General features: G+C 65.3%; 31 protein-coding genes. 15 read left to right on the top strand and 16 right to left on the bottom strand.

From position 1 onward, the window contains the following. Positions 1-129 precede the first annotated feature (129 nt). Positions 130-3,036, bottom strand: coding sequence for an excinuclease ABC subunit UvrA (gene uvrA, locus V6M50_RS11830; protein WP_332818769.1), 2,907 nt, complete (start codon positions 3,034-3,036; stop codon positions 130-132). A gap of 202 nt (positions 3,037-3,238) precedes the next feature. On the opposite strand from uvrA, the gene V6M50_RS11825 reads away from it, so the two are divergent. From V6M50_RS11825 to V6M50_RS11815, 3 genes are all read left to right on the top strand, one after another. Beyond that, on the top strand, positions 3,239-3,781 hold the full coding sequence (locus tag V6M50_RS11825; RefSeq protein WP_332818768.1) for a hypothetical protein: 543 nt from the start codon (positions 3,239-3,241) through the stop codon (positions 3,779-3,781). Between the two features lie 29 nt (positions 3,782-3,810). Continuing rightward, complete coding sequence (locus V6M50_RS11820) at positions 3,811-4,386, top strand: OmpA family protein (RefSeq protein WP_332818767.1); 576 nt, start codon at positions 3,811-3,813, stop codon at positions 4,384-4,386. Positions 4,387-4,579: 193 nt separating this feature from the next. Next, a complete protein-coding gene (locus V6M50_RS11815; protein ID WP_332818766.1) occupies positions 4,580-6,655 on the top strand; it encodes a M13 family metallopeptidase in 2,076 nt (691 codons plus the stop codon). Between the two features lie 17 nt (positions 6,656-6,672). On the opposite strand, the gene V6M50_RS11810 is transcribed toward V6M50_RS11815, so the two are convergent. Further along, entirely contained in the window at positions 6,673-8,169 is a 1,497-nt protein-coding gene (locus V6M50_RS11810) for a BCCT family transporter (protein WP_332818765.1), read from the bottom strand. Between the two features lie 169 nt (positions 8,170-8,338). Between V6M50_RS11810 and V6M50_RS11805 the strand changes: the two genes are divergently transcribed. Next, positions 8,339-8,755, top strand: coding sequence for a hypothetical protein (locus V6M50_RS11805; RefSeq protein WP_332818764.1), 417 nt, complete (start codon positions 8,339-8,341; stop codon positions 8,753-8,755). A gap of 4 nt (positions 8,756-8,759) precedes the next feature. Here the strand turns inward: V6M50_RS11805 and V6M50_RS11800 are convergent, their stop codons facing one another. Beyond that, positions 8,760-9,200, bottom strand: coding sequence for a hypothetical protein (locus V6M50_RS11800; RefSeq protein ID WP_332818763.1), 441 nt, complete (start codon positions 9,198-9,200; stop codon positions 8,760-8,762). Between the two features lie 292 nt (positions 9,201-9,492). Between V6M50_RS11800 and V6M50_RS11795 the strand changes: the two genes are divergently transcribed. Beyond that, positions 9,493-9,846, top strand: a complete 354-nt coding sequence (locus V6M50_RS11795; RefSeq protein ID WP_332818762.1) for a UrcA family protein — start codon at positions 9,493-9,495, stop codon at positions 9,844-9,846. Positions 9,847-9,877: 31 nt separating this feature from the next. Here V6M50_RS11795 and V6M50_RS11790 read toward each other — a convergent pair whose 3' ends face one another. From V6M50_RS11790 to V6M50_RS11770, 5 genes are all read right to left on the bottom strand, one after another. Continuing rightward, positions 9,878-10,612 carry a LytR/AlgR family response regulator transcription factor gene (locus V6M50_RS11790; protein WP_332818761.1) on the bottom strand — a complete coding sequence of 245 codons (735 nt, stop codon included), beginning with the start codon at positions 10,610-10,612 and terminating at the stop codon, positions 9,878-9,880. Further along, a complete protein-coding gene (locus V6M50_RS11785; protein ID WP_332818760.1) occupies positions 10,612-11,784 on the bottom strand; it encodes a sensor histidine kinase in 1,173 nt (390 codons plus the stop codon). Before V6M50_RS11785 ends, V6M50_RS11790 begins: the two co-directional genes overlap by 1 nt. Positions 11,785-11,879: 95 nt before the next feature. Next, positions 11,880-13,238: an MATE family efflux transporter gene (locus tag V6M50_RS11780; protein WP_443030506.1), complete on the bottom strand. Its 1,359-nt coding sequence runs from the start codon at positions 13,236-13,238 to the stop codon at positions 11,880-11,882. Positions 13,239-13,336: 98 nt separating this feature from the next. Further along, positions 13,337-16,018 carry a valine--tRNA ligase gene (locus tag V6M50_RS11775; protein WP_332818758.1) on the bottom strand — a complete coding sequence of 894 codons (2,682 nt, stop codon included), beginning with the start codon at positions 16,016-16,018 and terminating at the stop codon, positions 13,337-13,339. A 162-nt stretch (positions 16,019-16,180) separates the two neighbouring features. Beyond that, positions 16,181-18,247: a S9 family peptidase gene (locus V6M50_RS11770; protein WP_332818757.1), complete on the bottom strand. Its 2,067-nt coding sequence runs from the start codon at positions 18,245-18,247 to the stop codon at positions 16,181-16,183. 162 nt (positions 18,248-18,409) lie between these two features. On the opposite strand from V6M50_RS11770, the gene V6M50_RS11765 reads away from it, so the two are divergent. Continuing rightward, positions 18,410-19,171, top strand: coding sequence for an HPP family protein (locus V6M50_RS11765; RefSeq protein ID WP_332818756.1), 762 nt, complete (start codon positions 18,410-18,412; stop codon positions 19,169-19,171). Here the strand turns inward: V6M50_RS11765 and V6M50_RS11760 are convergent. Continuing rightward, complete coding sequence (locus V6M50_RS11760) at positions 19,168-20,451, bottom strand: metal-dependent hydrolase family protein (RefSeq protein ID WP_332818755.1); 1,284 nt, start codon at positions 20,449-20,451, stop codon at positions 19,168-19,170. The two genes, V6M50_RS11765 and V6M50_RS11760, sit on opposite strands and share 4 nt — an antisense overlap. Next, positions 20,424-21,335, bottom strand: a complete 912-nt coding sequence (gene ypfJ, locus V6M50_RS11755) for a KPN_02809 family neutral zinc metallopeptidase (RefSeq protein ID WP_332818754.1) — start codon at positions 21,333-21,335, stop codon at positions 20,424-20,426. The genes V6M50_RS11760 and ypfJ overlap by 28 nt, the downstream gene beginning before the upstream one ends. 153 nt (positions 21,336-21,488) lie before the next feature. Here ypfJ and V6M50_RS11750 point away from each other — a divergent pair, with 153 nt between their 5' ends. The 5 genes from V6M50_RS11750 (at position 21,489) to V6M50_RS11730 (ending at position 26,558) form a co-directional block, all read left to right on the top strand. Then, a complete protein-coding gene (locus V6M50_RS11750; RefSeq protein ID WP_332818753.1) occupies positions 21,489-22,646 on the top strand; it encodes a patatin-like phospholipase family protein in 1,158 nt (385 codons plus the stop codon). A 26-nt stretch (positions 22,647-22,672) separates the two neighbouring features. Further along, entirely contained in the window at positions 22,673-23,458 is a 786-nt protein-coding gene (locus V6M50_RS11745) for a 3-hydroxybutyrate dehydrogenase (RefSeq protein ID WP_332818752.1), read from the top strand. Between the two features lie 73 nt (positions 23,459-23,531). Next, entirely contained in the window at positions 23,532-24,176 is a 645-nt protein-coding gene (locus tag V6M50_RS11740; protein ID WP_332818751.1) for a DUF4893 domain-containing protein, read from the top strand. 22 nt (positions 24,177-24,198) lie between these two features. Next, on the top strand, positions 24,199-25,512 hold the full coding sequence (locus V6M50_RS11735; protein WP_332818750.1) for an amidohydrolase: 1,314 nt from the start codon (positions 24,199-24,201) through the stop codon (positions 25,510-25,512). A gap of 221 nt (positions 25,513-25,733) precedes the next feature. Then, the gene (locus V6M50_RS11730) at positions 25,734-26,558 is read left to right on the top strand and encodes a helix-turn-helix domain-containing protein (protein WP_332818749.1); all 825 of its coding nucleotides are present in this window, start codon (positions 25,734-25,736) and stop codon (positions 26,556-26,558) included. 263 nt (positions 26,559-26,821) lie between these two features. On the opposite strand, the gene V6M50_RS11725 is transcribed toward V6M50_RS11730, so the two are convergent. Further along, positions 26,822-27,589 (bottom strand): crotonase/enoyl-CoA hydratase family protein, encoded by a 768-nt coding sequence (locus tag V6M50_RS11725; RefSeq protein ID WP_332818748.1) that lies wholly within the window; start codon positions 27,587-27,589, stop codon positions 26,822-26,824. A 250-nt stretch (positions 27,590-27,839) separates the two neighbouring features. Here V6M50_RS11725 and V6M50_RS11720 point away from each other — a divergent pair, with 250 nt between their 5' ends. Next, entirely contained in the window at positions 27,840-28,037 is a 198-nt protein-coding gene (locus tag V6M50_RS11720) for a DUF465 domain-containing protein (protein WP_332818747.1), read from the top strand. Positions 28,038-28,106: 69 nt separating this feature from the next. Next, positions 28,107-29,093: a TerC family protein gene (locus V6M50_RS11715; RefSeq protein ID WP_332818746.1), complete on the top strand. Its 987-nt coding sequence runs from the start codon at positions 28,107-28,109 to the stop codon at positions 29,091-29,093. Between the two features lie 143 nt (positions 29,094-29,236). Here the strand turns inward: V6M50_RS11715 and V6M50_RS11710 are convergent, their stop codons facing one another. Continuing rightward, a complete protein-coding gene (locus tag V6M50_RS11710) occupies positions 29,237-30,829 on the bottom strand; it encodes an isocitrate lyase (protein ID WP_332818745.1) in 1,593 nt (530 codons plus the stop codon). A gap of 139 nt (positions 30,830-30,968) precedes the next feature. On the opposite strand from V6M50_RS11710, the gene V6M50_RS11705 reads away from it, so the two are divergent. Then, positions 30,969-32,357 carry a helix-turn-helix domain-containing protein gene (locus tag V6M50_RS11705; protein WP_332818744.1) on the top strand — a complete coding sequence of 463 codons (1,389 nt, stop codon included), beginning with the start codon at positions 30,969-30,971 and terminating at the stop codon, positions 32,355-32,357. Between the two features lie 85 nt (positions 32,358-32,442). Here the strand turns inward: V6M50_RS11705 and V6M50_RS11700 are convergent, their stop codons facing one another. The 3 genes from V6M50_RS11700 to V6M50_RS11690 all read right to left on the bottom strand — a co-directional run bounded on the left by V6M50_RS11700 (position 32,443) and on the right by V6M50_RS11690 (position 38,115). Further along, entirely contained in the window at positions 32,443-34,212 is a 1,770-nt protein-coding gene (locus V6M50_RS11700) for a tetratricopeptide repeat protein (protein ID WP_332818743.1), read from the bottom strand. Between the two features lie 287 nt (positions 34,213-34,499). Beyond that, on the bottom strand, positions 34,500-36,083 hold the full coding sequence (locus V6M50_RS11695; RefSeq protein ID WP_332818742.1) for an MFS transporter: 1,584 nt from the start codon (positions 36,081-36,083) through the stop codon (positions 34,500-34,502). A 64-nt stretch (positions 36,084-36,147) separates the two neighbouring features. After that, complete coding sequence (locus V6M50_RS11690) at positions 36,148-38,115, bottom strand: TonB-dependent receptor domain-containing protein (protein WP_332818741.1); 1,968 nt, start codon at positions 38,113-38,115, stop codon at positions 36,148-36,150. 25 nt (positions 38,116-38,140) lie between these two features. Here V6M50_RS11690 and V6M50_RS11685 point away from each other — a divergent pair, with 25 nt between their 5' ends. After that, positions 38,141-39,019, top strand: coding sequence for a LysR substrate-binding domain-containing protein (locus V6M50_RS11685; protein ID WP_332818740.1), 879 nt, complete (start codon positions 38,141-38,143; stop codon positions 39,017-39,019). Here the strand turns inward: V6M50_RS11685 and V6M50_RS11680 are convergent. Then, complete coding sequence (locus V6M50_RS11680) at positions 39,016-40,842, bottom strand: DUF885 domain-containing protein (RefSeq protein WP_332818739.1); 1,827 nt, start codon at positions 40,840-40,842, stop codon at positions 39,016-39,018. The genes V6M50_RS11685 and V6M50_RS11680 overlap by 4 nt on opposite strands. Positions 40,843-41,114: the final 272 nt, after the last annotated feature.

Raw genomic sequence — 41,114 nt, 5'->3', positions numbered from 1 at the left:
GAAAATAGGGCTGAAGACGCGCCATCTGCTCGTCCGTCAGCCAGAATAAATCGCTCAAATTCAGGCTCCTTCGTGGTCGCCTGAATCACAGCCATCTCCGCAAATCAATGGGTCCTGACCCTAGGCGTGTTACTTAAGGTCGGCGCCCTGTTTCAGTAACGGCGCCAGATACTGGCCCGTAAAGCTGCGTTTTTCCTTCACCACCTGCTCGGGCGTGCCCGCGGCGACGATTTCGCCGCCCTTGACCCCGCCTTCGGGGCCGAGGTCGACGATCCAGTCGGCGGTCTTGATGACGTCGAGATTATGCTCGATCACCACGACGCTGTTGCCCTGTTCGACGAGCGCCTGCAGCACTTCGAGCAGCTTGCGCACATCCTCGAAATGGAGGCCGGTCGTCGGCTCATCGAGGATATAGAGCGTCTGCCCGGTCGAACGGCGCGAGAGTTCCTTGGCGAGCTTCACCCGCTGCGCCTCGCCGCCCGACAGCGTCGTCGCCTGTTGGCCGACCTTGATATAGCCGAGCCCGACGCGGACGAGCATCGCCATCTTCTCGCGGATCGACGGCACCGCCTTGAAGAACTCCGCTGCATCCTCGACCGTCATGTCGAGCACGTCGGCGATGCTGTGCCCCTTGAACTTCACCTCGAGCGTTTCGCGGTTGTAGCGTTTGCCGTGGCACGTCTCGCACGTCACATAGACGTCGGGCAGGAAGTGCATCTCGATCTTGATCAGCCCGTCGCCGGTGCAGGTTTCGCAGCGCCCGCCCTTGACGTTGAAGCTGAAGCGCCCCGGCTTGTAACCGCGCGCCTGGCTTTCGGGGAGGCCTGCGAACCAGTCGCGGATGATCGTGAAGGCGCCGGTATAAGTGGCGGGGTTGCTGCGCGGGGTGCGGCCGATTGGCGACTGGTCGATGTCGATGACCTTGTCGCAATGCTCGAGCCCCTTGAGGCTGTCGTGCGGCCCCGCGACCATCCGCGCGCCGTTGAGCATGCGCGCCGCGCTGGCATAGAGCGTGTCTATGATCAGGCTCGACTTGCCGCTGCCCGACAGGCCGGTGATGCAGGTGAAGGTGCCGAGCGGGATCTTCGCGGTGACATTGCGCAGGTTGTTCGCGCGCGCGCCCTTGAGAACGAGATCGAAGCCGTTGCCGGGGCGGCGGTGCTTCGGCACTTCGATCCTTTTCGCGCCGGTCAGGTAGGCGGCGGTGAGGCTGTTCTTGTTAGCGAGGACTTCCTCGAGCGTGCCCTCGGCGACGATCTCGCCGCCGTGGAGGCCCGCGCCGGGACCCATGTCGACGACATAATCGGCGTGGCGGATCGCGTCCTCGTCATGCTCGACGACGATCACGGTGTTGCCGAGATCGCGGAGGCGCTTCAGCGTCGCGAGCAGCCGGTCGTTGTCGCGCTGGTGGAGGCCGATGCTCGGCTCGTCGAGGACGTAGAGCACGCCCGACAGGCCCGATCCGATCTGCGAGGCGAGGCGGATGCGCTGGCTTTCGCCGCCGCTGAGCGTGCCGCTGGTGCGGTTGAGGTTGAGGTAATCGAGCCCGACATTGTTGAGGAAGCCGAGCCGCTCGTTGATTTCCTTCAAAATCGCCTTGGCGATCTGGCGCTGCGTGTCGTTGAGCTTCTCGTCGAGCGTGCTGAACCAGCCAAGCGCGTCCGCCACCGAGCGCTGCGCCGACATGCTGATGTCCTCGCCCGCGATCTTCACCGCGAGCGGTTCGGGACGCAGGCGCGCGCCGTGGCACGTCTCGCACGGCTGCGCGGTCTGATATTTGCTCAGCTCCTCGCGCATCCACGTGCTTTCGGTCTGGAGCAGGCGGCGGTTAAGGTTGCCGATCACGCCCTCGAACGCCTTGTGCGTCGTGTAGCTGCGTTTGCCATCCTTGAAGGTCAGCTCGACGGGTTTGCCGCCGCTGCCATAGAGGATGATGAGCTGCACCTCGCCGGGCAGATCCTGCCACGGCGTCGTCAGGTCGAAGCCATAGGCTTTGCCGAGGCTTTCGAGCACCTGCATATAATAGGGCGAGGGCGGGTTCGATTTCGCCCACGGCACCACCGCGCCTTTTTTCAAGGACAGCGCATGGTTGGGGACGACGAGGTCGGGGTCGAACTCCTGTCGCTCGCCGAGGCCGTCGCACGCGGGGCAGGCGCCCTGCGGCGCGTTGAAGCTGAACAGCCGCGGCTCGATCTCGGCGATCGTGAAGCCCGACACGGGGCAAGCGAATTTCTCCGAGAAGATCAGGCGGTTCGCGGGGATTCCCGCGCCCTTCATCGCGCCGCCGGTATCTTCCTCTTCGCGCCCCGGCACCGGGCCGTCGGCGAGGTCGACATAGGCGAGCCCTTCGGCGAGCTTGAGCGCGGTCTCGAAGCTGTCGGCGAGGCGTGTGCCGAGGCCTTCCCGCACCGCGATGCGGTCGACAACAACTTCGATGTCATGCTTGTACTTCTTGTCGAGCGTTGGCGCTTCACCGATCTCGTAAAATTCGCCGTCGATGCGGACGCGGGTGAAGCCGTCCTTCTGCCACTGCGCGAGTTCCTTTTTATACTCGCCCTTGCGGCCGCGCACGACCGGGGCGAGCAGATAGGCGCGCGTCCCTTCGGGCAACGCCATTACGCGGTCGACCATGTCGGTGACGGTCTGCGCCGAGATCGGCTCGCCCGTCGCGGGCGAATAGGGAATGCCGACTCGCGCCCAGAGCAGGCGCATATAGTCATAAATCTCGGTCACCGTCGCGACGGTCGAGCGCGGGTTCCGCGACGTCGTCTTCTGCTCGATGCTGATCGCCGGCGACAGCCCGTCGATATGCTCGACATCGGGCTTTTGCATCATCTCGAGGAACTGGCGTGCGTAGGCCGACAGACTCTCGACATAGCGCCGCTGCCCCTCGGCATAGATGGTGTCGAACGCGAGCGAAGATTTGCCCGAGCCTGAGAGGCCGGTGATGACGATCAGCGCGTCGCGCGGCAGGTCGACGTTGACGCCCTTGAGATTATGCTCGCGCGCACCGCGCACTTTGATGTGGGTCAGCATAGGGAAGACCCATGCTGGCGGGAGGTGTGGGTGAGACTCATGGGAGGCTATGTTCCAGATTTGTTCTTGGTACGCAAGAGGGCGCGACGCGGCGAAGATAGGGATGCGCGATCGGTGTCGCAATGGACGGATTCCGGCAGCGGGCGGGAACTGTTGGGAGGTCGGTACGTATAGCATGCTGATCTAGAGGGAGGATCGCGATATGACAATTTCCCGTGCCATGCTTGCCGGACTGACCGCCACCGCACTTGGGCTGACAGCCTGCCAACAGGCTGCTTCACCACCGGCCAATGAAAAGGCTGCGACCGAAACCGCGGCACCGGGTGCGAGCGGCAGCGGTGTGGTCCGCGATGAGGTTGTTCCCGAGGCGCCGCCTGCGCCCACCGCTATCCAGACCCAGCCGGGGCCGGATGGCATCCAGTTCGCGTTGCTCAAGGCGGCGGTCACCGGCGACATCCTGACCGTGACGGTCAATTGCACGTCCGAAAAGAACCAATGGGCCTATCTGAAGTTCGATGAGATCAGCATCATCGACGACACCACATCCCAGCGCATCGGTGTGCTCAAGGACAACGCCGGCGCCTGGATGGGTTCGCCGCTCAACGGCAAGGATCGGATCGGGTTGAACTGTTCGCCCAATGGCGTGATCTGGGCCAAATTCCCGGCGCCGCCGGCGACCAGCCCCACCGTGTCGATCAATCTTCCCGGCGTCGCCCCGTTTGACGGAGTGACGGTCGCGCGATGAGGACGGCCATTGTCCTCATCGGCGGGCTGATGCTGACGGCGGGTTGTTCCAAAGGCGAGGAGGCGGCCGGCACCGGCGGTCAAAGCCTGGACGCCGCGACGGCACCGATGTCGACGGCGGGCGTCGAGACGGGCAACCCGTCCGCACCCAGCGGTTCGATGCGGGCCGACGTCAGCGCGCTTGCTGGTGACACCAGTGGCCTCAACGTCCGGGTCACCGACATGGGGACGATCATCGACCTCGCCGCCGACGCGCTTTTCGACTTCGACAAATCGACTCTCACGTCCGTCGCGGAGGCCGAACTTGCGAAGGCGGCAGAACTGATCCGCCGGGCGCCGCCGGGCGCGATCCAGGTGATCGGGCATACCGACAGCAAGGGTGACGACGCCTACAACCAGAAACTCTCCGAAGCGCGGGCGAAGACGGTTGCCGAATGGTTCGGGCGGCAGGTTGGCGTGCGGCAGCGCGAATTCCAGGTCTCGGGCAAGGGGGAAACCGCCCCGATCGTCCCAAATGAAACGGCGGGTGGTACGGATAATCCTGTTGGCCGGGCGAAGAATCGCCGGGTGGAGGTTGTGCTCCCGACGACAGCGCCTCCCGGATAGCCTGTCTCGCTCCGACCCTGGCGGCGCGATCCCTCCGCCCGATGGGGTGTTGAATCTGACATTGTTGGCAAAAATCTACCAACGCGGCTTTTGGATCGACCAATGTCGGCTCGCTCACTTGACTGGTGCGCGCGGTCCCCGAGAGTGACGAGCATATTCGCCGGGCAGGGGGCGCCGGCGCGGGAGATCGGAAATGAAGTCTTTTTTTGTTGGGGCGGCAACGGCGGCTTTGGCGGTATCGCTGATGGCAGGGCCAGCGATTGCCCGTGACAGGCCTGCGGCGGCGGCCAATATTGCCGATGGCGACGAGGCGGGCGGTGCCGACGGCGCATCGCTCAGGGCGTTGACCTTCGGCAAATGGGGTGTCGACCTCGGCGCGCGCGATACGTCGGTGAAGCCCGGCGACGATTTCGACAGATATGCCAATGGCGGCTGGTTCGCGCGCACCGAGATTCCGTCCGACCAGGCGTCGGCGGGTGTCGACTACGACGTTTATAATTTGACCCAGCGCCAGCTGCGCGCGGTCGTCGCGGGCGCGCCGGCGACGAGCCAGGTCGGCGGGCTCTACCAGAGCTTCATGGACGAGGTGCGTGTCGAAACGCTGGCCGCCAAGCCGCTGATGGCCGACGTCGCCGCGGTCGCCGCGATCAAGGACAAGAGCGCGATGGCGCGTTTCATGGGCGGTACGCAAGGCACTTTCGGGTCGACGATCGTCAGCGGCGGGCCCTATGCCGACACCGCCGATCCAACGGTCAATGTGCTGTGGCTGGGTCAGGCAGGGCTCGGCCTGCCCGAGCGCGACTATTATCTCAACGACAGCTTCAAGCCGCAGCGCGACGCCTATCGCGCCTATATCGCGCGGACGATGAAGATGGCGGGCAATGCCGATCCCGAGAAGGCGGCCGACGCGGTCATGGCGTTCGAAACCGAGATCGCCAAGGTCAGCTGGGCGATCGCCGACCGCCGCGACATCGGCAAGATCAACAATCCGATGTCGTCCGAAGAGCTGTCAGCCTATGCCCCCGGACTTGATTGGACCGCGTGGTTCGCGGGCGCCGGCATCGCGTCGCAGAAACGGATCATCGTCAACGAAAAGACCGCGGTGCGCGACATCGCAGCGCTCTATGCCAAGACCCCGCTCGACACGATCAAGCTTTGGCAGCAGTTCCACGTCGCCGACAATGCGGCGCCCTATCTGTCGAAGGCATTCGTCGACAGCCGTTTTGAATATACCAAGGCACTGAGCGGCGTGGGCGAACTGCGCCCGCGCTGGAAACGCGGCCTGACGCTGGTCGACGGCAGCTTGGGTGAGCTCGTCGGCGAAACCTATTCGAAGCAATATTTCCCGGCGAGCGCGAAGGCGAAGATGGAGGTGCTGGTCACCAACCTGAAACTGGCGATGGGCGACCGCATCCGCGGCAACAGCTGGATGGCGCCCGCGACGAAGGAAGCGGCGCTGGCCAAGCTCGCGAAGATGGACGTGATGGTCGGTTACCCCGACAAATGGCGCGACTATTCGGGGCTGAAGATCGATCCCGCCGACCTCTATGGCAATGTGAAGCGTAGCGCGGCGTTCGAATATGCCTATGCGCTGTCGGACCTCAACAAGCCCGTCGACCGCAAGAAATGGTCGATGAACCCGCAGGAAGTGAACGCGTACAACGGTGGGTTGGAGAACAAGATCGTCTTCCCGGCCGGCATATTGCAGGCGCCCTATTTCAGCGAGAGCGTCGACGATGCGGTCAATTATGGCGCGATCGGCGCGGTGATCGGCCATGAAATCACGCACGGTTTCGACGATCAGGGCCGCAAGATCGATGCCGAAGGCGCAGTGCGCGACTGGTGGACCGCCGAGGACGCGGCGCGCTTCGATGCGCAGGCCAAGGCATTCGGCGCGCAATATGCGACCTATGAGGCGGCGCCGGGTTCCTTCATCAACCCCGACCTGACGATGGGCGAGAATATCGCCGATCTCGCGGGGCTGGAGGTTGCCTATGACGCCTATCGCCGTTCGCTGGGCGGCAAGCCCGCACCGGTGATCGACGGGCTGAGCGGCGACCAGCGCTTCTTCCTCGCCTTTGCACAGGCATGGCGGACCAAGCAGCGCGAAGATGCGATCAAGCAGCAGGTGGCGAGCGATCCACACAGCCCAGCGCGCTGGCGCATCATTGGGCCTGTGCGCAATGTCGATGCGTGGTACAAGGCGTTCAGCGTCGAGGCGGGCGCCAAATATTATCTGAAGCCCGAGGCACGCACGAAAATCTGGTAAGTCCTGAGACCCCTTTCTCAGGATCGGGCGGGGGCGGCTTGGTGCCGTCCCCGTACCGCCATCACCGCTAGCGACAGCGCCGCGCCGACGATGACGAACAGCGCGGGAAAGCCGCCGAGGACGGACATCATGCGGATGCCGTCGATACCGCCACCCGCGACGAGTAGCAGCGCCACCAATCCCACCGTGATGCCCCACACGGCCTGGACGCCGAGCGGCGCCTCGGGCGCGTCGGGCGAGATACCGTGCGTCGACAGCGCGCTCATCGCCGAGACATTGGCATCGGCGCCGGCGACATAGGACAGGAAGATCGCGAACAGCACGATCGCGGTCACGGCGGGTCCGCCACCGAGCGCGCTGAACAGGCGAAACAGCACCGGGTCGGGGCCCTGCGCGGCCAGGATGGCGTAAAGGCTGGCGCCGCTTTGCTGGTCGAGCGCGATCGTCGCGCCGGCGATCGCCGTCATCCACACCGCACCGAACAGCGACGGCAGGATCAGATTGTACATTATGAACGCGCGAACGCTGTATCCGACCGCGAGGCGGCCGAGGAACAGCGCGGTCACCGGCGCCCAGGCGAACCAGTTGGCCCAGTTGAAGATCGTCCATTGGCGATGCCAGTCGCCATCGACATCGAGGCCGAGGTTGCGCGGGATGAAGGTCTGGAAGTAGTCGAAAGTGCCGCGTAGCGTGAGGTCGAACATGGCGGCGGTCGGGCCGGCGAGCAGGACGAAGGCGATAATTGCGAAGAAAATCCAGGTATTTAGTACCGAAAGGCCGGCGATACCTTTCTGAAGTCCGGTCGCGGCGGAAATCAGGAAGCTGCCGACGATCGCGGCGGCGATCGCCCAGCGCAGCGGCGGACCGCCTTCGAAGCCGCCGATTCCCTCGATTCCGCCAGCGAGCGCTAGCAGCCCGGCGCCGAGCGATGCCGCCATTCCCGCGACCAGCGCGTAAAGGCAGATGATGTCGATCCCGGTTCCGACCGGGCCGTGCGCGCGCTGGCCGATCAGCGGCACGAACAGCGACGACAGGCTGAACGGTTCGCCGCGATTGTAATAGACGAGCGCAAAGGCGAGCCCGGCGACGGTGTAAATGGCGTAGGGCGTCAGCGTCCAGTGCAGGAACATCGTCGACATCGCGAAGGTCGCGGCGGCATCGCTGCCTGGCTGCAATCCCAGCATCGCGGGCGGATCGTTGAGGTGAAACAAGGGTTCGGCCGCCCCCCAGAACAATATGCCGGTGGCGATGGTCGTGCAGAGGGTGACGGCGAACCAGCGCCAGCGCGTCAAGATCGGTTTCGCCCCTGGCCCGCCGATGATCCGCCCGCCTAGCGGCGAGAGCGCGATACCGGCGAGCAGCGCCAGAAAACCGATCCCGGCCCATGCGAAAAGCGGCGAAAAATTCCCCAATATCCAGTCGTTGATCGCTGTTTCTACCGCGACGACCGCGGCCCCCTGCCACAGGCTGAGAACGACGGCGGCGAGAAGCACCGCTAGAGGCGTGAAAAACACCGGGCGATTGATGGGATGCTTCGGTCGGGCTGGCAAATGAAGATCCGATCGGACATGGTGAGGACGCCCAGCATGGCGGCTGCCCCGGGCGAGGTCAAATCGGCGCCGGGAACGTGCCCGCGGGCAAAGCGTTGGATCGGCAGAACAGTTGACTGAAGGAGAAGCTTCGATGACCAGAACGATATTGGCAGCCGCCGCGGCGTTTGCGCTGCTGGGTTCGGGCCAGGCTGCGGCCTTCCAGACCCCGGCCCCGACCGACGCCACCACCACCACGGCTCCCGCCGGAAAGAAGCTGCCCGACGGCACCACGTCCGAAGAGCGTTCGAACACCGCCCGGCTGAACGCCGAACAGGCGGCCCGCGCCAAGGCGGACAACACGACCTATGAGCAGGAAGTGTCCGCCGCACAGCAGCAGGTCGCGCATGACCAGACCGAGTTTGCCGAGGAAACCGCGGCCTATGAGGCCGAAAAGGCGCGCGTCGCCGCGATGTCGGCCGAAGAGCGGATGAAATGGGAGGCCGATGTCGCCGCCTGCAAGGCGGGCGACAGGACCCGCTGCGCTCCGCCGGCAACACCGCCGCGCTGACGCGTCAATATTCCGCGGGCATTGGCGCTATTTCGTCGGCGGGTGGGGCATCGCCCGCCGGCGCGATGGCATGCGGGTCATTGCCCGGCACGGCTGCGCGGGGCTCGGGGTCGGGAAACCGGCCGCCGTAGCGATAATCGTCGCCGGCATCGGCTGGTAACGGCGGATCGAGATCGACCGCGCCAAGCTCGCGGAACTCGTCGCTCATCCTGTCGTCGCGATGGGCACGCAGCCGCATCGCGACGCCGTAGCTGTCAGCACAATCGGGGCAGGGCGCCGCGCCTTCGCCTTGCGGCACCAGCGCATCGGGATTGGCGCTGAGGTGCGAATAGGACGCGGGTTCGTCAACGCCCGCCCCCAGTCGAGTTCCGGCTACCATTTCGCCGAGCATCATTCCGCCGCCGACTCCGGCGAGCGCCAGCATCGACCAGCGAAACAGCCGCACGCCGGTATGTCGACTCGGGGCGAAAGATAATTTCCTCGTCACGCGCGGATTTCGCCATGACCGTGCGCTCAATGCAAGCCTGACGCCATGATATTGCCCGGCGGCCGGCCATTGGTCGATGGATCAATGCCCTTCATCCTCTCAGTCGATCACGCGTCGGGCCCGGTCGAACCGCGCGTGATCCGCCGCGATGGCGGGTGCATTCAGAGGCTGCGGGATGCGGGGGTTACCGGTCTCCCCGGTCCGGATCCTTCGTATCCCGCATCCGATCCCCCAAAGAGAGGACTCCCCCATGGCGAAACTTTCCTTCATCCTGCTGGCGACACCGATGGCGTTCGTCGGCCTGACCGTTCCGGCTGCGGCCGAGGACGATGGCGAACGGCATAGCGTCATCGTGCGATACAGCGACCTGAACCTTGCGAGCGTGGAGGGCCGCGAGCGGCTTGCCACGCGGGTCAAGTCGGCGGTGCAACGGGTATGCAACAGCGAGGCGCACAACCGGCAAACCTTGCGCGAGCGCGCGAGCGCGCTGACCTGCAAGACCGCAACGATGGCCGATGCCGATGTCAAGCTGGCCGGCCTGTTCAACGGCGACAGCGCACGGCTGGCCGATCGCGGCCGGATTGTCGTCGTCGCCGCTCCCTGACGGCGCGCCAATCCAGACACCCGAAAGGCGATCATGCCCCGTGCATGATCGCCTTTACGTCGTGAAGATAGGTACGGCCGATGCGGTGCACGCCGCCTTCGCCCAGATCGACGCTCCAGGCGCCGTCGCCATGATGCTTCAGCCCGGCGATGCCGTCGCGGCGGATCATTTTCGACCGGTGGATGCGCATGAACTGGTCGGGGTTCATGCGCGCTTCCAGCGACTTGATCGTCTGGTGGATCAACCAGCTGCGCCCGCCGACATGCAAGCGCATATAGTCGCGCTCGGCCTCGATCAGGTCGACCTGCGCCGCGTCGATACGCAGCATCTCGCCGCGGTTCTGGACCCAGAATTCGTTGATCCACTTGCTTTTCTGTACCCGACCGCGATCGGTGGCGCGCCATTCGCGCACGCGTGACAGCGCGCGGCCGAGGCGATCGGGCGACACGGGCTTCAGCAAATAATCGACGGCGGCGACATCGAACGCCGCGACGGCGTAGCGATCGAAGGCTGTCACGAAGACGACCGCCGGCGGATTATCGAGCGCCTCGATCGCTGCGGCGACCTCGAGGCCGTTGAGATCGGGCATGGCGATGTCGCAGAGCACGAGATCAGGCGCGAGCGCGTCGACCATGCGGAGCGCCGAGGCGCCGTCGCTGGCGGTGCCGACGAGCGAGACGCCATCCTGTTGCCCGGTCAGGATCTGCAATCGCTCGATCGCCAGCGGTTCGTCATCGACGATCAGGGTGCGAAGCGTCTGGATCATCAGCAAGCCTCCCGTGCCAGCGGCAGCCAGAGCGACACGACGAAGCCGCCGCTGTCCGACGGCCCCCATTCGCACCCGGCGGTGGGGCCATAGCGCGTGAGCAGCCGCTCGCGGACGTTGCCGAGCCCGAGGCCGGTCCCGGAATCGGGTGTCGGCGCCTTGGGGTCGATGTCATTCTCGATCCGCAGCACCAGCAGGCCATATTCGGCGCTGGCGGTGAGGCGGATCGCGATCTTCCCCTTGCTGGGCGCAACGCCATATTTGATCGCGTTCTCGATGATCGGCTGCAGGATCAGCACGGGCACGCAGGCGTGCTCCAATTCCTCGGGCATCTCGACTTCGACCTGCAGGCGGTCAGGGAAGCGCGTCTGTTCGATGTCGAGATAGAGGCGCTGCAGCGCGATCTCCTCGTCGAGACTGACCAGCTGTTCGGGATCGACCGCGAGGCTCGAGCGCAGGAAGGACGAGAGGTTCATGATCATCGTTTCGGCCTCCGCCTTCGAACCGCGCAGGACGAGGGTCGACAGCGAATTGAGCGTGTTGAACAGGAAGTGCGGATTGACCTGATAATGCAGCGCGCGGAGCTGCGCGGTCTGCGCCTCGATACGGAAATGGTTCGCGCGCCGCTCGACCGCGCGCATCTCGTTGGCATAGCCGAAGGCGACATAGAGTGCGGCCCAGACCGCGAAGAAGAAATACCAGCGGATCGAGCTGTCCAGGATCAGCACCGTTTCCCAGCTGCCCGGGAACTTCGATTGCATCTCTTCGATGATTTTGGCGCTGTCGGAAACGGGGAACCAGTAATAGAAAACGAGAAGATTGACCGACGCGTAGACGATAACGAGCGGGACCGCGGCGCCGAGCGCCGCGGCGAGGCGCGCGCCGAAACTTTGGGGCTGGGCGCGCTGGAGCAGCTGATAGAGGACGAAGGTGCATAATATGCCCGCGATCACGACGATCCCGCGCCGCGCGGCGTAGGACCATTGCTCGGGCGCGCCGGTGAGTATTGCGAGGCCGGTGGTAATCAGGAAATAGATCAGCCACATCGCGATGATCGACCCGATCGCGACGCGCGGATTGACGCGCGCATCGGACGCTCGCCAGTCGGGCGCCGCCGCCAGCATTTTAGCGCGCTGGTCGCGCAGCGCGTCTTTGCGGATATTCATGTTCATTGGGGCTTCTTTAGCGCCAAAGGCGGCGCGATGGCTAGCGCGCACCGGGCCGCCAGTCGAAGGTGCGCGCGCTTTGGTCGAAAGCCGGGCGCCGATCAGCGGCCGGGTTGGGGGAGCGTGCGGCGCCAGTCGCTGCGCTTGTAGATGATCCACGCCAGCGCCAGCGAGGCGAGCGAGGACAGCGGGAAGCTCCACCAGAGAATGTCGCTGCCTACCGACGGATAGCCGAAATAATAGATGCCGAGGCGGATCGGGAACATCGACAGGAACAGGATGACGAGCGGCGGCACGACCGAACCGTTGGCGCGCAGCGTGCTGATCAGCACGATCGTCGTGCCGAAGGGGAGGAAGGTCCAGGTCGCGATCAGCTGGATATTGCGCGCGACGTCGATCGCGGGGCTTTCGCTGCCGAGGAAGAGCGCGAGCGCGGCGCGATCGAACAGCAAGAGCAGACCGATCAGGACGCCGGTCATCAAGAGGTTGATCGCGATGCCGCTGTTCGTCACCGATGCCACGCGGTCCCAGCGCCCGGCGCCGATATTCTGCGCGGCCATCGAGCTGACCGCGGCGCCGACCGCGAGCGCGGGCATCTGGATATAGTTCCACAGCTGAAGTGTCGCGCCATAGGCGGCGGCGGTGACCAGCCCCTCGCGGTTGACGAGCCCGACCATGACGAGCCCGGAACCCGACAAGACGAGCATCTGTGCCCCCATCGGCAGACCGCGCCCGATGATGAAGCGGAGTTCGCTCCGCTTGGGAAGCAGGTACGACAGTTCATGCCCGCGCAGGCGCAGCACGTGGTTCTTTGCGTAGAACCAGCCGATCATCCCGGCGAGGCTGATCGTGCCGGCGACCGCCGTCGCGAGCGCGCTGCCCGCGATACCGAGCCGCGGGAAGGGGCCGAGACCGAGGATCAGCACAGGGTTGAAGACGATGTCGAGCACGACCGCGAGGATCATGAAGCGCAGCGGGGTGACCGCGTCGCCGGCGCCGCGCGAGGCCATCATCAGCGTGACCGAGAGCATCGAGGCGGGAACCGCAAGGAAGGTAACGCGCAGATAATCATGCGCGAGCGCGAAGGCTTCGGGCGGGGTTTCGAGCCAGCGCAATATCTGGTCCGACGCGAACCAGCCGACAATCGCGATCACGACCGAGAAGATCAGCGCAAGCCCGATCACGCCGCCGGTCGCGCGGCGCGCGGCATCGATGTCGCCGCGCCCCATCGACTGGCCGATCAGGACCGTCGCCGCCATGCCGAAGCCGAAGAAGGCACCGAACATCAGGAACATGATGATGTTCGCGTTGGCGGTCGCGGCGAGCGCGCTTTCGCCGAGGAACTGCCCGACCCAGATCGCGTTCACCGAGCCCGACAAAGTCTGGAGGATGTTCGACGCCAGCGTCGGCAGCGCGAAGAGGATCAGCGTCTTGGTGATCGGCCCGCTGGTGAGGTCCATGCGCCCGCCGCCGCGCGCGGTCTGGCGCGGTGGGACCGGCCCCGCGGCGGGATCGGCCGCCGCGGCGACCGGGGTTGGCGTGACGGGCTCGCCGTCGGTCACCCCAGCCGCGCCAGTGCGGCGGCCAGGCGGTCGGCCTCGGCTTCCTTGGCGGCATGGTCGGCGCGCGCCTTTTCGACCGCTTCGGGCTTGGCGCGCTCGACGAAGGAGGGATTGTTCAGGCGGCCGGCGAGGCCATCGCGTTCCTTCACTGCCGCGGCGAGCGCCTTGGTCAGGCGGTCGCGCTCGGCGGCGATGTCGATCACGCCTTCGAGCGGGACGGTGATCGTCTCACCCTCGACGACGAGCTGCGCCGATGCGCCCGCGGGTGCGGGATCGAAGCTTACGCTTTCGAGACGCGCGAGGCGGTCGAGTTGCGCGGCGAGCTTGTCGGTGCGGCCTTTGAGCGACGCCGGGAAATGCGCGGTCAGGCGCGCACCGGGCGGCAGGCCGAGTTCGGCCTTTGCGGTGCGCAATTCGCTGACGAGCTTGATCAGCCAGTCGACGTCGGCGCTGGCATCGGCGTCGCGGGCAGCGTCCGGCGCGGGCCATTTCGCGGTGATCAGCGGATAGTCGGCGCGCTCGCCAAGGCCCGTCCACAGCTCTTCGGTGATGAAGGGCATGAAGGGGTGGAGCATGACGAGGATCTGGTCGAGCACCCAGCCGGCGACGGCTTTCGTCTCGTCGTCGATCGCGCCTTTGATCAGCTCGAGATACCAGTCGCAGAAGCGATCCCACGCAAAGCTGTAGATCGCGTTCGCGGCCTCATCGAAGCGATAGTCGGCAAACGCCTTGTCCATCGCGGCGACGGTCGCGGCGACCTCGCCGATGATCCAGCGGTTGACCGGCAGCGTTGCGGCGGGGGCTTCGAAGCTGGTCGAGGCCGAAATGCCGTTGGCTTCGCAGAAGCGCGCGGCGTTCCACAGCTTGGTCGCGAAATTGCGATAGCCCGCGAGGCGCGCGTCATCCATCTTGATGTCGCGGCCCTGGCTTTCCATCGCCGCCATGAAGAAGCGCAGCGCGTCGGCGCCATATTGATCGATCAGCCCGAGCGGATCGACGACATTGCCCTTCGACTTCGACATCTTCGCACCGTCGGGCGCGCGGACGAGACCGTGGAGATAGAGCGTCTTCCACGGCACGTCGCCCATGAACTCCATGCCCTGCATCGCCATGCGCGCATCCCAGAAGAAGAGGATGTCGAAGCCCGAGACGAGGACGTCGTTGGGGTAATGGCGCTTCAGAAGCTCGGTGTCTTCGGGCCAGCCGAGCGTTGCGAAGGGCCAGAGCGCCGAGGAGAACCATGTGTCGAGGACGTCCTCGTCGCGGGTGAGGGTAACGCCGGCACCGGCGTCGGCCTGCGCTTCCTCTTCGGTCTCGGCGACGAAGATGCGGCCGTCGTTGGCATACCAAGCCGGAATCCGGTGCCCCCACCACAGCTGGCGCGACACGCACCAGGGCTGGATATTCTCCATCCAGTTGAAGAAGGTCTTTTCCCACGTCTTAGGCACGATATTGATCCGCCCGTCGCGCACCGCCGCCATCGGCGGCTGCGCGAGCGTTTTGGCGTCGACATACCATTGGTCGGTCAGCCAGGGTTCGATCACCACGCCGCCGCGGTCGCCGAACGGGGTCTGGATCGTGCGCGGCTCGGCGTCATGCTCGGCGCCGTCCTTGTCGACATGGGGGATGAGGAAGCCCGCTTCCTTCATCCGCTGCACGACCAGTTCGCGCGCGCCGTCCTTGCCGTCACGCTTGAAGCGGTGGAGGCCGAGATATTCATCCGGGATCAGCCCGTCTGCGGTCTGGATCACATTCGCATCGCCGTCGAGCATGTTGAGCATCTCGCCGGGCTTGAAGCCCGCGCGTTTGCCGACGTCGAAGTCGTTGAAATCATGTCCTGGGGTGATCTTCACCGCGCCCGAACCCAGTTCGGGATCGGCGTGTTCGTCGGGAACGATCTTGAAACGGCGGCCGGTGATCGGCTGGAGGATGTCCTTGCCGATCACGCTCTGGTAGCGCGCATCGTCGGGATGCACCGCGACCGCCATGTCGGCGAGCATCGTTTCGGGGCGCGTCGTCGCGACCACGATAAAATCGCGGCCATCGTCAAGGGTCACGCCGTCGGCGAGCGGATATTTGAAGTGCCAGAAGCCGCCCTGAATCTCGTGCGTCTCGACCTCGAGGTCCGAAATCGCGGTCTTGAGCTTCGGGTCCCAGTTCACGAGGCGCTTGTCGCGGTAGATCAGCCCCTTCTTGTGAAGGTCGACGAACACCTTGACCACGGCCTCAGTAAAATGCGGGTCCATCGTGAACTGCTCGCGCGACCAGTCCATCGAGCAGCCGAGGCGGCGGAGCTGGCCGGTGATCTGGCCGCCGCTTTCGGCCTTCCACTGCCACACCTTGTCGATGAAATCTTCGCGGCTGTAATTGGTACGCTTGTCCTGCCGCTCTTCCATCTGGCGTTCGACGACCATCTGCGTCGCGATGCCGGCATGGTCCATGCCGACGACCCACAGCGCATCCTTGCCGCGCAGGCGTTCGTAGCGGACGAGCACGTCCTGCAGCGTGTTGTCGAGCGCATGGCCGATGTGCAGCGCGCCGGTGACGTTCGGCGGCGGGTTGACGATCGTGAACGGCGTCGCGTCGGGCCGCGCGGGGCGAAATAGCCCGCGGCTTTCCCATTCATGGGCCCATTTCGCCTCGATAGCGGCGGGATCGAACGTTTTTTCCATCGGCATAGCCGGGCGCCTTTGCCAGCCGGGGGGCGAGGCGGCAAGGGGGGATAGCTGGAACAGCCCTATCTACCTCGTCATGCCGGGCTTGACCCGGCACCCGCCTTTCTTTTCGTCAAGAAGGCAGGCCCCGGATCAAGTCCGGGGTGACGATTTAGAGAAGCCCGCCTATTTCTTCAAATGACCACCCAGCCAGTTGAACACCGTCTGGTGCCACTGGACGCTGTTCGCGCCCTTCAGCACCCAGTGATTCTCGTCGGGGAAGACGAGAAGCTGGCTCTCGACGCCGCGGCGCTGGAGTGCGGTGAAGGCGGCGAGGCCCTGGCTGTAAGGGATGCGGAAATCCTTCTCGCCGGTGATCACCAGCATCGGGGTCTTCCACTTGGCGACATGGTTCACCGGGTTCCACTTTTCGGGGTCGGTGCGGTCCCACCACGGGCCGCCATGGTCCCATTCGTCGAACCACAATTCCTCGGTCTCGAACGCCATCGCGCGCAGGTCGAAGACGCCGTCGTGCTGGACGAGGCATTTGAAGCCGTCGGTCCACTGGCCGGCGATCCAGTTCATCATATAGCCGCCGTACGACGCGCCGAGCGCGCAGGCGTTATTCAGATCGAGTTGCGAATCCTGCTTGCCCGCTGCCGCAAGGCCGAGCTTGAGATCCTCGAGCGGCTTGCCGCCCCAATCCTTGTTGATCGCGTCGGTGAAGGCTTGACCGTAGCCGGTCGATCCATGGAAATCGACGGTGACGACGCCATAACCCTGCTGCGCAAAGACGCGCGGGTTCCAGCGCGTCGACCAGCTGTTGCCGAAGCTGCCCTGCGGGCCGCCATGGACGATGAAGGCGACCGGCAGTTTCTGGACCGGGCTGACGGGCTTGAGGATCATGCCCCAGACCTTGTCGCCGTTCGCGCCGGCAAACTGGATGCGGTCGAGCTCTACGGCGTCGAACTCGGCGAGGCGTGCGGCGTTGACCGCGGTGATCTGCTTCACCTTGCCCTTGGCATCGCGAACAAAAAGGTCGGTCGGCGCAAGCGCGCTGTTGCGCGAATAGAGCAAGGCGGCGCCCGGAAGCGGGGTGACATCGCCGATATTGCCTTCGAAGGCTTCGGTCGATGCCTTCAGCTTTTCGACCTTGCCCGTCGCCGCATCGACGCGGAACACCGGATGCTCGAGCGTGTCCTGCGCGGTGACGTAGAGCGACTTGCCATCGGGCGCCCATGCGATCGAGGCGACCGAGCGATCCCACGCGTCGGTGAGCTTGCGCGCCTCGCCGCTTTCGAGGTTGCGCAGCATCAGCACCTGTCGGTCGGCCTCATAGCCCGGCCGCGCCATCGCGGCATAGGCGAGCCATTTGCCGTCGGGTGAGGGAGTGGGGAGGGTATCGGTCGCCTGATTGTCCTGCGTCAGGTTGGTCGGCATCATCCGGCTGTCGACCAGCCAGCTGTAAATATCGAGATTGGTCGACATCGGCTCGCCCCGGTCGGCCTTGCGCAGCGTGAAAAAGACGGTGCGACTGTCGGCGCCCCAGGCGAGTTCCTCGCCGCCGCCAAAGGGTTTCGACGGGCTGTCGCCGGTGAGGCCGGCATCGACCGGGCGCGCGGCGCTCGCCTTGCCGCCGTCGAGGTTGAAGACGAACGGACGGCTGTAGGTGCCCGGGGTTTCCCACTCGTCCCAGTGGCGAACGAAGCCTGCGCCATCCTTATAAAGACGCCCCGATCCGGGGCCGGTGAGCGCGCCCTTGTCCTTGGCGTCGCAGCCGAAGTCGGTGCATTCTCTCGCAATGTCGCCCCACGCGAGCAATTTCGCTCCGTCGGGTGAGATCTTGAAGCCCGACACATCGGCCTTGGTGTCGGTCACCTGTGTCGCGGCACCTCCCGATTTGGGGTCGATCCGCCAGACCTGGCTTTTCCCCGATGCGTTAGAAAGGAAATAGAGGATGCCGTCCTTGTCGAAGGCGGGAGCGGTTTCATTCTTGCCCGCGGCATCGGCGATCGCGACCGGCTTGGCATCCTTCGCGTTGCGGTCGATCAGCCACAGGCCGGTCGAGCGCTTGTACGTCCCGGCTTCGGTCTCGGTCATCTGATACGCTATCCAGCGCCCGTCGGGCGACGCGGTCGGCGCGGCGACACGCTTGAGGGTCGCAAGATCGACCTCGGTCATCGGCCGGGCGGAGGCGGGAGATGACAGGGCGGCGGCGAGCGCGAGCGCGCTGGGCATAATAAGGTTTCGCATGAAAGCGGTTTAGCGATGCGCCGCGCGGGTTCAAGGCTGAACCGATCCCGGTCGCATCGATTTTGCGATGCTCCGGAAAATCGGGATTGCCGACGATAAATCAAACCTCTCTGGCGCGACGATGCCCAATGCGCCATCGGGCCGCCTCCATAGGAGACGCATGTGGCAAGCCCGGATTCGAGTCGGATTTTCATTCCCCTGCTGGCGGGCGCGAGCCTGCGCGACCGGATGGTCGCGAGCGTGGGCGCGCTGGTCGGTATCAGCCTCGCCGGCCTCATTTGCGCGGCGATGTTTCCGGTGTCGATGCCGTGGATCATCGCGCCGATCGGCGCATCGGCGGTGCTGCTGTTCGCGGTGCCGGCGAGCCCGCTCGCGCAGCCCTGGTCGATCGTTGGCGGCAATGTCATTTCGGGCATTTTCGGTGTCGTCGTGGCGCAGGCCATCGGCGAACCGGCGTTCGCCGCGGCACTGGCCGTCTCGACCGCCATATTGGTGATGTCGCTCGCGCGCTGCCTCCACCCTCCGGGCGGTGCGGTCGCGCTCAGCGCGGTCCTCGGCTGGCAAAGTTTTTCGGGTCATGTCGCCGATTTCCTCGTGCCGGTGCTGCTCAATTCGCTGATCCTCGTCGCAATCGGCACGCTGTTCCACCGCTTTTCGGGGCATAGCTATCCACACCGCGCGAGGCCGGTCGACGGGAGGGCAGTTCCGCAGGAGCCCGTCGGTCTGCTGATGGACGACATCGACGGGGCGCTCGCCGATCTCGGCGAAACCTTCGACATCAGCCGCGAGGATCTCGCGCTGTTGCTGGCGCGCGCCGAGGCGCATGCGGCGGCGCGGGTCGCCAAGGCCGAGATCGCGCGCGCAGGGCGCAAGGTCGCCGCTGAAAATGAGGGCGAGCGCAAGCGAGAAAAAATACTGCCCTAACGGATCAGCACGCCGCCCTTCATCACATGGTCGATCTTTTCGAGCGCCGTGATGTCGACGAGCGGATCGGCCTTGACCGCGACCATATCGGCAAAGCGGCCCGGCACGATCGCGCCGATGTCGTCGCGGCCCATTTCGACCGCGGCGCGGCCGGTGGCGGACTGGATCGCCTGCATCGGGGTCATGCCATATTTGACCATATAGGCGAACTGCCGCGCGTTCATCCCGTGCGGATAGACGCCGGCATCGGTGGCAAAGCCGATCTTGACGCCGAGCTCGACCGCGCGCTTGAACGCGGCGCGCTGGGCGTCGGTCGTCTCGCGGTTCTTGCGCAGATATTCCTCGGGCCAACCTTCCTTGGTGCCGATGTCGTCGATGTAATCGCCGTTGAAGATGTCCATTGCAAGCCAGGTGCCGTGCTTCCTGGCCAATTGGAGCGTCGCTTCGTCGGCGAGGCTTGCGTGCTCGATGCTGTCGACCCCGGCGTTGATCGCATTCCGGATGCCGATCGCGCCATGCGCGTGCGCGGTCACCCTTTTGCCGCGGGCATGCGCGACCTTCACGATCGCGCGCAGCTGGTCGACGGTGAGTTCGGGCGCCCCGGGTTCGGTGCCGATCGCGAGCACCGCGCCGGTCGCGATCGTCTTGATAAAGTCGGCGCCGTGATCGAGCAGATACGTCGTCTTTGCCGCCGCTTCCTCGGGCGTTGCGGCGACACCGAGGCGCATGTCGGCTGGCAGCTCCTCGTTCGGGACGACGCCGTTGAGTTCGCCGCCGCCCTTGGGAATGGTGAGATAGGCGCCCGCGACCCACATGCGCGGTCCCGGTACGTCGCCGCGTTCGATCGCGCCCCGCAGCGTCACGTCGGTGAGGCCGCGATAGGTGCCGACATCGCGGACGCTGGTGAAGCCGGCATTGAGTGTCACGCGTGCGTTGCGCGCGCCGACGAGCGCGGTTTCGGCGGGCGACGCCTTCATCGGCGCGGCAAGGTCGGCGCTCTGGCCAAGATCGGCGAGGTGGGTGTGAAGGTCGATCAGGCCGGGCAGGACGGTGAAGGCCGACCAGTCGAGCCGTGTCGCGCCATCGGGTGTTTTGCCACATGGGGCGACCGCCTTGATGCGTTCGGCCTCTATGGTGACGCACTGGCCAGTGCGCACTTCATTCGAGACACCGTCGATCAGCCGCCCGGCCTCGACGTAAAGGGTTTCGGCCGATGCGGGCGCCGCGGCGAGGGCCGCCGCAAACGCTGCGATCAGGAAGCCGCGCCGAACGCGTCGCACTGGCGCGGATCTCCCGATTGAAGCCCGCGGCGCAGCCAGCTCATGCGCTGCTCGCTCGTGCCATGGGTGAAGCTTTCGGGCACCGGGCGCTGCCCGGCCGATCGCATCAGCGTATCGTCGCCGATCGCATTGGCGGCGCGCATTGCTTCTTCCATGTCGCCGGCTTCCATCACCGGTTGGCCGTCGCGTGTTTTGGCGCGCGCGGCCCAAACGCCGGCGTAGCAATCCGCCTGCAATTCCATGCGGACCTGCAGCGCGTTACCCTCGGCCTGCGAGGCGCGTTGCTGGGCCTGGCGGACCTGGTTCGAAATGCCGCTGATCGTCTGGATATGATGGCCGACTTCATGCGCGATGACGTAGGCCTGTGCCGCGTCGCCGGCGGCGCCGAACTTCTGTTCGAGCTCGCGGAAAAAGCTGGTGTCGAGATAGACCCCCTGATCCGCGGGGCAATAAAAGGGGCCCATCGCGGAACTGGCCGCGCCGCAACCCGAATTGCGGGTCGATTGTTCGTAGAAATTGAGCGTCGGCTTGCGATAGCCGCTGATCAGGCCCTCCCACACCGTATGCGTCGATCCGAATACGTTGCAGGCAAAGCGTTCGGACTGTGTATCGCACGCGACATTGGCGCCGCTGCGGCTGTCCGTGGCCGGATCAACGGTGCCGCTCCCGCTGCTGAGCATGTTCGCGCCGGGACCGAGCAGGAAAAAGGCGGCTGCGCCGATCAGCAATATCGTGCCGCAACCCATCTTGCGCCCGAGCAGCATGGGCAGAAATCCGATCAGCAGCCCGCCGAGGCCACCGCCTCCGCCCCCGCCAAATCCGCCGCCGCTGCCGCGGCCGAGGTCGCGGATATCGTCACCGGGATCATAGTCGTCGAGGCGCATGGGGCTTCTCCACCGGTAAAATGCTCGTGCTTCCGCGATAGTTACAGCAGCGCCGGGCAATTGGAAGGGGGTTCGCACATAATCGAGCCATTGCAATAGATTGTGTTGCGGTGCACAAATCCGGCACGCTCCCAATCAAGGATCACCGAGTCCATGCCCCGCCGAGCTGCCCGCGCCGCGCTTCCGCTTCCCGATCTCGTCGTGCTCGTCCTGCAGGGCGGCGGCGCGCTCGGGGCCTTTCAGGCCGGGGTGTACGAGGCGCTGATCGATCTTGGCATCGAACTCGACTGGGTCGCGGGGATTTCGATCGGGGCGGTCAACGCCGCGATCATCGCCGGCAACCCGCGCGATGAAGCGGTCGCGAAGTTGCGCAGCTTCTGGGACGGCGTGTCGTCGGCGCTGCCGTCGCTGCCGACCGCCGACAACGACTGGGCGCGCGAATGGACGCATATGGCGGCGGCGGGGCAGGTGGCGGCTTTTGGCGTCCCCGGCTTCTTCTCCCCGCGCTGGCCGCCGCCGGCGTTCGCCGAGCGACAAACTCCCGAAGCGGTCAGCTTTTACGATACGGCGCCGCTGGTCGAAACGCTGAACCGGCTGGTCGACTGGGACCGGGTGAACAACGGCAAGGTCCGGCTCTCGGTCGGCGCGGTGGCGGTCGAGACCGGCAATTTCCGCTATTTCGACACGAAGCTCGAAACGATCGACGCGCGGCACATATTGGCGTCGGGCGCGCTGCCGCCGGGCCTGCCGCCGGTCGAGATCGATGGGACATGGTATTGGGACGGTGGTCTGGTGTCGAACACCCCGCTCGAGCATGTCGTCGAGGCGGCGAACGAGGATATGCTGGTGTTTCAGGTCGACCTGTTCCCTGCGCGCGGCGTGCGGCCGCACGATCTGGAGGAAGCCTGGTCGCGCGAGAAGGACATCCGTTTTTCCAGCCGCACGCGACGGATCTCGGACGGATTGGTGCGGCGGCGCAAGGAGCATCGGCTGATCGATCGGATGCTCCAGAAACTGCCGGCGGAATATGCCGACCTGCCCGAGGTCAAGGCCGTGCGGAAAATGGTCGACTGCAAGGCGCTCAACCTCGTCCAGTTGATCCACCAGCCGCCGGTCTGGCAAACAGGTGCGCGCGATTTCGAATTTTCGCGGTCGACGATGGAGGTCAACTGGGCGCTTGGCCACGAAGCCGTCGAGGCCGCGATGAAGGACGGGCATTTGCTCGCCGACAGCATCGCCGAGGGCCGGTCGGACAGTTTCGCGGTGCAATCAAATGCGTTGCGGCCAAAGGCCGGCGAAGACCTTCCCTGACTCTCCCCCACTGAAAGGACTAATCCATGCACCTCACAGGCAAGACCGCCCTCGTCACCGGCTCGACCTCGGGAATCGGGCTCGGGATCGCCAAGGCGCTGGCGACCGCGGGCGCCAATGTCATCATCAACGGGTTCGGCGACGCCGATGCGATCGAGGCCGAACGCGTCGCGCTCGAAGGACTGAATGGCGGCAAGGCGGCTTATGACGGCGCCGATCTGACCAAGGTCGATGCGATCGCCGAAATGTTCGCGCGCGCCGACAAGGATCTGGGCGGGGTCGACATATTGGTGAACAATGCCGGGACGCAGTTCGTGTCGCCGGTCGAGGATTTCCCCGTCGAAAAATGGGACCTGATCCTCGCGCTCAACCTGACGTCGGCCTTTCACACCATCCGCCATGCCGTGCCGGGCATGCGCAAGAAGAAATGGGGGCGGATCATCGGCACCGCTTCGGCGCACTCGCTCGTCGCCTCGCCCTTCAAATCGGCCTATGTCGCGGCGAAGCACGGTCTTGTCGGACTGACCAAGACGGTCGCGCTCGAGGTCGCCGACGCCGGCATCACCGCGAACTGCATCAGCCCCGGTTATGTCTGGACGCCGCTGGTCGAGAACCAGATCCCCGATACGATGAAGGCGCGGGGCCTGACGCGCGAACAGGTGATCAACGACGTGCTGCTCGCCGGACAGCCGACCAAGCAGTTCGTCACGGTCGAGCAGGTCGCGGCGCTCGCCGCCTTCCTGACCCGCGACGAGGCGGCGAATATCACCGGTGCGAACCTCAGCGTCGACGGCGGCTGGACCGCTGCATGATGCGCTGCGGCCTTGAGCAATCTCCTTTGCCCTCCTAAGGTTAACGCAACCGGATCAGGGGGAGAGACGGAGAATGAGGGGTCGCAACACATGGATTATCGCCCTTACGCTGAGCGTGAGCCTCGGCGCGTGCCGAACGGTGCCGCCGATCCCGCCGTCCGCCGCCGATGCGCCGGCTGAAACCGGCACCTGGCGCGCGACGGCGACCGATCAGGACCAGGAGCGGATCCGGAACTGGTACAAGAGCTGGCAGGCGGCGCTCGCCGACGCGCGGGCGAGGGGCAATGGCGCCGACATCGACCGCGAAGGCGTGCTGCTGCAGCCGATGGCGGCGCTGCCCAATCCGCATTTGCCCGCCGGCGATTATCGCTGCCGGACGGTCAAGATCGGGGCGCAGGGGCGCAGCGGCCTCGGCTATGTCGGCTATGGCTGGTTCCGTTGCCGCGTCGCGCCCGAACAGGGATTGTCGAGCCTGACCAAGCTGTCAGGGTCGCAGCGGCCGGTCGGGCTGATCTTTCCCGACAGTCTGAAACGGCAGATATTCCTCGGCACGCTCGAACTCGGCGACGAGAAGATGGCGGTCAATTACGGCAGCGACCGGATGCGCGACATGGCGGGGGTGGTCGAACGGATCGGCGACAATCGCTGGCGGCTCGTGCTGCCGGCGCCGGCATATGAATCCTTGCTCGACGTGATCGAACTGGTCCCGGCGGGCTGACAAGACAACAGGGGAAAGACAGATGCGAATTTTGTGGATGGGCGCGGCGGCGCTGGCTTTGACTCTGCCCGCGGCGGCGCAGACGCTGGGCGGCGAAGTCGAGAAGCAGATGCCGTCGCTGATGGCGATCTACAAGGATCTTCACGCCAATCCCGAATTGAGCTTCATGGAGGTGCGCTCCGCCGGAATCCTCGCCGCCGAAGCCCGCAAGCTGGGGTTCAAGGTCACCGAGAAGGTCGGCGGCACGGGCATCGTCGCGGTGATGGAGAATGGTCCGGGACCGGTGGTGTTGGTGCGCGCCGACATGGATGGCTTGCCGGTGACCGAGCAGACGGGTCTCGTGGGCGCGTCGAAGGTTCGGGTGACCACGAAGGAAGGCGTCGAAACCGGCGTGATGCACGCGTGCGGGCATGACACACATATGACGGCATGGGTCGGTGTCGCGCGGCTGATGGCGGCGAACAAGGCGAAATGGTCGGGCACGCTGGTGATGATCGGCCAGCCCGCCGAGGAACGCGGCGCGGGCGCGCGGATGATGCTCGCCGACGGGCTCTACACGCGTTTTCCCAAGCCCCAATATGCGCTCGCGTTCCATGATGCGGCGCAGTTTCCGGCTGGGAAAATCGGCTATACGCCGGGCTATGCGCTCGCCAATGTGGATAGCGTCGACATATTGGTGAAGGGGCTGGGCGGTCACGGCGCCTATCCGCAGACGACCAAGGATCCGATCGTGCTGGCAAGCCGGATCGTGACGACGCTGCAGACGCTCGTTTCGCGCGAAACCAGCCCGCTCGACAGCGCCGTGGTGACCGTCGGCAGCTTTCACGCCGGGGCGAAGCACAACATCATTTCGGACGAAGCGCGGCTGCAGCTGACGGTTCGCAGCTATACCGACGAGGTGCGGAGCCACCTGCTCGACGGCATCGCGCGCATCGCGAAGGGCGAAGCGATCGCCGCGGGCATGCCCGAAGACAAGATGCCCGTCGTGAGCGTCGACAAGAATGAATATACGCCGTCGACCTTCAATACGCCCGACTTCACCGAGGAGATGGCGGCGTTCCTGAAGACCAGCTTTGGCGATGATCGCGTCGTGCAGATGCCGCCGGTGATGGGCGGCGAGGATTTCAGCCGCTTCGGGCGCGAGGACAAGAACATCAAGAGCCTGATCGTCTGGGTCGGCGGGGTGCCGCAGGCCGAATATGATGCGGCGAAGAAGGAAGGACGAACCTTGCCCAGCCTCCATTCGCCCTTCTGGGCACCCGACGCGCCCGCGGTCATCTCGACCGCGACCGAGGCGCTGACGGCGATGACGATGAAGTTGATGGCGAAGAAATAGCCGGAGACTTGGAACCTGGATGGGTGCCACCAACGCCGCAGTCATTTGCGGACGCGGACCGGCTCGCCGAATCCGGGTGGGATTATTGGAATATCCACGTCCGGATCATGGCGCCGACGACGTTCCACCGCCCCCTTCTCTCAATGCTCGATCTGGCCCTGCTGCCGTTTTCCAAATAAATTGGGATGGACCTGTTCGTGAGGCTGTGGTGAGCAAAAGACATGTCTGCCAATGAACCTGCTCTCGGCTTGACCGCATGTCTCACTGACCGGGAAATGGAAGTTCTTCGCCTGTTGGTCGCTGGGCATACCGTAAAGACCATCGCAGCGCGTCTAGGCCGTTCGGAAACGTCGATTAACGAGCGTTTGCGCTCCGCCCGCCGTAAGACGGGGGTCGGCAGCAGCCGTGAGTTGGCGCGCCTTTTGGACGTCCAAAAAACTTGTGACGAAAATATCGATCTTTCGAGACAGCGCTCCACCGTGAAAGACTTGGCGCACACCGCAACCGTCGGGGTTCGCGGTTCGAAAGGAATGATCGTCATGCTCATCGCAATACCCATGGCCGCCGCTGGACTAATGGTCGCAGCCGCCCCTTCCGTCGATCAGGCCGGAACAACAAATTCCGTTTACAGCGCGGCATCCAAGCAGCTGCCGCTGGTCGGAAGCTGGTCGCTGGACGCATCGCTCATGCCAGAGAAAGAACGGCCTCAACGGGTGACGATGACTTTCCGCGCATCGCAAGACGGCAAATGGACAACGCTTGTCGAAATCGTCGCGCCAGACGGTTCCAGCAGGCATTCAGAATCGACCGCCGCTCTTGATGGCGTCCCGGTACCGATCACTGGCAATATGGATTTCATCGACACCGTTGCCCTGCGTCAGCCGGCGCCGGACACATTGGTCATGACACTGGGAAAGGCCGGCACCCGGGTGTCGACGCGAGTCTATACCGTCGCCAAAGATCTGAAATCCATGACCGAAACGATTGTTTGGTCCAGCGACAATCGTCAAAAATTGGAAACGACGCATTTTAATCGAATTGATTGATCGCGGCCTGGCTTTCGCGGCCGGTATCGCGCGGCTCTAGCATGCTAAATTGTCCATGGTCAGGCTTGCTTGGGTCAGGCCTGGGATGACGAAGATGCCGGTCCTCCCGCCCCTGCGCGTTCTGCAAAGCTACAGACGTCGCACGCGCGCCAACAATGCCCCCTCCCAATCTTCGGCGCCCCGGGCTTGCCCCCGGGGCGCCGCCTTGTCCCATTTTCGCGATATTGCGACGAGCAGCGCGGCTACCACCCATATCTTCATCGTCATTTTCCCGTGAAGGCGGCGAAACTGCCGCCGCGGCCTGCGCCTTCCGTGAAGCGTTTGGCGCCCGTCGTCGCGCCTTCGCGAAGCGGCGCGATTCCCGCATGTGCCTCGTGGGCGAGCGCGCCTGCGACGTCGAAATCCCATTGACGATAGGCGCTCAGCCGGTCGCTGTTCATGCAAAGCTGGGGAAAGGCGGCGATCTGTTTTGCGAGTTCGATTGCTGCGGTCAGGGCTTCGCCATCGGGCACGACGCGGTCTGCCAGGCCGATGCGGAGTGCCTCATCCGAAGCAACGGGCCGGCCGGTCAGGATCATGTCGAGCGCGCGGCCTTGCCCCACGATGCGTGGCAGGCGGACGGTGCCGCCGTCGATCAGCGGCACGCCCCAGCGGCGGCAATAGACGCCGAATACCGCGCCGGCGGCTGCGACACGCAGGTCGCACCATAGCGCGAGTTCGAGCCCGCCGGCGACGGCATGACCCTCGACCGCGGCGATCACCGGCTTTTCGAGCAGCATCCGCGTCGGCCCCATCGGTCCGGGACCGTCGGGGGCGTACCGAGAGGTCCCAACGGCGTTCAGGTCGAAGCCGGCGCAGAAATGGCCCGCGCTGCCGGTCAGGATCGCGACCCGCGCATCGGCGTCTTCGGCAAAGGCCGTGAAAGCGTCGCGCAGCGCATCGGCGGTGTCGGGATCGACAGCATTGCGGCGTTCCGGGCGGTCGATGGTGACGATGGTGACCGGGCCATTGTGGTCGACGAGCACGGACATGCGAAACTCCCTGGGCCTGAATGAGCAGTCTCGGGGCTAGCATGAGCGGTGGGGCCTTGAAAGCCGGATGGCGCCACCCTAAATCCGATTCATGCGGGCCGGGCCCCTCTGGCGTCGGCGGGATATTCCCCGCCACGTGATGTCGGACCGCATCGGGTGACACCGATGCTCTTGGCCCTACCTCCCCCCTGAACCAGGGTTTCGGCATCGGCGTCACCTGCTTGATTTCTCGATCAGGAGGCCCTTTTCAATGACGCTCAATCCCAATCTCTACCGTTTGACCGTGCTGCATCGCCAACTCGACGATGCCGAGCGCCGCGAGGTGCGCCGTCGCGGCGCCGATCCATTCCGCCTGTTGCGGCTGAAAACGCTGAAGCTCGCGGTAAAGGAGCGGCTTGCGGCCTTGACGCTGCGCCCCAGGGCGCTGCGCCCGGCGCTCGCGCGCTAATCCCATATAATCGACGATCGAGGGCGCTGCCGAAAGGCGGCGCGCTCGGCATATCCAGGGATAATCACCATGGAATTTCTGTTTGCCGACTGGCTGGGGACCCCGGCCTGGTTCTGGCTGTCCTTCATCGCGCTCGTGATCGCGCTGACCGCCTTCGACCTTGGCGTCCTCAACAAGGAAAATAGAGAGATGGGGATTGCGGAGAGCCTGAAGCTTTCCGCGCTCTATATCGGCATCGCGACCGCGTTCGGCGCGTGGGTCTGGGCCGCGAAGGGCGGCGAGGCGGGGCTGCAATATTACACCGGCTTCTTCATCGAGAAGGCGCTGTCGATCGACAATATCTTCGTCATCTCGCTGATCTTCACGACCTTCGCGATCCCGCCGCGTTACCAGTATCGCGCGCTTTTGTGGGGCATCGTTGCGGTCATCGTGCTGCGCGGCATCATGATCGCGGGCGGCGCGGCGCTGGTCACCGAATATGGCTGGCTGCTCTATGTCTTCGCGGCGTTCCTTATGTTCACGGGCATCAAGATGCTGTTCGCGGGTGAGAAGCCGATGGACGTCGCGGGCAATCCGGTCGTCAAATGGCTGTCGCGCCGGATGCCGATCACGAACGAGCTGCACGGCGAGAAATTCTTCGTCCGCGTGCCCGAAACGAAGACCGGGAAGATCGTGCTCGCCGCGACGCCTTTGTTCCTCGCGCTTGTCGTGATCAACCTCGCAGACATCGTCTTCGCAGTCGACAGCGTGCCGGCGATCTTCGCGATCACCACCGACACCTTCATCGTCTATACCTCGAACATCATGGCGATCCTTGGCCTGCGCGCGCTCTATTTTGCGTTGTCGGCGATGGTGCACCGTTTCCACTATCTGAAATATGCGCTCGCGCTGGTGCTCGTCTTCATCGGCTCGAAGATCTTCGTCGCCGACTTCGTGCTCGATGGCGCGAAATTCCCGCCGCTCGTCAGCCTCGGCGTCACCGTGGCCTTGATCGCGGGCGGCGTGATCTGGTCGCTCGTCAAAACGCGCGAGGAAGAAGCGGCGCTGCCGCAATAAAAATGTCCGCCGGAGGCCTTGCGGCTTCCGACGGACAGGCTTTCCTCCCCAGGAAAGCTCGGGAGGCGCGGGGTGCTTGTGCAAGGCGCCCCGCGCCAAGAGGGGAGGCGCGGGGGTTGCAACGGGCCCCCGCGCCAAGCTCGTTATGCGGCGAACTGGTTCATCGTATTGTCTTTGCCTGCGGCCTTGAGAGCCGCTTCGCCGGCGAAATATTCCTTGTGATCGTCGCCGATGTCGCTGCCCGACATATTCTGGTGCTTTACGCAGGCGATGCCCTGGCGGATCTCGGCGCGCTGGACGCCCTTGACGTAACCCAGCATCGCTTCGTCGCCGAAATATTCCCTGGCGAGATTGTCGGTCGACAGCGCCGCGGTGTGATAGGTCGGCAGCGTGATGAGGTGGTGGAAGATCCCCGCCCGCTTCGCCGAATCGCGCTGGAAGGTACGGATGCGATTGTCGGCCTCGTCGCCAAGCGGGGTGCCGTCGTAATCGACGCTCATCAGCCGGGCACGGTCATAGGCGCTGACGTCCTTGCCGTCCTTCTCCCACGCGTCGAATACCTGCTGGCGGAAGTTGAGCGTCCAGTTGAAGCTCGGCGAATTGTTATACGCGAGCTTCGCATTGGGGACGACTTGGCGGATGCGGTCGACCATGCCGGCGATCTGTTCGATATGCGGCTTCTCGGTTTCGATCCACAAGAGGTCGGCGCCGTTCTGCAGGCTCGCGATGCAATCCATCACGCAGCGGTCCTCGCCGGTTCCGGGACGGAACTGATAGAGGTTCGATGCCAGCCGCTTCGGGCGCACCAGCTTGCCGTCGCGGTTGATGAGGACGTCGCCGGGATTGCCCGCGCCTTCGACCTCTTCGCAGTCGAGGAAGCCGTTATACTGGTCGCCGAGGTCGCCGGGCTCTTTCGTGAAAGCGATCTGCTTGGTCAGGCCGGCGCCGAGGCTGTCGGTGCGGGTGACGATGATGCCGTCCTCGACGCCGAGTTCCATGAAGGCGTAACGGCAGGCGCGGATCTTCGCGATGAAATCCTCGTGCGGCACGGTGACCTTGCCGTCCTGATGACCGCACTGCTTTTCGTCCGAGACCTGGTTCTCGATCTGGAGCGCGCAGGCGCCGGCTTCGATCATCTTCTTGGCGAGCAGATAGGTCGCCTCGGCGTTGCCGAAACCCGCGTCGATGTCGGCGATGATCGGCACGACGTGCGTTTCATGATTGTCGATCGCGGCCTGGATCTGCTTGGCCTTGAGTTCGTCGCCCTCGGCGCGCGCGGCGTCGAGTTCGCGGAACAGGCCGCCGAGTTCGCGCGCGTCGGCTTGACGCAGGAAGGTGTAGATTTCCTCGATCAGCGCAGGAACGCTCGTCTTTTCGTGCATCGACTGGTCGGGCAGCGGACCGAATTCGCTGCGCAGCGCGGCGATCATCCAGCCCGAGAGATAGATGTAGCGGCCCTTGACGGTCCCGAAATGCTTCTTGATCGAGATCATCTTCTGCTGCGCGATGAAGCCGTGCCAGCAGCCGAGCGACTGGGTGTAGTTCGCAGGGTCGGCGTCATAGGCGGCCATGTCGGCGCGCATGATGCGCGCGGTGTAGCGGGCGACGTCGAGGCCGGTGCGGAACTTGTTCTGGGCGCGCATGCGGGCGATGCTTTCGCCGCTGATGCCGTCCCACGTGCCGTCGTAATCGCGGATGAGGCGGCCTGTCTGTGCCATGTCTTCCTGGTAGCCCATCGTCTGGTTCCTTGTGAGGAGTGATGGGTGGAAGTTGGCGAAAGTGCCGCGGAAAGTGAAAAGCTTTGTCAATAATATTTGTGAAATATGGCCAATAGGTGTAAATTGACGTGTAAATTAGTAAAGAAAGTTACAAACGATGGCGGAGCGGCGAGTGTTTGCGGGGCCGGCGGTGCGCAAGGTCCGCCGCGAGGCGGGGATGACGCAGGCGGCGATGGCCGAGGCGCTCGACATTTCGCCGAGCTACCTCAACCTGATCGAGCATGGACAGCGGCCGCTCAGCGCCACGGTGATCGTAAGGCTCGCCGAACGCTTCGAGTTCGATGCGGCGAAGCTGGGCGCCGAGGATGTGCCGGGCGGGCTCGCCGGGCTGCGGCGGCGGCTGGGCGATCCGCGTTTCGCCGACCTGGGCATCGGCGCGCAGGAGGTCGAGGAATGGCTGCAGACCGCGCCCGCGACCGCCGCGGCCTTCGCGCGGCTGTTCGACGCGGCGCCCGAAGGCCGCACCGATGTGGCCGACGAAGCGCCCGAAGTTGCCGCCGTTCGCCGCGCGATCGAGAAATGGCGCAACCATTTCGCGGATCTCGACGCCAGGGCCGAGGAACTCGCCGACGAGCTGCGCCTCGCGGGCGGCGACCTTTATGGCACGATTTCAGAGCGTTTGCGCACGCGCCATCAGCTCGGGATCCGCATATTGCCGACCGACGTGATGCCCGATCGGCTGCGCTGGCTCGACTGGCACGCGCGGCAACTGATGCTCAACGAACTGCTCCGCCCCGCATCGCGGACCTTCCAGGCCGCGGCGACGCTGGCGCAGATCGAAGCGAAGAGCGAGATCGACGCGCTGGTTGCGGGCGCCGAATTCGCCGAGACGGCCGCCGCGCGGCTGTTCGAGCGCCATCTGATCCATTATTTCGCCGCGGCGCTGATGATGCCGTACAGCCGTTTCCTGCGCGCGTGCGATGCGACGGGCTATGATTTGCTACTGCTCCAGCGCCGTTTCGGTGCGGGCTATGAGCAGGTCGCGCACCGGCTGACGACGCTCCAGCGCGTCGGCGCGCGCGGGCTGCCTTTCTTCATGCTGCGCATCGACCGCGCGGGGCAGGGGAGCAAGCGCTATGCCGGGGCGAGCCAGTCGCCGCTGGTCGACGGCGACGCGCGCTGCCCTTTGTGGGGTGCACACGAAGCCTTTGCCCGCCCGGGCGAGGTGATCGCCGACCTTGTCGAGCTGGAGGATGGCTCGCGCTGGTTCACGCAATCGCGTTCGGTCGCCGCCCCCGGCGCGACGGGCAGCGGCACGCCCGCGCGCTTTGCCGTGTGCGTCGGTGTCGATGCGAAGGTCGCCGCGCCCTTGGTCGCCGCGCGGGGGCTTGATCTGATGCGCTCGCCCGCGACCCCGATCGGCCTCGGCTGCCGCCGCTGCACCCGGACGGGCTGCATCCAGCGCTCGATGCCGCCGCTCGGCCGCCCGCTGCGATTCAGGGAAGGCGAGCGCGGGGTCAGCGCGTTCGATTTCGCGGGGGACTGAAGGTTGGGAGCATTGCTTGGTGGCTGACGGCGGTGCAGCCGCTTTTCACGGCGCCCGGTAGGACGCCATTGGCACCAAGAGGTGGCTACAAACGGTCCATGCGAAGCCAGCGTTCATCGCCCAGCCAGGCCTTGGACAAAGCCCTGTCTGCGGCAGCGGCTTCGAGTTTGTGGCCCTGCGCCGCTTCGCTGCGGCCGAGCCCGTAGAGCGCCCAACCATTGTTGGGCGTCTGCCCAAGCGCTCCGCGAAAGGCCTCGCTCGCCTCGCCATAGCGCCGCGCCTGAAAGAGCGCTGCGCCTAGTGACTGCTTGACCGGATAATACCAGTAAGTCGGTTCCTGATACGGAATCCGGCCCTCGATTTCGATGGCTTGCCGATAGAAACCGATCGCTTCTTCATATCGGCCCCGCGCGGACGCGAAACGGCCGCGAGCGACCAGTTCGGCCAACATCACCAGGTCTGCTGCGGGCACACCCTGATCGATCATGCCCTTCAACGCGTCCGATGTCCTGAGCCGCTCCATTGCGGCCATTTCCTTATCGAAACCGGTTCGATCGCGAAGCCGGGCATAGGCGATGCTCCGCGCATAATGGCGCATCGCGGTCGGATAGGCCAGGCGCGCATCGGGCGCGGGCATTGCCAGGATGGCTTTCGCGTCGGCGAACTGCGCCATCGCAAGATAAGGCGCCGCGTCGATAGACTGTATCCATGCTATCCGCCCGGAGGTTTCCGGATCGAGCACGGTCCCGAGACGTTGGGCTTCGCGGATCGCTGTTCGTATGTCGCCGGCCATCTGCGCCGAGGTCACGATGAAGTGGATATTGTGCGGATAATAGCCGTAGCGAACAAGGCCATGATCGCCGGCGCTACGGATGAACGCTTCGTCCGCGCGCGCGGCTTCGATGTTCACGCGGATCGAATCGGCATGGCGACCGCGCAGTTGATAGATATGGCCCGGCATGTGAACCAGATGCGCGGCGCTCGGAGCGAGCGGACTTGCCAGTCGATCCGCCGCCGCCTCCGCGCGCTGTGGATCGCTGGCTTCCATGAGATGGATGTAGAGGTGGTTCGCCTGGACATGGGCGGGATTGCGACGCAGCACGGCTTCGATCAGCCGCACGGCTTCGCCGCTGCGGCCCACGGGCGTTCTCTTGTCGGTCTCCCAATAATTCCATGGGCTCGTGTCCATCGCGGCCTCTGCGGCGAGCACCGCCACATCGTCATCGCCCGGAAACCGGCGCGCGACATCAAGCATCGCATCGGCATAGCTGGCGTCGAGCGCGGCGCGATCCATGCCCGGATCACGCGAATATCGGCGTGCCACAGCTTCGATCAGCGCCCGTTCCATAGGCGCCGCATCGGCGCGCAATGCCATTGCCCGGTCCATGGCATCGAGCGCCGCGGCGTGATCGCGATCATCCATCGGCGCGTTGATGTTCGGGCCGAGGGCGACGGCTTCGCCCCACCAGCACATCGCGCAGTTCGGATCTAGGCGTTGCGCTTCGCGAAAGGAGCGCACCGCTCCGGCGTGGTTGAAGCCATAATTCAAAAGCAGGCCTTGGCTGAAATAGCGCCGTGCCTGCATATCGCGCGTCGAAAGCGGGAATGACGAAGACGTCAGATCGGCAAACAGGGGTATCGGCCCGCCCTCGCTGGCCGGTGCGGCAAACGCCGTGGCGATGAGAAGCTCGTTGCCCAGTGTCGAACCTGCGCGCCGGGCGCCGCAAAAGACGGTCGCCAGCCGGCTGGGATCCAGCGCTTCGAGAGCGGCAACCGAAAAGCTTGGTAGCGGTGTAAAGCTGGCGAGAGAAAAACCGATGCCGACGACCGCGACGGCCTTGAACGGATGATGCATCACGATCCCCCTCTTGGTCCTCGAGGCGAGCTACAAACAACATCATAAATCTATCACGAAAATAGAGCGCTCCCAAACTCATAATAGGTTGGACGACTGGGCGAAATTTTTGCGACGTGATCCTTTGTTGAATGTCTCGCACACCATCGCCTTGCTCCCGCCACTGACTGGCTGAAAGCTTCACTTCTGCGTCTGCAATTGGAATACAGAGCCTTTTCCCGTTTCGGCGCGTCGAATTCTTTCACGTCAACGTTCGTAAAGGGATCAAAGCGGTCGGTTCGTGAACGCTACAGCCCCGATTTGTCGAACACATGCCCTTCGGGGTCGAGATCGCGCAGGTCGCTTCCGCGCGTTTCGCGGCCGAAACGCGCGAGGAGCAGCAGCGAAAGGATCATCGGCACCGCGATCATCATCGCGCTGACCGCGAGCGTCGGGATGATCGCCATGATCGCGAGCGCCTGTGCCAGCACGCCGCCCAGCTTGCTGCATGCCGCGACGACGCCGGTGGCGCGGCCGCGGACGCGCAAGGGGAAGCTTTCGGCGCAATAGGGGAGCAGCATCGCGATGATGCCGTTGCTGCCGACGATCAGCAGCGCGACGGGCAGCACCGGGCTCGCACCCTTCGTGAGCGCGAGCCACAGCACGCCTGTGAGGCCGAGCAAAGTGACAGCGATCGAAAGCAGCACCGACTTCTTCGCGCTCCACGCGCTGTAGATCCACGCGACGACGAAGACCGTGGGCAAGGCAATGAGCGCCGAGGCGGCGAGCAACTGGCTCGCGACCTCCATACTGTAACCGCGCGCGATCAGTTCGACGGGCAGCCACAAGAGCAAGCCGAAATTGACGAGACCCCAGCAGATCGCGGTGAGGCTGAGCGCGAGCAGTTTGCCGCCGAAGGTGCGCGCCGGCCCCGCGGCGACGCTGCGTGGGGTTGCAGGTTCATCGGGCGCGAGGCGGTGGACCGCCGAACCGAAGCGCGCCATCACGCGCTGCGCTTCGTCGTGCCGCCCGCGCGCCATCAGGAATTTTGCCGATTCGGGAATGAAGGCGCCGAGCAGCACGAGCAGCAGCCCGCTCGGCAAATTGGCGAGCCACAGCACGCGCCAGCCGAAGACGGGTTCGAGCCAGACCGCGAGCAAGCTCGCCGCGGCATAGCCGCCGACCGCGCCGAGCCCGCCGACGAGGACCAAGCTCCAGCCGCGGTGACGGCTCGGCATCATTTCGGCGAGCAGCGCATAGGTCACGGGAAGCATCCCGCCCGCCGCGGCGCCCATCATGAAACACATGCCGATGTTCCACGCGAGCGAAGGCATCGCGCCGCAGATCGAGGTGCCGACGAACATCACGGCGGAAAGCAGGATCGACGCCTTGCGGCCATAGATGTCGGCGATAACACCCCAGGCGAACGAACCGACGACCGTCCCGATCAGCGCGACAAACGGCACCAGCGAGACGGTTGCGCGCGGGACGCCATATTCGTCGATCATTCCGGGAATGGTGAAGCCGAGGCTGGCGGGTTTCATGATGTCGATCACCAGCGCGACGACGAGCACCGCCATCAGCCGCCAATGCGCGGGCGATAGCGGTGCATCCTCGGGCGCGCTGACCGCGAGCTGGCTCGACACGTCCATCTGCTGCGACAGATTGCGGGGGAGGAGGCCGTAGGCGGCGATACCGATGCCGACGACGATCATCCACATGCCCGCGATCATGCCGCTGTCCATTGGCATTCCGACCATGCGGAATCCCATGTCGCGGCCCATCCAGAACATCGGCATATGGAGGAGCACGCCGATCGTGACGGCGATGACTCCGAGAATGAACGCCCAGAGACGACGATCCGCCAGCGCCTTGCCCTTTTGCAGATTCAAATGATGCCCCTCTCTCGCGGCTTCATTTCACAACGCCGAAAGCGCGGCAACCGGGATTCGCAGCTTAGAGATCCATCGCGATCCGTGCGAGGATCTGGCGTGACGGGATATAGACGAAGGCGTTGTTGCCCTCGACGTCCCAGCCATAGGTGCCCAACAGGTTCGTCGCTTGCAGGCGCAGCACTGCGGGCAGTCCCCCGAGCTTGAAGCGATAGCGCGCGCCGAGGTCGACCGTCGTGCGCGCGGGAACGCGAACATGGTTTGCGGCATCGGCATAGCGGCGCCCGCTATGCTCGACCGCGAGGTCGAACGACAGTGCGGTGTGGCCGGGTAGGCGCCAGTCGACATTTCCGATCAGGCTGCGCGAGGGGGTGCCGATCGGACGGCGGCCGATGCTGCCATCGGCGACCTCTTCGCCCGCCAGCTTCGCGTCGAGCAGCACGCCGCCCGCAACGAGCGTGAGTCCGTCAACCGGCGAGCCGCTCAGCGAGGCCTCGATCCCGCGGTGGGTCACCGTGCCGAGGCGGCGAAAGACATTGCCGCGGTCGAGGCCATAATAGGGCTTTTCGATTTCGAAGCCGCCCGCGATCAGCGTCATCGCGCCGATCCGCCAGCGGAGGCCGGCGTCAACCTGCCGCGTGCGGATCGCGGGCGGCGCTTCGTCGCGGTTGACCGCGGTCTCGGGCGCGACATCGCTTTCCTCGAGCCCGCGGGTCATGCCGCCGTAGAGCGCGAGGCGCTGGGTCAGTTCGACCTCGGCGGCGATATTGAACAGCCAGGGCTTCGCGCGCGAGACCGGCAGCGCACCGGTCGGGGCGGTGACGCGCTTGCGATAATCGCTGCGCTGGAGACCGAGGTTGATCCGGCCGAGGCCGTCGATCCGCGCTTGATAGGCGAGGCCGGCGGTCCATTGCCGTACGCGGTCCTCGGTGCGTGGGCCGAAGGTGAAAGCGGGGCGCGAGACCGCGCGCGTCTCGTCGAAGGGCGCCGGCGCGAGCGCCCGCCGATCCGAGCCCCCGTAGAAGCGATCCTGCGATCGCGCGCGCACCGCGAGCAGCAGCTCGTGCCGGACGCCGCCGGTGACGAAGGGGCGTGCGATGTTGATCTCGCCGCTCGTCGAGGCGTTCGAGCGGCGCGGGTTGGCGATTACCGTGCGCGCGGCAAGCGCGCCGGGCGGCGCGGCGTCGAGCAACAGCGTATAGCCCTCGGTCGTGATATTGGCTGAGCGGAAGACGCCGCCGCGCAGGGTGAAATCGCCCAATCGGGTGCGGCCGAGGCCGCCGTACGTCACACGCTCGACCTCGAAATCGGCCCAGTCCTGGCCGAGGAAGCGGCGGCGCGTCATGCGCGCGGGCAGGTTCTGGCCGTCGCCGATCACGATCGGATAGGCTTCCTCGTCGTCGACCCCGACGCGGCTCCAGAAGGGCTTGATCTCGGTGAGCTCGTTGGGACGCCAGACGAGCGAGACCGAATTCGAGAGCACATCGTTGCTGTTCCGGAAGGCATATTGATTGCGATAGAAGCCGACGCCCGCGGCGAGGCCGAGCCGCTTGCCCGCGACCGGAAGCAGGGCGTCGGCTTCGACCAGCCAACCGCCGAAGCTGTCGCCCTTCGCGGCGACGCTGAGCACCGCATCCTCGCCCGCGGCGCGGATGCGATAGTCGGCGATGCCCGATGGCGCGGGGAAGGCGTAGCCGAGCGCCGAGGGGCCGATGCGGATGCGGTTGCCCGCGACGAGGCGGCTCGTCAGTTCGGTCTGGCGGTCGATATAGAGCCCCTCGAGCCGGACATTGCCGGCGTCGGTTGGCGAGAAACCGCGCACGTCGGATGCGCTGTAGATGCCGAGCCCTTCGCCGCCGATGTTCGACCCGAAGGCGTCTTCGGCATCGAGCGCGGCATTTTCGTCGACGCGCTGGGCGTGGGCGGGGAAGGCGAAGGCGAGCGACGCGGCGCCGATGGCCAGGCGGGGGAGGGAGAGGATGTGGGGCATGGCGCAGCGGATGCCATGCGCGACATGATTGACATAGCGCACCGTTCGCGCATCATGTGTGCATCATATGCACAGCTTTGAAACCTTGCCGCCGCTCGACGGCCTCAACGCGCTGATCGCCGCCGCCGAGACGGGATCGTTCACCGCCGCCGCCGAGGTGCTGAACATCACGCACGGGTCGGTGAGCCGGCGCATCGCGGCGCTGGAGGCGTGGCTCGGCACGCCGCTGTTCGAGCGGCACGGCCGCGGGGTCCGGCTGACCCCGGCGGGGCAGCGCTTTGCCGGCGATGCGCGCCACGCGCTCGGCGCGCTGTCGCGCAGCGCCGACCAGTGGCGCCCGCGGCGCGGGCGGCCGACGGTGCGATTGGCGACGGTGCCCTCGTTCGCGCGGCTATGGCTGCTTCCGCGCCTCGCGCGGATCGAGCGCGGGGATATTCATGTCGAGGTGATGGCGGGGCACCGCCCGACCGACCTCGACGCGCAGGAGGCCGATGTCGCAATCCGCTATGGCCGCGGGGCGTGGGACGGGCTCGACGCGCGGCTGCTGTTCGGCGAGACGCTGCGCCCCGTGGCGGCGCCCGCGCTGGCGGCGGATCTCGGCGACGATGCGCCGGTCGAGGCGCTGCTGCGCCTGCCGCTGCTCCACGATTCGGACGTGTCGCAGTGGCGGCGGTGGCTCGATGGCGCGGGTGTCCGCTATCGCCCGCGCTGGCAGGATCGGCGCTTTGAGGATTATGACAGCGTGCTCGTGGCGGCCGAGGCGGAGCTGGGGGTCGCGCTGCTCCGCGAACCGCTCGCCGCGACGGCGATCGCCGACGGGCGCCTCGTCCATGTCGCGGCGCGCGCCGAACCCAATCCGGCGGCGCATTTCATATGCCTGCGTACGGGCGAGAGCCGCGCAGCGGTGATCGAACTCGCCGCGCGGCTCAAGGAAATCGTCGGCTAGCCTGCCTGCACCGCGGTCCATCGCTCCATCACCGATTCGAGCACCGAAATCGGCATCGCGCCCGCCGACAGCGCGGTGTCGTGGAAACCGCGGAGGTCGAATTTGTCTCCCAACGCGGCCTTGGCCTTTTCGCGGGCCCCGACCCAGCGCGTCTGGCCGACCATGTAGCTCGTCGCCTGGCCTGGCCAGACGCAATAACGCTCGATCTCGGTGACGTTCGATCCTTCGGGGGTGCCGAGCGAGTCGTTATAATATTGGATCGCCTTCTCGCGGCTCCAGCGGAAATGATGGAGCCCGGTGTCGACGACGAGGCGCGCGGCGCGGAACATATAGCTTTGCAGATAACCAAGGCGCCCGAACGGATCCTTTTCATACATGCCCATCTCGTCGGCGAGCTGTTCGGCATAAAGCCCCCAACCCTCGGTATAGACCGAGTAAGCGGGCAGGCGGCGCAGCCGCGGGATGCCCTCCGCCTCCTGCGCGAGCGCGATCTGGTGGTGATGGCCGGGGGTCGCCTCATGATAGGTGAGCGTCGGCAGCGTCCACGCCGGGTTTTCGGCAGTATCGCGCAAATTGATATAATAGGCGCCGGGGCGCGAGCCATCGAGCGCGGGGATCTGGTAATAGCCGCCGGGGGCGCCGGCCTCGATTTCCGGGGGCACGCGGCGAATATCGACCTTGGCCTTGGGCAAGCGGCCAAAGGCCTCGGGCAGGCGGCGCTGCATTTCCTGGATCTGCTCGTTGAGCTTGGCGATCAGGTCGGCCTTGCCCTTGTCGGTGTTGGGATAGAGGAAACGCGGATCCTTGCCGAGCGCGCGCAGGCGTTCGGCGACGCTGCCCTTGCTCATCCCCTGTTCCTTGAAGATCGTGTCGGCGCGCGCGGTGAGCTCGGCCATGCGGTCGAGCCCGAGCTTGTGCACTTCCTCGGCCGACATGCCCGTCGTCGTCGCGAAACGCAGCGCATAGGCATAATATTCGTCGCCCTTGGGCAGCCGCCAGACGCCGGCATCGTGCGTCGCGCGCGGGCGCACGGCGCGCAGTTCCGCGGCCTGGCGGCGCATCGCGGGATAGATTTTGCCCTCGACGATTGCGGCGCAGCGCTTCGCCCAGTCGCCGGGGATTTCGGCGGTCTTGGTCTTGATGTTCTTCGCCAGCACGTTGGCGTCGGGCGCCGGTGCCGTGATGCTTTCAAAGAGGTTCAGCGTGCGGTCGATCACGAAATCGGGCGGGATGATGCCCGCGGCATGATCGGTCTTGATCCGTCCCGTCTCGTTATCGAGCTGGACCGCGAAATCGGCGCAGCGCGCGAGATAGGCCTCGGCATCGGCGGCGTTGGCGATGCTGTGCTGGTTGACAAGGAAATCGGGGATCGAGCGATAGCTGCCGCTGAGTTGCGTCACCGGATGCGGTTCAGGCCAGCTGTGAAGTCCGTAGCTGAAGGTATCGTAAGCCTTGACATAATCCTCCCACGGGCCGCGGAAAGTCTCGTAATTGACGAGATCCATGCCCGACAGCTTGGCGGGGTCGATCGTCTTCAGTTCCTTGAGCCCGGTGCGGTACAGGTCGTGGCCGCGCTTGATGCCCGCGGGCGAGCGGTCGGCGAGTTTCGACTTGGCGGCGGCGCGGTCGCCCTTGTCGAGCCCGAGCGCGGTCGCGAATTCGGGATCCTGATCGACGAGCATGTCATAGATGCGCTCGTAGATCGCGGTCAGCCGCGCGCCTTCGCCGGATGGCTCGGCGAGCAATGCGTGCGCGGGCGAGCGGATGCCGGCCATGGCGGAAGTTGCAGCAAGCGTGGCGAGTAGGGTGCGGCGGTCGAGCATGGAGGTCTCCGGACGATAGGATGCGGTGGGGGCGTTGGCCGACGCCCGATGACTGTATTGTTATAGCAAGTCACCGCATGTGCAAGAGGCGGATGCGAAATCCGCGCGCACGGCGACATATTCCTGGCAAACCGCGACGGGAACGTCCGGTTTCGACCGGTTGCAGTCATCCAACTTCTCGTCACCCCGGGCTTGACCCGGGGCCTGCCTTGTCTTTTCTCGGTTGGGAAGAAGGAAGGCGGGTCCCGGGTCAAGCCCGGGATGACGAATAA

It is taken from the genome of Sphingopyxis sp. (assembly GCF_036675685.1).
Taxonomy (GTDB): Bacteria; Pseudomonadota; Alphaproteobacteria; order Sphingomonadales; family Sphingomonadaceae; genus Sphingopyxis.
The sequence above is the reverse complement of the archived record's forward strand: the minus strand, read 5'-3'. Positions and strand labels throughout refer to the sequence as shown.

Coding starts and splice junctions, on each gene's coding strand:
- V6M50_RS11730 (WP_332818749.1), top strand. CDS start 25,734: ATGTCTGCCAATGAACCTGCTCTCGGCTTGACCGCATGTCTCACTGAC.
- V6M50_RS11750 (WP_332818753.1), top strand. CDS start 21,489: ATGCCCCGCCGAGCTGCCCGCGCCGCGCTTCCGCTTCCCGATCTCGTC.
- V6M50_RS11740 (WP_332818751.1), top strand. CDS start 23,532: ATGAGGGGTCGCAACACATGGATTATCGCCCTTACGCTGAGCGTGAGC.
- V6M50_RS11825 (WP_332818768.1), top strand. CDS start 3,239: ATGACAATTTCCCGTGCCATGCTTGCCGGACTGACCGCCACCGCACTT.
- V6M50_RS11745 (WP_332818752.1), top strand. CDS start 22,673: ATGCACCTCACAGGCAAGACCGCCCTCGTCACCGGCTCGACCTCGGGA.
- V6M50_RS11790 (WP_332818761.1), bottom strand. CDS start 10,612: ATGATCCAGACGCTTCGCACCCTGATCGTCGATGACGAACCGCTGGCG.
- V6M50_RS11805 (WP_332818764.1), top strand. CDS start 8,339: ATGACCAGAACGATATTGGCAGCCGCCGCGGCGTTTGCGCTGCTGGGT.
- V6M50_RS11785 (WP_332818760.1), bottom strand. CDS start 11,784: ATGAACATGAATATCCGCAAAGACGCGCTGCGCGACCAGCGCGCTAAA.
- ypfJ (WP_332818754.1), bottom strand. CDS start 21,335: ATGCGCCTCGACGACTATGATCCCGGTGACGATATCCGCGACCTCGGC.
- V6M50_RS11820 (WP_332818767.1), top strand. CDS start 3,811: ATGCTGACGGCGGGTTGTTCCAAAGGCGAGGAGGCGGCCGGCACCGGC.
- V6M50_RS11725 (WP_332818748.1), bottom strand. CDS start 27,589: ATGTCCGTGCTCGTCGACCACAATGGCCCGGTCACCATCGTCACCATC.
- V6M50_RS11680 (WP_332818739.1), bottom strand. CDS start 40,842: ATGCTCGACCGCCGCACCCTACTCGCCACGCTTGCTGCAACTTCCGCC.
- V6M50_RS11770 (WP_332818757.1), bottom strand. CDS start 18,247: ATGCGAAACCTTATTATGCCCAGCGCGCTCGCGCTCGCCGCCGCCCTG.
- V6M50_RS11735 (WP_332818750.1), top strand. CDS start 24,199: ATGCGAATTTTGTGGATGGGCGCGGCGGCGCTGGCTTTGACTCTGCCC.
- V6M50_RS11720 (WP_332818747.1), top strand. CDS start 27,840: ATGACGCTCAATCCCAATCTCTACCGTTTGACCGTGCTGCATCGCCAA.
- V6M50_RS11815 (WP_332818766.1), top strand. CDS start 4,580: ATGAAGTCTTTTTTTGTTGGGGCGGCAACGGCGGCTTTGGCGGTATCG.
- V6M50_RS11775 (WP_332818758.1), bottom strand. CDS start 16,018: ATGCCGATGGAAAAAACGTTCGATCCCGCCGCTATCGAGGCGAAATGG.
- V6M50_RS11685 (WP_332818740.1), top strand. CDS start 38,141: ATGCACAGCTTTGAAACCTTGCCGCCGCTCGACGGCCTCAACGCGCTG.
- V6M50_RS11715 (WP_332818746.1), top strand. CDS start 28,107: ATGGAATTTCTGTTTGCCGACTGGCTGGGGACCCCGGCCTGGTTCTGG.
- V6M50_RS11710 (WP_332818745.1), bottom strand. CDS start 30,829: ATGGGCTACCAGGAAGACATGGCACAGACAGGCCGCCTCATCCGCGAT.
- V6M50_RS11700 (WP_332818743.1), bottom strand. CDS start 34,212: ATGCATCATCCGTTCAAGGCCGTCGCGGTCGTCGGCATCGGTTTTTCT.
- uvrA (WP_332818769.1), bottom strand. CDS start 3,036: ATGCTGACCCACATCAAAGTGCGCGGTGCGCGCGAGCATAATCTCAAG.
- V6M50_RS11705 (WP_332818744.1), top strand. CDS start 30,969: ATGGCGGAGCGGCGAGTGTTTGCGGGGCCGGCGGTGCGCAAGGTCCGC.
- V6M50_RS11780 (WP_443030506.1), bottom strand. CDS start 13,238: ATGGACCTCACCAGCGGGCCGATCACCAAGACGCTGATCCTCTTCGCG.
- V6M50_RS11795 (WP_332818762.1), top strand. CDS start 9,493: ATGGCGAAACTTTCCTTCATCCTGCTGGCGACACCGATGGCGTTCGTC.